The 55,068-nt window shown below is 66.4% G+C and carries 57 protein-coding genes and 3 tRNA genes (1 of these 60 cut by a window edge); 23 read left to right on the forward strand and 37 right to left on the reverse strand.

Translation table 11 applies throughout. From position 1 onward, the window contains the following. Together V7S63_RS03490 and V7S63_RS03495 are read right to left on the reverse strand one after the other, a co-directional pair. Nucleotides 1-277, reverse strand: partial view of a TRAP transporter small permease gene (locus V7S63_RS03490; protein ID WP_336529215.1) — the start only. The gene continues 356 nt to the left of window position 1, outside the view; 277 of the gene's 633 nt are visible here — the first part of the coding sequence; it begins with the start codon at nt 275-277; its stop codon lies beyond the left edge, outside the window. A gap of 34 nt (nt 278-311) precedes the next feature. Continuing rightward, a complete protein-coding gene (locus V7S63_RS03495) occupies nt 312-1,286 on the reverse strand; it encodes a TRAP transporter substrate-binding protein (protein ID WP_091833318.1) in 975 nt (324 codons plus the stop codon). A 180-nt stretch (nt 1,287-1,466) separates the two neighbouring features. Here V7S63_RS03495 and V7S63_RS03500 point away from each other — a divergent pair, with 180 nt between their 5' ends. From V7S63_RS03500 to V7S63_RS03555, 12 genes are all read left to right on the forward strand, one after another. After that, the gene (locus V7S63_RS03500) at nt 1,467-2,120 is read left to right on the forward strand and encodes a TetR/AcrR family transcriptional regulator (protein ID WP_336529216.1); all 654 of its coding nucleotides are present in this window, start codon (nt 1,467-1,469) and stop codon (nt 2,118-2,120) included. Between the two features lie 80 nt (nt 2,121-2,200). Next, nucleotides 2,201-3,628, forward strand: coding sequence for an NAD-dependent succinate-semialdehyde dehydrogenase (locus tag V7S63_RS03505; protein WP_336529217.1), 1,428 nt, complete (start codon nt 2,201-2,203; stop codon nt 3,626-3,628). 11 nt (nt 3,629-3,639) lie between these two features. Then, complete coding sequence (locus tag V7S63_RS03510; RefSeq protein WP_336529218.1) at nt 3,640-5,391, forward strand: GMC family oxidoreductase; 1,752 nt, start codon at nt 3,640-3,642, stop codon at nt 5,389-5,391. A gap of 3 nt (nt 5,392-5,394) precedes the next feature. Continuing rightward, on the forward strand, nt 5,395-5,748 hold the full coding sequence (locus tag V7S63_RS03515; protein WP_336529219.1) for a tautomerase family protein: 354 nt from the start codon (nt 5,395-5,397) through the stop codon (nt 5,746-5,748). Next, nucleotides 5,745-6,194, forward strand: coding sequence for an Lrp/AsnC family transcriptional regulator (locus V7S63_RS03520; RefSeq protein WP_336529220.1), 450 nt, complete (start codon nt 5,745-5,747; stop codon nt 6,192-6,194). Before V7S63_RS03515 ends, V7S63_RS03520 begins: the two co-directional genes overlap by 4 nt. Before the next feature lie 101 nt (nt 6,195-6,295). Continuing rightward, nucleotides 6,296-8,059 (forward strand): thiamine pyrophosphate-binding protein, encoded by a 1,764-nt coding sequence (locus V7S63_RS03525; RefSeq protein WP_336529221.1) that lies wholly within the window; start codon nt 6,296-6,298, stop codon nt 8,057-8,059. Nucleotides 8,060-8,319: 260 nt separating this feature from the next. Continuing rightward, nucleotides 8,320-9,972, forward strand: coding sequence for an ABC transporter substrate-binding protein (locus V7S63_RS03530; protein WP_100963413.1), 1,653 nt, complete (start codon nt 8,320-8,322; stop codon nt 9,970-9,972). Between the two features lie 200 nt (nt 9,973-10,172). Beyond that, nucleotides 10,173-11,771, forward strand: a complete 1,599-nt coding sequence (locus V7S63_RS03535; RefSeq protein ID WP_100963411.1) for an ABC transporter substrate-binding protein — start codon at nt 10,173-10,175, stop codon at nt 11,769-11,771. 24 nt (nt 11,772-11,795) lie between these two features. Then, on the forward strand, nt 11,796-12,749 hold the full coding sequence (locus tag V7S63_RS03540) for an ABC transporter permease (RefSeq protein WP_091840679.1): 954 nt from the start codon (nt 11,796-11,798) through the stop codon (nt 12,747-12,749). Nucleotide 12,750: 1 nt separating this feature from the next. Further along, complete coding sequence (locus V7S63_RS03545; RefSeq protein ID WP_100963409.1) at nt 12,751-13,644, forward strand: ABC transporter permease; 894 nt, start codon at nt 12,751-12,753, stop codon at nt 13,642-13,644. A gap of 3 nt (nt 13,645-13,647) precedes the next feature. Beyond that, a complete protein-coding gene (locus V7S63_RS03550; protein ID WP_336529222.1) occupies nt 13,648-14,688 on the forward strand; it encodes an ABC transporter ATP-binding protein in 1,041 nt (346 codons plus the stop codon). Beyond that, nucleotides 14,685-15,665 carry an ABC transporter ATP-binding protein gene (locus tag V7S63_RS03555; RefSeq protein ID WP_336529223.1) on the forward strand — a complete coding sequence of 327 codons (981 nt, stop codon included), beginning with the start codon at nt 14,685-14,687 and terminating at the stop codon, nt 15,663-15,665. The genes V7S63_RS03550 and V7S63_RS03555 overlap by 4 nt, the downstream gene beginning before the upstream one ends. A 696-nt stretch (nt 15,666-16,361) precedes the next feature. Here the strand turns inward: V7S63_RS03555 and V7S63_RS03560 are convergent. Next, nucleotides 16,362-16,435: transfer RNA gene (locus V7S63_RS03560), tRNA-Gln, on the reverse strand. A 161-nt stretch (nt 16,436-16,596) separates the two neighbouring features. After that, on the reverse strand, nt 16,597-18,099 hold the full coding sequence (gene glpK / locus V7S63_RS03565; protein WP_336529224.1) for a glycerol kinase GlpK: 1,503 nt from the start codon (nt 18,097-18,099) through the stop codon (nt 16,597-16,599). Nucleotides 18,100-18,330: 231 nt separating this feature from the next. Between glpK and V7S63_RS03570 the strand changes: the two genes are divergently transcribed. Then, nucleotides 18,331-19,431 (forward strand): Ppx/GppA phosphatase family protein, encoded by a 1,101-nt coding sequence (locus tag V7S63_RS03570; protein ID WP_244543678.1) that lies wholly within the window; start codon nt 18,331-18,333, stop codon nt 19,429-19,431. Further along, nucleotides 19,428-20,153 (forward strand): RlmE family RNA methyltransferase, encoded by a 726-nt coding sequence (locus tag V7S63_RS03575; RefSeq protein WP_336529225.1) that lies wholly within the window; start codon nt 19,428-19,430, stop codon nt 20,151-20,153. The genes V7S63_RS03570 and V7S63_RS03575 overlap by 4 nt, the downstream gene beginning before the upstream one ends. 9 nt (nt 20,154-20,162) lie before the next feature. On the opposite strand, the gene V7S63_RS03580 is transcribed toward V7S63_RS03575, so the two are convergent. The 4 genes from V7S63_RS03580 to dctP form a co-directional block, all read right to left on the reverse strand. After that, nucleotides 20,163-20,597 (reverse strand): type II 3-dehydroquinate dehydratase, encoded by a 435-nt coding sequence (locus V7S63_RS03580; RefSeq protein WP_100958939.1) that lies wholly within the window; start codon nt 20,595-20,597, stop codon nt 20,163-20,165. Nucleotides 20,598-20,616: 19 nt separating this feature from the next. After that, the gene (locus tag V7S63_RS03585; RefSeq protein ID WP_091829812.1) at nt 20,617-21,912 is read right to left on the reverse strand and encodes a TRAP transporter large permease; all 1,296 of its coding nucleotides are present in this window, start codon (nt 21,910-21,912) and stop codon (nt 20,617-20,619) included. Further along, nucleotides 21,909-22,427 (reverse strand): TRAP transporter small permease, encoded by a 519-nt coding sequence (locus tag V7S63_RS03590; protein WP_336529226.1) that lies wholly within the window; start codon nt 22,425-22,427, stop codon nt 21,909-21,911. The genes V7S63_RS03585 and V7S63_RS03590 overlap by 4 nt, the downstream gene beginning before the upstream one ends. A gap of 102 nt (nt 22,428-22,529) precedes the next feature. Continuing rightward, a complete protein-coding gene (gene dctP / locus V7S63_RS03595) occupies nt 22,530-23,513 on the reverse strand; it encodes a TRAP transporter substrate-binding protein DctP (RefSeq protein WP_336529227.1) in 984 nt (327 codons plus the stop codon). A gap of 174 nt (nt 23,514-23,687) precedes the next feature. Between dctP and V7S63_RS03600 the strand changes: the two genes are divergently transcribed. Then, the gene (locus tag V7S63_RS03600; protein WP_336529228.1) at nt 23,688-24,362 is read left to right on the forward strand and encodes a GntR family transcriptional regulator; all 675 of its coding nucleotides are present in this window, start codon (nt 23,688-23,690) and stop codon (nt 24,360-24,362) included. Nucleotides 24,363-24,443: 81 nt separating this feature from the next. Here V7S63_RS03600 and glpX read toward each other — a convergent pair whose 3' ends face one another. Both glpX and V7S63_RS03610 read right to left on the reverse strand, forming a co-directional pair. Continuing rightward, nucleotides 24,444-25,442, reverse strand: coding sequence for a class II fructose-bisphosphatase (gene glpX / locus V7S63_RS03605; protein WP_091829820.1), 999 nt, complete (start codon nt 25,440-25,442; stop codon nt 24,444-24,446). Nucleotides 25,443-25,537: 95 nt separating this feature from the next. Continuing rightward, nucleotides 25,538-26,878, reverse strand: coding sequence for a homoserine dehydrogenase (locus V7S63_RS03610; RefSeq protein ID WP_336529660.1), 1,341 nt, complete (start codon nt 26,876-26,878; stop codon nt 25,538-25,540). Here V7S63_RS03610 and V7S63_RS03615 point away from each other — a divergent pair. After that, nucleotides 26,877-27,779, forward strand: a complete 903-nt coding sequence (locus V7S63_RS03615; protein ID WP_336529229.1) for a hypothetical protein — start codon at nt 26,877-26,879, stop codon at nt 27,777-27,779. The genes V7S63_RS03610 and V7S63_RS03615 overlap by 2 nt on opposite strands. Before the next feature lie 9 nt (nt 27,780-27,788). Here the strand turns inward: V7S63_RS03615 and V7S63_RS03620 are convergent, their stop codons facing one another. After that, nucleotides 27,789-28,583 (reverse strand): helix-turn-helix transcriptional regulator, encoded by a 795-nt coding sequence (locus tag V7S63_RS03620; protein ID WP_336529230.1) that lies wholly within the window; start codon nt 28,581-28,583, stop codon nt 27,789-27,791. Between the two features lie 50 nt (nt 28,584-28,633). On the opposite strand from V7S63_RS03620, the gene V7S63_RS03625 reads away from it, so the two are divergent. Further along, nucleotides 28,634-29,170: a peroxiredoxin-like family protein gene (locus V7S63_RS03625; RefSeq protein ID WP_336529231.1), complete on the forward strand. Its 537-nt coding sequence runs from the start codon at nt 28,634-28,636 to the stop codon at nt 29,168-29,170. 7 nt (nt 29,171-29,177) lie between these two features. On the opposite strand, the gene V7S63_RS03630 is transcribed toward V7S63_RS03625, so the two are convergent. The 4 genes from V7S63_RS03630 to V7S63_RS03645 all read right to left on the reverse strand — a co-directional run bounded on the left by V7S63_RS03630 (nt 29,178) and on the right by V7S63_RS03645 (nt 32,234). Then, nucleotides 29,178-29,609 carry a hypothetical protein gene (locus tag V7S63_RS03630; protein WP_091829826.1) on the reverse strand — a complete coding sequence of 144 codons (432 nt, stop codon included), beginning with the start codon at nt 29,607-29,609 and terminating at the stop codon, nt 29,178-29,180. Between the two features lie 196 nt (nt 29,610-29,805). Further along, nucleotides 29,806-31,026 carry an LL-diaminopimelate aminotransferase gene (locus V7S63_RS03635; protein ID WP_336529232.1) on the reverse strand — a complete coding sequence of 407 codons (1,221 nt, stop codon included), beginning with the start codon at nt 31,024-31,026 and terminating at the stop codon, nt 29,806-29,808. Nucleotides 31,027-31,178: 152 nt separating this feature from the next. Next, the gene (locus V7S63_RS03640; protein ID WP_336529233.1) at nt 31,179-31,805 is read right to left on the reverse strand and encodes a glutathione S-transferase family protein; all 627 of its coding nucleotides are present in this window, start codon (nt 31,803-31,805) and stop codon (nt 31,179-31,181) included. Nucleotides 31,806-31,880: 75 nt separating this feature from the next. Next, a complete protein-coding gene (locus tag V7S63_RS03645; RefSeq protein WP_336529234.1) occupies nt 31,881-32,234 on the reverse strand; it encodes a hypothetical protein in 354 nt (117 codons plus the stop codon). A gap of 200 nt (nt 32,235-32,434) precedes the next feature. Between V7S63_RS03645 and V7S63_RS03650 the strand changes: the two genes are divergently transcribed. Then, entirely contained in the window at nt 32,435-34,183 is a 1,749-nt protein-coding gene (locus V7S63_RS03650) for a PHA/PHB synthase family protein (protein WP_248307311.1), read from the forward strand. Nucleotides 34,184-34,376: 193 nt separating this feature from the next. Here the strand turns inward: V7S63_RS03650 and V7S63_RS03655 are convergent, their stop codons facing one another. Next, a complete protein-coding gene (locus V7S63_RS03655; protein WP_100958930.1) occupies nt 34,377-35,735 on the reverse strand; it encodes an OmpP1/FadL family transporter in 1,359 nt (452 codons plus the stop codon). A gap of 466 nt (nt 35,736-36,201) precedes the next feature. Between V7S63_RS03655 and V7S63_RS03660 the strand changes: the two genes are divergently transcribed. Next, a complete protein-coding gene (locus V7S63_RS03660) occupies nt 36,202-37,050 on the forward strand; it encodes a fumarylacetoacetate hydrolase family protein (RefSeq protein WP_091829838.1) in 849 nt (282 codons plus the stop codon). Between the two features lie 76 nt (nt 37,051-37,126). On the opposite strand, the gene V7S63_RS03665 is transcribed toward V7S63_RS03660, so the two are convergent. From V7S63_RS03665 to V7S63_RS03690, 6 genes are all read right to left on the reverse strand, one after another. Further along, nucleotides 37,127-37,867, reverse strand: a complete 741-nt coding sequence (locus tag V7S63_RS03665; RefSeq protein ID WP_336529235.1) for an alpha/beta fold hydrolase — start codon at nt 37,865-37,867, stop codon at nt 37,127-37,129. A 200-nt stretch (nt 37,868-38,067) separates the two neighbouring features. Continuing rightward, nucleotides 38,068-38,283, reverse strand: coding sequence for a hypothetical protein (locus tag V7S63_RS03670; RefSeq protein ID WP_336529236.1), 216 nt, complete (start codon nt 38,281-38,283; stop codon nt 38,068-38,070). Nucleotides 38,284-38,418: 135 nt separating this feature from the next. Further along, on the reverse strand, nt 38,419-39,351 hold the full coding sequence (argC, locus tag V7S63_RS03675) for an N-acetyl-gamma-glutamyl-phosphate reductase (protein WP_336529237.1): 933 nt from the start codon (nt 39,349-39,351) through the stop codon (nt 38,419-38,421). A gap of 247 nt (nt 39,352-39,598) precedes the next feature. Continuing rightward, nucleotides 39,599-40,114 (reverse strand): P-loop nucleotide/nucleoside kinase family protein, encoded by a 516-nt coding sequence (locus tag V7S63_RS03680; RefSeq protein ID WP_336529238.1) that lies wholly within the window; start codon nt 40,112-40,114, stop codon nt 39,599-39,601. 95 nt (nt 40,115-40,209) lie between these two features. Beyond that, on the reverse strand, nt 40,210-41,166 hold the full coding sequence (gene speB / locus V7S63_RS03685; protein ID WP_091829846.1) for an agmatinase: 957 nt from the start codon (nt 41,164-41,166) through the stop codon (nt 40,210-40,212). Nucleotides 41,167-41,187: 21 nt separating this feature from the next. Then, nucleotides 41,188-41,466: a hypothetical protein gene (locus V7S63_RS03690; RefSeq protein WP_336529239.1), complete on the reverse strand. Its 279-nt coding sequence runs from the start codon at nt 41,464-41,466 to the stop codon at nt 41,188-41,190. A gap of 281 nt (nt 41,467-41,747) precedes the next feature. On the opposite strand from V7S63_RS03690, the gene V7S63_RS03695 reads away from it, so the two are divergent. Further along, nucleotides 41,748-42,056 carry a hypothetical protein gene (locus V7S63_RS03695; protein ID WP_091829850.1) on the forward strand — a complete coding sequence of 103 codons (309 nt, stop codon included), beginning with the start codon at nt 41,748-41,750 and terminating at the stop codon, nt 42,054-42,056. A 1-nt stretch (nt 42,057) separates the two neighbouring features. Here the strand turns inward: V7S63_RS03695 and V7S63_RS03700 are convergent, their stop codons facing one another. The 10 genes from V7S63_RS03700 to V7S63_RS03745 form a co-directional block, all read right to left on the reverse strand. After that, entirely contained in the window at nt 42,058-42,813 is a 756-nt protein-coding gene (locus V7S63_RS03700) for an SDR family oxidoreductase (RefSeq protein ID WP_336529240.1), read from the reverse strand. 51 nt (nt 42,814-42,864) lie between these two features. Beyond that, nucleotides 42,865-43,848 carry a TRAP transporter substrate-binding protein gene (locus V7S63_RS03705; protein ID WP_336529241.1) on the reverse strand — a complete coding sequence of 328 codons (984 nt, stop codon included), beginning with the start codon at nt 43,846-43,848 and terminating at the stop codon, nt 42,865-42,867. After that, on the reverse strand, nt 43,839-45,665 hold the full coding sequence (locus V7S63_RS03710; RefSeq protein WP_336529242.1) for a TRAP transporter large permease: 1,827 nt from the start codon (nt 45,663-45,665) through the stop codon (nt 43,839-43,841). Before V7S63_RS03710 ends, V7S63_RS03705 begins: the two co-directional genes overlap by 10 nt. A gap of 56 nt (nt 45,666-45,721) precedes the next feature. Then, nucleotides 45,722-46,036, reverse strand: a complete 315-nt coding sequence (locus V7S63_RS03715) for an NIPSNAP family protein (RefSeq protein ID WP_057192325.1) — start codon at nt 46,034-46,036, stop codon at nt 45,722-45,724. A gap of 232 nt (nt 46,037-46,268) precedes the next feature. Further along, nucleotides 46,269-46,751, reverse strand: a complete 483-nt coding sequence (locus V7S63_RS03720) for a GNAT family N-acetyltransferase (protein ID WP_336529243.1) — start codon at nt 46,749-46,751, stop codon at nt 46,269-46,271. A gap of 133 nt (nt 46,752-46,884) precedes the next feature. Beyond that, nucleotides 46,885-47,091: a hypothetical protein gene (locus V7S63_RS03725; RefSeq protein ID WP_336529244.1), complete on the reverse strand. Its 207-nt coding sequence runs from the start codon at nt 47,089-47,091 to the stop codon at nt 46,885-46,887. A gap of 88 nt (nt 47,092-47,179) precedes the next feature. Then, the gene (locus V7S63_RS03730; protein ID WP_336529245.1) at nt 47,180-47,404 is read right to left on the reverse strand and encodes a hypothetical protein; all 225 of its coding nucleotides are present in this window, start codon (nt 47,402-47,404) and stop codon (nt 47,180-47,182) included. A 9-nt stretch (nt 47,405-47,413) separates the two neighbouring features. Next, nucleotides 47,414-47,662, reverse strand: a complete 249-nt coding sequence (locus V7S63_RS03735) for a hypothetical protein (protein ID WP_091829866.1) — start codon at nt 47,660-47,662, stop codon at nt 47,414-47,416. Between the two features lie 297 nt (nt 47,663-47,959). Continuing rightward, a tRNA-Gly gene (locus V7S63_RS03740) sits at nt 47,960-48,033 on the reverse strand. A gap of 92 nt (nt 48,034-48,125) precedes the next feature. Further along, nucleotides 48,126-48,263, reverse strand: coding sequence for a hypothetical protein (locus V7S63_RS03745; RefSeq protein WP_158673215.1), 138 nt, complete (start codon nt 48,261-48,263; stop codon nt 48,126-48,128). Nucleotides 48,264-48,435: 172 nt separating this feature from the next. Here V7S63_RS03745 and V7S63_RS03750 point away from each other — a divergent pair, with 172 nt between their 5' ends. Further along, nucleotides 48,436-48,558, forward strand: coding sequence for a hypothetical protein (locus V7S63_RS03750; protein WP_280141463.1), 123 nt, complete (start codon nt 48,436-48,438; stop codon nt 48,556-48,558). 60 nt (nt 48,559-48,618) lie between these two features. Here V7S63_RS03750 and V7S63_RS03755 read toward each other — a convergent pair whose 3' ends face one another. The 4 genes from V7S63_RS03755 to V7S63_RS03770 all read right to left on the reverse strand — a co-directional run bounded on the left by V7S63_RS03755 (nt 48,619) and on the right by V7S63_RS03770 (nt 51,442). Beyond that, on the reverse strand, nt 48,619-49,857 hold the full coding sequence (locus V7S63_RS03755) for an MFS transporter (RefSeq protein ID WP_336529246.1): 1,239 nt from the start codon (nt 49,855-49,857) through the stop codon (nt 48,619-48,621). Nucleotides 49,858-50,017: 160 nt separating this feature from the next. Beyond that, nucleotides 50,018-50,102: transfer RNA gene (locus tag V7S63_RS03760), tRNA-Tyr, on the reverse strand. A 150-nt stretch (nt 50,103-50,252) separates the two neighbouring features. Continuing rightward, entirely contained in the window at nt 50,253-50,732 is a 480-nt protein-coding gene (locus V7S63_RS03765; protein ID WP_336529247.1) for a hypothetical protein, read from the reverse strand. Between the two features lie 143 nt (nt 50,733-50,875). After that, on the reverse strand, nt 50,876-51,442 hold the full coding sequence (locus V7S63_RS03770) for an AAA family ATPase (protein ID WP_336529248.1): 567 nt from the start codon (nt 51,440-51,442) through the stop codon (nt 50,876-50,878). A gap of 107 nt (nt 51,443-51,549) precedes the next feature. On the opposite strand from V7S63_RS03770, the gene rlmB reads away from it, so the two are divergent. After that, the gene (gene rlmB, locus V7S63_RS03775) at nt 51,550-52,338 is read left to right on the forward strand and encodes a 23S rRNA (guanosine(2251)-2'-O)-methyltransferase RlmB (protein ID WP_442896408.1); all 789 of its coding nucleotides are present in this window, start codon (nt 51,550-51,552) and stop codon (nt 52,336-52,338) included. Nucleotides 52,339-52,433: 95 nt separating this feature from the next. Here the strand turns inward: rlmB and V7S63_RS03780 are convergent, their stop codons facing one another. Further along, nucleotides 52,434-52,859: a hypothetical protein gene (locus V7S63_RS03780; RefSeq protein ID WP_336529250.1), complete on the reverse strand. Its 426-nt coding sequence runs from the start codon at nt 52,857-52,859 to the stop codon at nt 52,434-52,436. Nucleotides 52,860-53,202: 343 nt separating this feature from the next. On the opposite strand from V7S63_RS03780, the gene V7S63_RS03785 reads away from it, so the two are divergent. Next, nucleotides 53,203-54,873: an MFS transporter gene (locus V7S63_RS03785; protein WP_244543683.1), complete on the forward strand. Its 1,671-nt coding sequence runs from the start codon at nt 53,203-53,205 to the stop codon at nt 54,871-54,873. Nucleotides 54,874-55,068: the final 195 nt, after the last annotated feature.

Here is a 55,068-nt window from a genome sequence, read left to right on the forward strand (position 1 = left end):
TCACGGCGAAGTCGAGCCGCTGTCGCACCGTCAGTGAGGTGCCGACGAAACAGGTCGCGACCATCAGATAGATCGCGAGTTCGTCGACCCAGATCAGCGGCCGGCCGGCAGCCCGGGTTGCGATGTTCAGCAGGATCAGCGCGAAGATCGCGGCGACAAAGGCGGTCACCAGCACCTTTTCACCAGCGGCGACGACACGGCTCACGGCCTGCGTCGCCTCCGCGACAGTCCTGCGGCGACAGCGCAGGAGGGCCGCGTCTCGCGCGGTCAGATCCATGGCGACATTCTCCTGTTGGCGCGACCGGCCGGCGTCAGCGAGTGAAGGTTCGCAGCGCCTTCAGATCGGGCGCCTTGGCCTCCCAGCGCGCATCCCAGGCCTTGACGACCTCCGCGAACGTCTCGCGCGCGACCGGCCTCATCTCGAAGCCGGCTTCAGCCAGGCGCTTGCGGAAGGCTTCCTCGTTGGCGACGAACTCGTTGCGGATGAGCTTCATCTGCTTGGCGACGAGATCGCGGATCAGCTTCTGATCAGCCTCGCTCAGATCGCGCCACACCCTCGCCGAGAAGGCAGCGGCCATCGGTGCCATGACGTGATTGGTCACCAGCATGGTTTTGGCGAGCTGGTTGTACTTGTTGTAGAACGTCGCCTCGAAATCCATGTCGATGCCATCGACCTGACCATTGGCGAGCGCATCGTAGACACCGGCGAACGGCACCGGCGTGGGCGCCGCACCGAGCAGCTCGTAAAAGTCACGCGCCGGCGCGGACGGTATGACGCGGATCTTCTTGCCCTTGATGTCGGCAATGCCCGTCGACTTGTCGCGGGTCAGGATCTGGCGCAGGCCAGTCATGCCGTATCCGAGGCCGATGGCGCCGATGCTGGCCGGGAAGCGCTCGAGAATTTTCTCGGCGACCGGACTTTCCAGAACGGCCCGGGCCTGATCCATGTCCTTGACGAGAAATGGAGCATGCAGCGCGGCCAGTTCCGGCACGCGGTTCGACAGTTCGGCGGTGGTCAGCCAGCCCATGTCGAGCGCCCCGGTCTGGAGCTGCTGGATCATCTGGGCTTCCGAGCCGAGCTGGCTGGACGGGAAAACCGCAACGGAGAGCCGTCCGTTCGTCGCAGCCTTGAGCTCCTCTCCGAAAGCCTGGGCGCTCAGCGTCCATTGCTGGTTCGGCGGCACGACGAGGCCGATGCGGATCGTGCGCGAATCCTGGGCCACGGCCGCCGAAGCGGTGAACAGGCTCGCGAGCAGCAACGCTGTCGACGTCAGTTTCGTCAGCATGGTCGGGTTCCCCTCCGGGTTTTCCAGGCTCGCCCTCACGATGCCTGTTGAAAACAATTGTTTTAATCATCTGTTTGTAAAAAACTGTTGTCAAGCGGCTTTCGCTCGCGATCCGGTACCGCTAGCGATAGAGCGACAACCCGGCCGTGCAGGCGCGCGGACTTATGGAAGGACGATCCGATGAAACGAGCAGCGCCGGCGGCGAGCGAGCCTGACACGCGGGAAAGGATTCTGGCCGCGGCGCTCACCGTATTCGCCGAGCGTGGCTTCGAAGCCGGCACCGTGCGCGACATCACCGAGGCAGCCCGCGTCAACACGGCGGCGATCAACTATTATTTTCGCTCCAAGGACGAGCTGATCCGCCAGGTCTTCGAGGCCGGGCTGAAGCCGATCATCCGGGCAAGGAGCGGTGCGCTCGATGCCTGCATCCGGCAGTCGGCGCCGGCGCTGCCGAAGATTTCAGCCGTCGCAGAAGCACTTGTCAGGCCGCTCGTCGAACTCGGCGCCGGCGAGTACCGCGATGTCATGACGATCCTGATGCAGGTCCGCACCGGCCAGCTGCCGCTGACGAAGCGTATCGTCGAAGAGCAGTTCGGCCCCGTCCACGAGCGCTTCGTCGACCTACTGCAGAAGCTGCTGCCCGACCTGTCACGCACGGAGATCGCGCTGCGCTACGACTGTGCGCGCGGCGCCGTCCTGCAGACGCTCGTGCACCTCGCGCCCGCCTCAGCGCTCGCGGTCGCCGAGACCGATCGTGAGCGAGCCGATCACGAGAAGACGGTCCGCCGCCTCGTCCGCTTCGTCTCTGCCGGCCTTGAAGCGCCGCCCGGATAAGCCCGAGCCGGACGCCCCTTGTCAGGGTCGCGATTTCGAATATATGTTTCAAACATATGTTTTGAAAATGGCGACGTTCGATGCCCTATTTCCGTCCTTCGCTCTGGATTGCCGGAGCGGCCTGCCAAGGCTCCGGCGCCACCGTCACCGTGCTCGACCCATCCACCGGCGGCGCTCTCGCCGAGTTCACCGGCGCGTCTGCCGAGGATATCGGGCGCGCGGAGGCGGCGGCTGCGCACGGTTATCGGATTTGGCGCGAGACGCCGGCCATCGAGCGCGAGCGTGTCCTGCGCCTGACGGCGCAGGCGATGCGCGCCGACAGCAGCAGGATGGCCGCGCTGATCGTGCAGGAAAACGGCAAGCCGATGCGCGAGGCGCTCGCCGAGATCGACGCCGTCGCCGACACCTTCGATTTCTATGCGGCCGAGGCCCGGCGCAGCTATGGGCGGACGATCCCAGCCCGTAGCCCCGGCGCGCGCATGGCAACGTCACGCGAGCCTGTCGGTGTCGTCGCGGCGTTCTCGCCCTGGAATTTCCCGGCGATCAATCTGGTGCGCAAGCTGGCACCGGCTCTCGCCGCCGGCTGCGCGGTCATCGCCAAACCGGCGGAGGAGACCCCTGCGACCGCGCTCGCGATCGCCGATCATCTGGGGCAGGCCGGTCTGCCGCCGGGCGCGCTGAACCTGCTCTTCGGGGATCCGGCCGAGATCTCGTCCGCCCTGATCGCCTCGCCTGTCGTCCGCAAGGTCTCCTTCACGGGTTCAACCGCGGTTGGCCGCCACCTCGCGCAACAGGCAGGGGCGGCGCTGAAGCGCTGCACCATGGAGCTCGGCGGGCATGCGGCGGCGATCATCTGCGCCGACGCCGACCCCGAAGCTGCCGCCGACCTCATCGCCGCCGCCAAGTTCCGGAATGCCGGACAGAGCTGCAATGTCGCCAGCCGCTTCTATGTCCATCGTTCCCGCTACGATCGCTTCGTCGCCCGGCTGGCCGAGCGGGCGCGCGCGATCATCGTTGGGCCGGGCAGCGACGATGCTACCGGGATGGGACCGCTGTCGAACGCGCGCCGCGTCGATGCAATGTCGCTCCTGGTTTCCGATGCCGTCCAGGCGAAGGCCAGGGTCGTTGCCGGTGGCGCCCGCCTCGAGCGCCCCGGCTTCTATTTTCCGCCGACGGTGCTGGCGGAGGTGCCCGCGTCGGCCGCGATCATGCGCACCGAGCCATTCGGGCCGATCGCGCCCGTCGCGGCCTTCGACGATCTCGACGAAGCACTCGCGCTCGCCAATGACAGCGCCTTTGCCCTGGCCGGCTATGTCGTGACCGATCACGCCCCGACGGCCCGGCGACTGGCGCAAGGGCTGAACGCCGGCGCCATCGGAGTCAACACCTTCACGGTCGCGTTGCCGGAGGTGCCGTTCGGCGGGTCCGATGCCAGCGGCTGGGGCCATGAGGGCGGGCCCGAAGGGCTTGAGCCCTATCTCCTGACCCGCTTCGTGCACGAAGCCTGACGGTGGTGGCGATGCAGACACTGGAAGCCGATTTCATCATCGTCGGCGGCGGTTCCGCCGGCTGCGTCCTGGCGAACCGCCTTTCCGCTTCTGGCCGGCATCGGGTCGTCCTGATCGAGGCCGGGCGCGACCAGCCTCCGGACCGCGAGGAGCCCGCGATCCTCGACAGCTACCCGCGTGTCGCCTACTTCAATCCGACGAATATCTGGGCCGATCTCAAGGTCTTCCTTGAGCCAGTCCCGCATAACGATCCGGCGGGCCAGCCGAAGGCAAAGCGCTACGAGCAGGCGCGGATCATGGGCGGCGGCTCCAGCCTCAACGACATGCAGGCCAATCGCGGCCTGCCGAGCGACTACGATGACTGGGCTGCGAATGGCGCCGAAGGCTGGGACTGGCAAGGCGTCCTGCCGTTCTTTCGCAAGCTCGAGCGCGACATGGACTTCGGTGGCCCGCTCCACGGCGACACCGGGCCGATCCCGATCCGGCGAATCCAGCCCGAGGTGTGGCCGGGCTTCTCGCGCGCTGCGGCCGCGGCCATGGTCGAGGCCGGCTTCTCCCCGATGCAGGACCAGAACGCGGAGTTCGGCGACGGCTGCTTTCCGATCGCGATCTCGAACGCCTATGATCGTCGTGTCTCGACGGCGATCGCCTATCTCGACAATTCCACCAGGCGCCGCCGCAACCTGACGATCATCGCCGATTGCCGCGTCGAGGCGCTGACGATCTCGGAAGGACGCGTCACCGGCATCTCGGCGCGAGCACCGGACGGGCCGCTCGCCATCTCCGGGGCCGAGACCATCCTTTGCGCCGGCGCCCTCCATTCACCTGCCATGCTGCTGCGCAACGGCATTGGTCCGGCGGCGGAGCTGAGAGCACTTGGCATTCCCGTCCTCGCCGACCGACGTGGCGTCGGGCGCAATCTGCAGGAGCATCCGGCGCTCTCGGTCTCGGCCTATATCCGCCGCGAGGCGCGGCTCCAGCCGGCGCTTCGCCGCCACACCCATCTCGGCTTGCGCTACTCTTCCGGCCAGGCCGGGGCTCCGCAGGGTGACATGTACATGGTCGCCCTGAGCAAGACCGGGTGGCATCCTGTCGGCTTGCAGCTCGGCTCGCTGGTCACCTGGGTGAACCGGCCGTTCTCGCGGGGCAAGGTCGTCCTGACCTCCGCCTTGGCGGCCGTGGAGCCGCGAGTCGAGTTCGCCCTGTTGTCCGACCGGCGGGATCTCGACCGCCTGGTGTCGGGGCTGCGTCTGGCCGCTGGCATCTTCGATCAGCCGGCACTCCGCGCCGTGACGGATGATCCCTTCCCGACGAGCTATAGCGAGCGTGTCCGCGACCTCGGGATCGTCTCGACCAAGAATCGGATCCTGACCTCTATCCTCGCCTTCGGTCTCGACGGTCCAGCCTGGTTCAGGCGCAAGCTCCTGCGCCATGTCGTCACCGAAGGCGCACAGCTGGAGACGATGCTCGCCGACGACGAGATCCTGGAGCATTTCGTGCGCAGCGCGGTCCATGGTGTATGGCACGCCTCCGGCTCCTGTCGCATGGGTGCGCCGGACGATCCCGATGCCGTGGTGGCGGCTGATGGCCGTGTCATCGGCGTCCCCGGCCTGCGCGTTGCCGACGCCTCGGTGATGCCGTCCGTGCCGAGCGCCAACACCAACATCCCGACGATCATGATCGCCGAGAAGATCAGCGCGACAATCCTGTCGGAGCAGCCAGGGCCGATGGCGGCTACGGTCGTTTCTGCGGATGCGAGCTAGATCATGCCCGTGATCGCCGTTCACACCGCGCATGACTGGTGTGCCACACCGGATGCCGCACTCGAAGGGCTGCGTGACGCCGCAATGGCGGCATGCTCGCTCGGGCCGGCGGCGCTGACCTTGCTTTGGCAACCTTATGCCGCCGGGCGGGTGATCGCCCCGGCGGACCGGGGTGTGCGCTATTGCCTGGTCGAGATCGCCATGCTCGCGGGACGCTCCCGGGAGCTAAAGCAGAGCCTCGCGCTGGCCTGCATCGCGGCCCTGGCGCGCTTTGGGGTGCCCGCGACAGATATCGACATCTGCTTCGCCGAGAGCCGGCCGGCCGACTGGTTCGTCGCGGGACGCCCGCTGCCATGACACGCGCCAACCGGGAGGACGACAACGACCGCAGGATCATGGCGGTGCTGGCCGCCAATGCCCGCCAGCCGACCGTGGCGATCGCAAAAAAGCTCGGCCTGCCGCGCACGACGGTGCATGAGCGGATCGAGAAACTGGAGCGCAACGGCACGATCACAGGCTACCGCGCCGTCTTCGCCAGCCCGGCAATTGCGCAGCGGCTCGAAGCGATGCTTCTGCTCTCGATCAGGCAGCGTCGGCAGTCGGAGGTGGTCCGCCGGCTCGAGAGCCTGCCGGAGGTCCGCAGCTGCGCTTCGGTCAGCGGCGAGTTCGATCTGATGCTCGTCGTCGAAGCTCCGCTCAGCGAGGACCTCGATGCCGTCATCGACGAGATTACAAGCCTGGAAGCGGTGGAGCGCTGCATGACGCTGATCGTCCTGGCAAAGAAGTTCACGCGCGGAGAGTGAATTCCGGCATTCTGCCGATCACCTCGCAATGCTTCCGACGCTACGCCGATGCTGCCGACGGTGCCCTGGCATAACTTGGGGTTCCACTGGGAATCTCTGACATGCGCGGCGCCGATCTTCTCGTTCACATGCTGACCGCCTATGGGGTCGACGTCATCTTCGGCGTCCCCGGCGATACCAACGTTCCGCTCTATGACGCACTGCGCCAGGCGCAAGGACAGTTGCGCCATGTCATGGCCCGTGACGAGCGGTCGGCCGGCTACATGGCGGATGCCTATGCGCGCCTGACCAACCGGCCGGGGATCGTCGAGGTCCCGAGCGGTGCCGGGGCGACCTATGTCCTGCCCTGCGTCGCCGAGGCCAACGGCTCCTCGGTCCCGCTCATCGTCATCACGAGCGACACGCCGGTCGCCAGCGAGGGGCGCGGGGTCATCACCGAACTCGATTGCGCCCGCCTGTTCGAGCCGGTGGCGAAGGCCTCATGGCTGGTCAAATCTGCCAAAAGGCTGCCGGATACGATACGCCGCGCCTTCCGCGTCGCGACGGGCGGCAAACCGGGCGTCGTCCATCTCGCCGTGCCCGAGGACGTGCTTCACGAAGAGGTCGAGCCGGCCACCGTCTCGCTGCATGTCGAGAGCCATCACCGCAGTTTTCCGGCCTACCGGCCGTCGGCAGAAGCGGCCGAGCTCGACAGCCTGATCGCCATGATCGGCCAGGCGCGGCGTCCGCTCTTCGTCTTCGGCGGCGGTGCGAAGCGGTCGCAGGCCGGCGCAGCGCTGCTCGCGCTGGCCGAGCGCCTGGGCATGCCGATCGTCAACACCATCACGGGCCAGAGTTCGTTGCCCGACGGTCATCGGCTCGCCATCGGCGTGACCGGCGACAACGGCTTTCATCCGCATGCCAACCGTGCCGTCGCAGAAGCCGATCTCCTCATCTACTGGGGGTGCCGTCTCGGCTCGGTCGTGTCCGTCGGCTGGACATTCCCGCCGCCGGATCACGAGCGGCGCATCGTCCAGATCGATATCGATCCCGAGATCATCGGCAACAACTCGGCCAATGCGCTCAGCATAAACGGCGATGTCTGCGCGGTCGCTGAAGGCCTGGCTGCGGCCCTGCCCGACACGCTCGCAGTCGACCCGCACTGGCTCGAAAGATTGAATGGCTGGAGGGCGCAGTTCTGGCGGGACGCGCAGGATGAGCTGCGCGACGACAGCTTGCCGCTGAAGCCACAGCGCGTGGTCCAGGCGCTGAACAAGCGGCTGGACGGCCCCTTCAGCATCCTCTCCGACCCAGGCACCCCAACGCCGCATATGACGCGCCTGCTGCGGCTCGACGATCCCGATACCGATTTCATCATTCCCCGCGCTTATGGCGGGCTCGGCTACGCACTGCCGGCCGTGGTCGGTGCCTGGCTGGCACGCCCGCAAGCGCGACCGCTCGCGCTGTTCGGCGACGGCTCGTTCGGGATGAACTGCGGCGAGCTCGAAACCCTGGTACGGCTCGGCGTGCCGGCTATCCTTATCCATTTCAACAATGGCTGCTTCGGCTGGATCAAGGCGCTGCAGCGACTTCACGGCCACAACGCGACCTACTCGGTCGATTTTCTCTCGCTGGACGCAGCGCGCATCGCCGAAGCGTTCGGTCTCAAAGCCTGGCGGGTGACGGACGCCGCCGAGCTGACCGCGGCCCTGGACGAAGCGCTGGCATTCGACGGCCCGGGCTTCATCGATGTCGTCGTCGAATCGATCGCCGACGTGGCTCCGCCGGTTTTCTCCTGGTTGCGCCGGCTCGGCGAGGACCCGTTGGCGCAGCCTCACGCCAGGAATGTGGAATTGGCGAGGTCGTCGCCCAAAGCCGAATATTGAGTTCAGTCGCCGTTCTCGAACGGTGATCAGCTGTCGACAGCATACCGATATGCTCGTGGAGGGCGGAATGAAACTTGCGGTAGACATCGACGTACAGCCTGAAAGCGGTCGTTCCGGTGATATGCTGCAGATTGGTGCCATGCAGTGCTGACACCTCCGCTCTGTTTGCTCGCAACGGCTGCCCTGACGGGTGGCACGCCCGTTGCTAGCCCCTCCCCAATCCGCGCGAACCAACGCCGGGCCTCGAGGGGAGCACCGTCATGTCGTCCAGGTTCACCACGCGCGCCGTCATGCTGGCGCTCGGCTTTTCAACCACGCTCGCGGGCACCGCGCTCGCCCAGGAGAAAGTGCTGCGCATCGGCATGACCGCCGCCGATATCCCGCGGACTCATGGCCAGCCCGACCAGGGTTTCGAAGGCAACCGCTTCACCGGCATCCCGATGTATGACGGGCTGACCAACTGGGACCTGTCCTCGGCCGACAAGGCCAGCGTCGTCATTCCCGGCCTCGCCACCGAATGGGCGGTCGACGCCGGCGACAAGACGAAATGGGTGTTCAAGCTGCGCCCGGGTGTGAAGTTCCAGGACGGCTCGGCCTTCGATGCCGCTGCGGTAGTCTGGAACGTCGAAAAAGTGCTCAATAAAGAGGCAGCCCACTTTGCTGCCGATCAGGTGGGCGTCACCGTCTCGCGCATGCCGACCTTGAAGTCGGCCAAGGCGATCGATCCGCTCACCGTCGAGCTCACCACCTCCGAGCCCGACGCCTTCCTGCCGATCAACCTGACCAATCTCTACATGGCCTCGCCCACGCATTGGGCAGCCAAGCTCGCCGCCGTCCCGGCCTCGGTGACCGACGCCGCCGAGCGTTCGAAGCAGGCCTGGGCCGCCTTCTCGGCCGACCCATCCGGCACCGGCCCGTTCAAGGGCGTCCGGCTCGTGCCGCGCGAACGCTTCGAGATGGTCGCCAACAAGGCTTACTGGGATCCCAAGCGGGTACCGAAGGTCGACCGTGTCGTGCTGCTGCCGCTGCCGGAAGCCAATGCCCGCACCGCTGCCCTTCTCTCGGGCCAGGTCGACTGGATCGAGGCGCCGGCGCCGGACGCCGTGCCGCAGATCAAGCAGCGCGGCTTCTCGATCTATACCAATGCCCAGCCGCATGTCTGGCCCTGGCAGCTCTCCTTCGCCGAAGGTTCGGTCTGGCTCGACAAGAAGGTCCGCCACGCCGCCAATCTGTGCGTCAACCGCGAGGAGCTGAAGACCCTTCTCGGCGGGCTGATGGAGGTGCCGAAGGGCACGGTACCGCCCGGCCATCCCTGGTGGGGCAATCCGAAGTTCGAGATCAAATACGATCTCGAAGCCGCCAAGAAGCTGATGACCGAGGCGGGCTTCTCGGCCTCCAAGCCGGCGAAGGTGAAAGTGCTGACCTCGGCCTCGGGCTCGGGCCAGATGCAGCCGCTGCCGATGAACGAATTCATGCAGCAGGCGCTGAAGGACTGCTATTTCGACGTCGCGCTCGAGGTCGGCGAGTGGAACGCCGTCTTCACCAACTGGCGCGAGGGCGCCAAGCACGCCAATGCCCGCGGCGCCAACGCCACCAACGTCACCTATGCGGCGATGGACCCGTTCTTCGCCATGGTCCGCTTCGTCTCGACCAAGACCTTCCCGCCGGTCTCCAACAACTGGGGCTATTTCGGCAATGACGAGTTCGACAAGCTGATCGCCGACGCCCGCACCTCCTTCGACGGCACGGCGCGCGATGCGGCGCTCGCCAAGCTCCACGCCCGTATCGTCGAGGAGGCGCCCTTCGTCTGGGTGGCGCATGATGTCGGCCCGCGCGCGATGAGCGCCAAGGTCAAGGGCGTGGTCCAGCCCAAAAGCTGGTTCATCGACATCGCCCCGATGTCGATGGAGTGACAGGGCTTAGAGCCTGCCGTTTCCGTCATGGTCGGGCTCGTCCCGACCATCCACGCCTTCCCGTGACTGATCGCATGCAGCGTTCAAGACGTGGATGCTCGCCACAACGGCGAGCATGACGGTGCGGTTCGGGCGCCTTCAAGCCCATGGCACGGCCCTTGCTGAGCCGGTTCAGAACTCTTCCAGATCAAAGGTGCCCGATGCTTCGCACTGCCCTGGCCCTCTCGCTCGCTGCCGGCGTCGCGCTTCTTGCCCAGCCGGCCCTGGCGCAAGGCACGCTGCGCATCGCGATGACCGCCTCCGACATTCCGCTGACCACAGGCCAGACCGACCAGGGCGGCGAGGGCATGCGGTTCATGGGCTATACGGTCTATGACGCGCTGATCAACTGGGACCTCTCCAGCGCCGACAAGCCCTCCGACCTTAAGCCCGGCCTCGCCACCGCCTGGGCGGTCGATGCGAGCGACAAGACCAAGTGGACCTTCACCCTGCGCGAGGGCGTGAAGTTCCATGACGGCTCCGAGTTCACCGCCGAGGCGGTGGTCTGGAACCTCGACAAGCTGCTCAAGAACGACAGCCCGCAATTCGACCAGCGCCAGGCGGCGCAGGGCCGCTCGCGCATCCCGGCCGTCGCCGCCTACAAGGTGATCGACAAGTACAAGGTCGAGATCACGACGAAGTCGCCCGACGCGACCCTGCCCTACCAGCTCGCCTGGATCATGATGTCGTCGCCCGCGCAGTGGGAGAAGGTCGGCAAGAACTGGGAGGCCTTCGCCAGGACGCCGTCCGGCACCGGCCCGTGGCAGCTCACCGCCTTCCAGCCGCGCGAGCGGGCCGAGCTCTCGCCGTTCAAGGACTATTGGGACAAGGCGCGGGTACCCAAGCTCGACAAGCTCGTGCTGCTGCCGCTGCCCGAGCCCAATGCACGCGCCGCCGCGCTGCGCTCCGGCCAGGTCGACTGGATCGAGGCGCCGGCGCCCGATCTCGTCGAGTCTCTGAAGGGCGCCGGCTACAAGATCGTCACCAACGCCTATCCGCACAACTGGACCTGGCATCTCTCGCGCGTCGAGGGTTCGCCCTGGAACGACATCCGCGTGCGCAAGGCGGCCAATCTCGCGATCGACCGCGCCGGACTGAAGGAGCTGCTCGGCGGCATGATGATCCCGGCCGAGGGATTCTACCCGCCCGGCCATCAATGGTTCGGCAAGCCGAGCTTCAAGCTGAGCTACGACCCCGCGGCGGCCAAGAAGCTGCTCGCCGAGGCCGGTTACTCCCCGGCCAAGCCGCTCCAGACCCGCATCCTGATCTCGCCCTCCGGCTCGGGCCAGATGCAGCCGCTGCCGATGAACGAGTTCGTCCAGCAGAACCTCGCCGAGGTCGGCATCAAGGTCGATTTCGAGGTGGTCGAGTGGAACACGCTGATCAACATCTGGCGGGCCGGCGCGAACCACGACTCGTCCCGCAAGGCGACGGGGATGAACTACACCTATTTCATCCAGGACCCCTTCACCGGCTTCATCCGCCATCTGCAATGCGATCTGAAGCCGCCGGCGGGCACCAATTGGGGCATCTATTGCGACCCCGAAATGGACAAGCTGTTCGACCAGATCCGCACCACCTTCGACCCGGTGGAGCAGACCAAGATCCTGCAGAAGACGCACGAGAAGTATGTCGACGACGCGCTCTTCCTGATGGTGACGCACGACGTCAACCCGCGCGCCCTGTCGGCCAAGGTCAAGGGCTTCGTCCAGGCGCAGAACTGGTTCCAGGACTTCTCGCCGATCTCGATGGACAAGTGAGCAGCGAATGACGCGAGGCCGGCCATGCTGACCTATCTCGCCAAGCGTATCCTCTATGTGCTGCCGGTGGCGCTCGGCGTCAGCCTGTTCTGCTTCCTGCTCGTCCATATCGCGCCGGGCGACCCGCTGACCTCGGTGCTGCCGCCGGACGCCTCGCAGCAGATGCAGGAGGAGATCAGGAAGCTCTACGGCTTCGACCGGCCGCTGCCGGTGCAGTTCGGGCTCTGGCTCTGGAAGGCGGTGCAGGGCGATCTCGGCACCTCGATCGCGACCGGCCGCCCGGTCGCCGCCGAGGTCTGGCGCGCCGTCGGCAACACCCTGCTGATTGCCTGCCTCGCCACCGTGATCGGCTTCGTGCTCGGCTGCTTCTTCGGCTTCGTCGCCGGTTATTTCCGCGGCTCCTTCCTAGACAAGTTCGCCTCGATGCTGGCGGTGCTCGGCGTCAGCGTGCCGCATTACTGGCTCGGCATGGTGCTGGTCATCGTCTTCTCGGTGCAGCTCGGCTGGCTGCCGCCGGGCGGTGCCGGCCCCGGCGGCTCGGCCTCCTGGAAATGGGACTGGGAGCATGTCAGCCACATGATCCTGCCGGCCATCACCATGTCGGTGATCCCGATGGGCATCATCTCGCGCACGGTTCGCGCGCTGGTCGCTGATATCCTGAACCAGGAATTCGTGCCGGCGCTGCGGGCCAAGGGCCTGATGGATTTCGGCGTCTTCCGCCATGTCGTGAAGAATGCCGCACCGACCGCGCTCGCGGTCATGGGCCTGCAGCTCGGCTACCTGCTCGGCGGCTCGATCCTGATCGAGACCGTTTTTTCCTGGCCGGGCACCGGCTTCCTGCTCGGCAACGCCATCTTCCAGCGCGACCTGCCGCTGCTGCAAGGCACGATCCTCGTCCTCGCCATGTTCTTCGTCGGCCTCAATGTCCTCGTCGACATCGTCCAGGGCCTGCTCGACCCGCGCGTGAGGAGGCGTTGAGATGAGTGCGGTGACGTCTCCGGCCGCCATGCCGGCTGTCCCCCAGCCGGTGCGCTCTCCCGGCTACTGGTCCGGCGTCTTCAGGCGCTTCCGCAAGGACAAGGTCGCGGTCGGTGCCGGCATCGTCGTGCTGCTGATCATCCTGATGGCGGTCTTCGCCGATTATATCGCCCCGGCCGACCCGACCCGTTCCTCGATGCTGCGGCGCCTGCGCCCGATCGGCACGCCGGGCTATCCGCTCGGTGCCGACGAGCTCGGCCGCGACATGCTCTCGCGCCTGATCCACGGCGCCAGGCTGTCGCTGTTCATGGGCGTGGTGCCGGTCTTCATCGCCTTCGGTTTCGGCTCGCTGATCGGGGTCGCTGCCGGCTTCTTCGGCGGCAAGTTCAACACGATCACGATGCGCACCGTCGACATCTTCTACGCCTTCCCCTCGGTGCTGCTGGCGATCGCGCTCTCGGGCGCTCTCGGCGCCGGTGTCTTCAACTCGCTGCTCTCGCTAACCATCGTCTTCATCCCGCCGATCGCCCGCATCGCCGAGAGCGTGACGACGCAGGTGCGCTCGATGGACTATGTCGAGGCGGCGCGGGCCAGCGGTGCCGGCTCCGGCACGATCATCCGCGTTCACGTCCTCGGCAACGTGCTCGGTCCGATCTTCGTCTACGCCACGAGCCTGATCTCGGTCTCGATGATCCTGGCCTCGGGCCTCTCCTTCCTTGGCCTCGGCACCAAGCCGCCGACCCCGGAATGGGGCCTGATGCTAAACACGCTGCGTACCGCGATCTATGTCCAGCCCTGGGTCGCAGCGCTGCCGGGCGTCGCGATCTTCATCACCTCGATCTCCTTCAACCTGCTCTCGGACGGGCTGCGCTCGGCCATGGACGTGAAAGGCTGAGCCATGTCGCTCTCGCTCCATGCCGAAGACGGACTCGACCGCGGCGGCGCCGGCACGCCGCTGCTCGAGGCGCGGACGCTGACCAAGCATTTCCCGCTCGGGCGCGGCGCGGTGGTGCGCGCCGTCGACGGTGTCGACTTCACGGTGATGAAGGGCGAGACGCTCGGCGTCGTCGGCGAATCCGGCTGCGGCAAGTCGACGACCGCGCGCGTGGTGATGCAGCTGATCCCGCAGGACGAGGGCCAGATGCTGTTCGATGGCGAGGCCGTCGGCAGCTCGGCGCTGTCGCTCAAGGACTATCGCCGCCAGGCGCAGATGGTCTTCCAGGATTCCTTCGCCTCGCTCAACCCGCGGCTGTCCATCGAGGATTCGATCGCTTTCGGACCCATGGTGCACGGCGTCCCCAAGTCGGGCGCGATCCTGCGGGCCCGCGACCTGCTCGCCCGGGTCGGGCTCGATCCGGCCCGCTTCGCGGCACGCTATCCGCACGAGCTCTCCGGCGGCCAGCGCCAGCGCGTCAACATCGCCCGGGCGCTGGCGCTGGGGCCGCGCCTCGTCATCCTCGACGAAGCCGTCTCGGCGCTCGACAAATCGGTCGAGGCGCAGGTGCTCAACCTGCTGATGGACCTGCGCGAGGAGTTCGGGCTGACCTACATCTTCATCAGCCACGACCTCAACGTCGTTCGCTTCATCAGCGACCGCGTCATGGTGATGTATCTCGGCGAGGTCGTCGAGATCGGCCCGGTCGAGGAGCTCTACGACGATCCGCGCCATCCCTATACGAAGGCGCTGCTCTCGGCGATGCCGTCGATGGACCCGGACAACCGGACGATGGAGGCGCCGCTCGCCGGCGATCCGCCGAACCCGATCAATCCGCCGGAAGGCTGCCGTTTCCATCCGCGCTGTCCGCAGGCCCAGACGATCTGTTCCAAGGCCAAGCCGGCGCTGACCCCGGTCGGCGCCGGCCAGCGGCTTGCCGCCTGCCACATGGAGATTCCCGGCTCCGGCCATAGCCGCGCGCCCGCGCTGGAGGATGCCGCATGACGACACCTCTCGTCGCGATGGAGAACGTCACCGTCCGCTTCAAGGGCGCGCAGACGGTCCATGCGGTCAATGGCGTCTCGCTGACGCTGGAGCCCGGCAAGGTGCTCGGCATTCTCGGCGAATCCGGTTCCGGCAAGAGCGTCACCCTGAAGACGCTGCTGCGCCTCCTGCCGGAGACCCGCACCGAGATCGGCGGCAAGGTCATGGTCGACGGCAAGGACGTGCTGGCGCTTGGCGCACAGGAACTCTCGGATTATCGCGGCGCCGTCACCTCGATGATCTTCCAGGATCCGGCGCTGGCGCTCGATCCGGTCTACACCGTCGGCGAGCAGATCGCCGAGGCGATCGTCCGGCATGAGAAGCTCTCGGCGAAGCAGGCGATGGCGCGCGCGCTCGAGCTGCTCGAGCTGGTGCGAATCCCCTCGCCCGAGCGGCGACTCAAGGCCTATCCGCACGAAATGTCCGGCGGCATGCGCCAGCGCGCCATGATCGCGCTGGCGCTCGCCGCCCGGCCGAAGCTCCTGCTCGCCGACGAGCCGACGACGGCGCTCGACGCGACCGTGCAGATCCAGATCCTCCTGCTTCTGCGCCAGCTCCAGCGCGATCTCGGCATGGGCGTGATCTTCGTCACCCACGACATCGGCGTCGCGGTCGAGGTCTCGGACCGTCTCGCCGTGATGTATGCCGGCCAGATCGTCGAGACCGGCACGGTGCGCGAACTGCTGAGGGATCCGCGCCATCCCTATACGCGGGGTCTCCTTGCGGCGAACCTGCATGGCGCGAAGAAGGGCGAGCGGCTGGAAGCGATCCCCGGCGCGCCACCGCCGCTGAACGAGGCCCCTTCCTCCTGCTCATTCGCGCCACGCTGCAAGCAGGCGCAGGACATATGCCGAGCAAACTTGCCTCCTGCCGTGGCACTTGGCGAAGGCCGGCTCGTCCGCTGCGTTCAGGTGGAGGCCGCGCTCACTCCGGCCTAACTTTCAGCCGCGCCGGAAGCATTGCGAAGCGCGCAATTGTGCAGGCAATCTCACTATCGCGAGAGGCAACGTCCTGCTTTTGCGTCTACCGATTTGGGTCAGTGCCTGTTCCGATTGCTGGTACATCGGCCGCATGCCAAGGCCGGCAGACACAGAACCAGTTCGACGCATGCGGACGGAGGTGTTGGCCCATAGCGGGGAAATTCTTAGACTAGGCGGTACTGGAACAGCTTATCGCGCGACGAGAATAGGCGCCGGCATCACTCCAGCATGGCAACCTGACGATCCTGTTCCATGTCTGGTTCGAATTTCGGCACGAGGTGGCGACCGAGAACCAGACGTTGCCGGAGTCTACAATGGGCCAGCCCCGACCTCGCCGCCCAATCGCCAAGCTAGGCTGCCCAAAACCGGAGGTCGGCAGAGTCCGTTCGGGGCCAAAAGTGGACCTCAACCTATTTCCCCGCCACGGCTGCCATAACGGACGATGCTATGGGTGATCCGGGATAATAAACCTGCCGACAAGGACCAGCAGATCCGTTAAATCGGCTTGCACTCGTATGCGATCGCGCGCACGCGGTCAGGCCGGACCTTTAGACTAAACTCGAGGCCAAAAGAGCAGGCGCGACAGCGTGTCGCGCCACGTCCGACTGTTACAGCGATTTTATATTTCGCTTTTAAATCAACCACTTAGTGGAGTGGCTGGGGGACTAGGATTCGAACCTAGACAACCAGAGTCAGAGTCTGGGGTCCTACCGTTAGACGATCCCCCAACGGGCGCGTTGTCTGCGACGCGTCGGATGGGGGCGATCTAAACAACCTCGCGCCCGGTTGCAAGCCTTCTGTGACGATTTCGACATGCGAGCCGCTCACTGCGCCTTGCACAGCATCTCAAGCGATCGCCAGAGCCCACGCGACTGGACAGCGGCGCGCGTCAGCTCCCGCTCAGCGTGCGCCTGACGGCGTCGCGCCAGCCGGCAACGTGGTTACGGCGCGTCTCCTCGGCGAGGCCAGGCGAGAATCGCCGCTCCAGCCGCCAGCGATCGGCGAACTGCGTCGGCTCGGGCAGAAGCCCGGCGTCGAGGCCGGCAAGATAGGCCGCGCCCAGCGCGGTGGTCTCCAGCACCTGCGGCCGATCGACCGGGGCGGCGAGGATGTCGGCGAGGCGCTGCATCGTCCAGTCGGAGGCGACCATGCCGCCATCGACACGCAGCACCGTCTCCGCCCCATCCGCCTCCGGCCAGTCGGAGCGCATCGCTTCCAGCAGGTCCAGTGTCTGGAAGCAGACCGAATCAAGCGCGGCACGGGCGAATTCGCGTGGACCCGTATTGCGCGTCAGCCCGAATAGGGCGCCGCGGGCGTTGGCGTCCCAATGCGGCGCGCCGAGGCCGGTGAAGGCCGGCACCAGATAGACCTGCTGCCCGGGATCGGCCTTGGCCGCGAGCGGGCCGCTGTCGGAGGCCTTCTCGATGATGCCGAGCCCGTCGCGCAGCCATTGCACGGCGGCACCGGCGATGAAGATCGAGCCCTCCAGCGCGTAATGGCGCACACCCTTGAGCTGATAGGCGATGGTCGAGAGCAGGCGATTCTGCGAGGTGACGGCCCTGGTGCCGGTGTTGAGCAGCGCGAAGCAGCCGGTGCCATAGGTCGACTTCAGCATGCCGGGCTCGAAGCAGGCCTGGCCCACGGTCGCCGCCTGCTGGTCGCCCGCGATGCCGCGAATCGCGATCGCGCCGCCGAGCAGGCCAGGTTCGCTGTCGCCGAAATGGGTGGCGCAGTCGCGGACGTCAGGCAGCATTGCGGCGGGAATGTCGAGCAGCGCCAGCAATTTCTCGTCCCAACGCCCCTGATGGATGTCGAACAGCATGGTGCGCGAGGCGTTGGTCGCGTCGGTGGCATGGACCCGCCCGCCGGTGAGGCGCCAGAGCAGGAAGCTGTCGACCGTGCCGAAGGCGAGCTCGCCGCGCTTGGCCCGCTCGCGGGCTCCGGGGACGTGGTCGAGGATCCAGGCGATCTTGGTGCCGGAGAAATAGGGATCGATGCGCAGGCCGGTGCGCTCGGCGACCAGCTTGCCGTGGCCTTCCGCTTCCAGCGCGGCGCAGCGCTCGGCGGTGCGCCGGTCCTGCCAGACGATGGCGCGGTGGATCGCCTGTCCGGTGCTGCGGTCCCAGACCAGCGTGGTCTCGCGCTGGTTGGTGATGCCGATCGCCGCGACCTCCCCTGCCCGCGCCTCGGCGCGCGCCAGCGCCTGCCGACAGACCGAGAGCGTGCTCTCCCAGAGATCCTCCGCCTCGTGTTCGACCCAGCCCGAAGCCGGATAATGCTGCGGGAACTCCTGCTGGGCACTGGCGAGCGGCTGCAGATTCTCATCGAACAGGATGGCGCGGGAGGACGTCGTACCCTGGTCGATCGCCAGAATCATGCGCCGCGCCGCCATGCCGTTTCTCCCGATTGGTCGCCGCCGGCTTGGTCATGCCGGCCGAGGCGAGCTTTGCCGCGAAGACGGGACACAGGCAAGCGCCGCCGACCATGCCGCAGTTTCGCCACAGGTTCCGCTTGGCAGGGGCCGCGTGCTGTTGTTACGCTGCCCTTCGAATGGAAACGTTCCAGCTTCTTGCTGGACTCCGGCGGGCCACCATGACGGTCCTGACCGGCGAAGGGTTAGCCAGTGACGGTCGAAGACCGCCAGGATTCCGACCGCCCCCTCGTGGCGGTGGTCCCTCTACCGGGCGAGCGGCCCGCGCCGCCGGACGCGGTTCGTTTCGCTCCGGCCCCGTTCCAGCGCCCTCATCCGACCACTTACGCCGCGCTCGATCTCGGCACCAACAATTGCCGTCTGCTGATCGCCCGGCCGGCCCAGCACGGCTTCCGGGTCGTCGACGCGTTTTCGCGGATCGTGCGACTCGGCGAGGGACTCGGCGCCAGCGGGAAGCTTTGCGACGACGCGATGGATCGGGCGGTCGAAGCTCTCAAGGTCTGCAAGAGCAAGATGGACCATCGCGGCGTCACCCGGGCCCGCCTGATCACCACAGAAGCCTGCCGGGCCGCGACCAATGGTATCGAGTTCGTCCGCCGCGTCGGCGAGGAAGCAAGGCTCGAACTCGAGATCGTCGACCAGCGCACGGAAGCCTCGCTCGCCGTCACCGGCTGCGCCGCGCTGGCGGCACCGGAAGCCGGCGCAGTCATCGTCTTCGACATCGGCGGCGGCTCGACCGAAATCGTCTGGCTCGGCGGACGCGAGGCCGGGCGCGACCCCGCCTCCCGCATCCGCGAATGGGCCTCGCTGCCGATCGGCGTGGTCTCGGTGGCGGAGCGCTATGGCGGCATCGAGGTCGGGCGCGAGAAGTTCGAGCGCATGGTCACCGATTGCAGCGAGGCGCTGGCGCCGTTTGCGGCAAAGGCCGCGGCGGCGCGGAATGCGCCGAATTTTCACCTGCTCGGCACCTCCGGTACCGTCACCACCGTCGCTGGCATCCATTTGCGCCTGCCGCGCTATGACCGGCGGCAGGTCGACGGGCTGTGGATGCAGGATCGGGACATCTGCAGCGTCATCGACGAACTCGTCGCGATGGACTATGCCCAGCGTCAGGCCAATGCCTGCATCGGCCGCGAGCGGGCCGATCTGGTGCTCGCCGGCTGCGCCATCTTCGAGGCGATCCGGCGGGCCTTCCCGAGCCCGAAGGTGCGCATCGCCGATCGCGGCCTGCGCGAAGGCATCCTGCTCAGGATGATGCACGAGGATCGCGCCTGGTGGCGCCGAAGGCAATGACGACAACAAAATCCGGCAGCGGCGGTGGCGCACGCGACCTGCGCATCAAGGTCAAGAAGCCCGCCAAGCGCAGCCATTCCTCGCAGCTCTGGCTCGAGCGCCAGCTGAACGACCCCTATGTGAAGCGGGCGCGCGAAATGGGCTATCGCTCGCGCGCGGCGTTCAAGCTCGCCGAGATGGACGAGCGCTACAAGTTCCTCAAAACCGGCCAGAAGCTGGTCGATCTCGGCTGCGCGCCGGGCGGCTGGTGCCAGGTCGCAGGAGCCAAGATCGGGCTTGAGAACGGCAAGGGCCGGATCGTTGGCATCGACCTCCTGCCGGTCGACCCCATCCCACATGTCGAGCTGATCGAGCTCGACTTCATGTCGGAGGAAGCCCCTGCCCTGTTGACGGAAAAACTCGGCGGCAAGGCCGACGGCGTGATGTCCGACATGGCCGGAAATACCACCGGCCATAAGAAAACCGACCATCTGCGGATCATCGGCCTCGCCGAGGCAGCGCTCGAATTCGCCAACAGCGTGCTGGCACCGGGCGGCTTTTTCCTCGCCAAGCTCTTCCAGGGTGGCGACACGGCCGGGCTGCTGGCGGAGCTGAAGCGCGATTTCGCCCAGGTGCGCAACATCAAGCCGGCAGCGAGTCGGGCCGATTCCTCCGAACTCTACGTGCTGGCGACCGGCTTTCGGCGCAAGGCCGAGTCTGCGGACGACAGCGAGCCCGGTTGACGTCGAGCCCTATCGGCTCGCGAGATCGATCGCCGCCTTGACCGCCACCACATAGCCCTGCGGGCCGAGCCCGGCGATGACCGCCGTCGCCGCCAGCGAGACATAGGATTTGTGGTAGTGCGGCTCGCGCCGGTGGATGTTGGAGATGTGCAACTCGACGACCGGCCCGGGAAACATCTTCAGGGCGTCGAGGATCGCGATCGAGGTGAATGAATAGGCGGCGGGGTTGATCACGATCGCTTCGCCTTGATCGATCGCCTCGTGGATCCAGTCGATCAGCTCGTATTCGCGATTGCTCTGGCGGAAGACGATCTCGCGCCCGCCGGCCGTCGCTCGACACATCGTCTCGATCTCGGCGAGCGTGGTCGAGCCGTAGATCTGCGGCTCGCGCGTGCCGAGCCGGTTCAGATTGGGGCCGTTGAGGACGTAGATCGGTTTGCTCACGGTTGGGGGTCCTGTCCTGTCAGCCCTGGTAGCCCATCAGGCGCGGCAGCCAGAGCACGAGGCTGGGGAAGAAGGTGATCAGCGCCAGTGCGACCAGCATGGCGCCGAGGAAGGGCATGCACTCGCGCACGATCAGGCGCAGCGGCACCTCGGCGATGTTGGTCATGATGAAGAGCAGCAGGCCGTAGGGCGGCGTGATCAGCCCCAGCATGATGTTGACGACGACGACCACGCCAAAATGCACCATGTCGATGCCGAGCGCCTTGGCGGTCGGGATCAGCACTGGAACCACGATGAGCAGGATCGCGGTGCCTTCGAGCAGGCAGCCGAGGATCAGCAGCAGCACGTTGACCAGGATCAGGAAGCCGAGCGGCGACAGGTTCCAGCCGGCCAGCAGCACGCGCAGGCTGTCCGGAATGTTCTCGATGGTGACGACGTAGTTGAAGACCAGCGCTCCGGCGATCAGCATGCCGATCGAGGCGGTGGTGCGGGCGCTGTAGGCGAGCGAACCGTAGAAGGCGCGAAAGCTGACGCTGCGATAGAGCAGCACCGAGACGGCGAGCGCATAGGCGGCGGCGACCGCGGCAGCCTCGGTCGGCGTCGTCGCGCCACCATAGATCCCGCCCAGCAGCACGACCGGCATCATCAGCGCCGGAAAGGCGCGCCAGGTGATCCCGGGCAGCTGCCGCAAGGGGATAGGCGGCTCGACCGGGAAATCGCGCCGTTTTGCCGCCGAGGCGACGATCGTCATCTGCGCCAGCGCCATCAGCAGGCCAGGAATGACCCCGCCGAGAAAGAGGAAGCCGATCGAGGCGTCCGAGACCAGCGCGTAAAGCACCATCGGGATCGAGGGCGGGATGATCGGCCCGATCACAGAGGAGGCAGCGGTCAGCGCCGCCGCGAAGGCCGGCGGGTATTTGCCGTCCTTGGTCATCATCGCCTGCATCATCCGGCCGGTGCCGGCGGCGTCGGCGATGGCCGAGCCCGACATGCCGGCGAAGATCACGCTCTGGACGATGTTGACATGGGCGAGCCCGCCCCTGAAGCGACCGACCAGCGCGTCGCAGAAGCGCAGCAGCCGTTCCGTCATCGAGCCGATGTTCATCAGTTCCGCCGCCAGGATGAAGAGCGGCACGGCGAGAATGACGTAGTTGGTGTACATGCCGTTGAGCAATTGCTCGGCGGCGATCGAGAGATCCTGTCCGGCGACGAGCAGATACAGGATCGAGCCTGCGATCATCGCATGGCCGATCGGCAGGCCGAGCAGCGACAGCGTGACGATGGCGAGGATGGCGAGGGAGAACGGCGTGCTCATACGCCCGAGCCCGCCTTGGTGGGATCGAAGGCCTCGGGCGCCTTGCCGCGTGAGGCGCTGAAGCCGAGCCAGAGATAGCGGATGATCGCGCCGACCGCGAAGGCGATGTAGATCGCGTAGACCCAGTTAAACGGGATCTTCAGATAGGCGGTGCGCTCGACTTTCATGAAGGCGACGTAATCGGCCATCGCCGGCAGCGAGATCACGTAGAGCACGACAAGCGCGACCGACGTGATCAGCGCCATCAGCCGGCGCGGACCTGGCCCGACCGCGCCATAGATGATGTCGAAGCGGATCTCCTCGCTCTCGCGCAACACGAAGCCGGCGCCGAACAGCACCAGCCAGAGCCAGAGGATCACGCTGATCTCATGGGTCCAGCCAATCGGGAAGTTGAGCAGATAGCGGAAGACGATCTGCACCAGGAAGACGAGGAACATCGCCCCCAGCATCAGCGCGAGCAGGTTCTCGGCCCGGCGCGCCATGAAGGCGCCGAGTGCTTTCAGCGAGTTCAGCATCGCCCCTCCGGTGAAATTCGGCCCGCCGGCCCCTCCGTCGGCGGGCCACGCCGCCCCCGAAGGACCGGCGCTAGACCTCGGTCGCTCAAGCTTAGCGAAACGCTAGAGCGCGTTGATCTTGTCGAGCATGCCGGGCACCCAGCCCTTGGCCAGCTCTGATTCCAGGTACTTCTTCTGGGCAAAGTCGCGGAAGGCCTTGAGATCGGGCGTATAGACCTCGAGCCCCTGCTTCTTGAAGAAGTCGACCAACTCGGCCTCCTTGGCCAGGTGCTCCTTGGTGCTCCAGTCGATCGCGGCGTCAGCCGCGGCCTGGAAGGCGGCCTGCTTCTTCGCATCCATCCCGTCCCAGACGCGCTTGGTGACGCATAGCAGGTCGAAGCCGACGAGATGCGAGGTCAGCACGATCTGCGAGGAGACCTCGTAGAATTTCATGTTCTGGACGTTTGGCAGCGGATTGTCCTGCCCGTCGATCGCGCCGCTCTGCAGGCCGGTGTAGACCTCGGCATAGGCCATCGGCGTCGGGTTGGCGCCAAGCGACTGGCCGAGGAATTGCCAGGCGTCGCCGCCGGGCATGCGCAATTTGACGCCAGCGAGATCTGCCGGGGTGCTGATCTTCTTCTTTGGCTTGAGGCCGACCTGGCGGGCGCCGAAGTAGGTCGGGCCGAGAATTTTGATGTTGAGCTTGTCCTCGGCGATCTTCTTGAGATCGCGGCCGACATCGCTGGCGAAGACCTTCTTGAGGTGGTCGGCATCGCGGAAGAGATAGGCCGAGGTGACGATCGACCAGGCCGGAATCTGGTTCGAGACGTCCTGCGGCGCGATGTTCCCCATTTCGAGGTTGTTGCGCTGCATGGCGACGAGTTCGGTGCCCTGCTTGAACAGGTTGCCGCCGTAATAGGGCTGCAGCGCGAAGTCGTCTTTGATGGCCTCGGCGAAGCGCTTCATCATTTCGGCGCGGATGTCCTGCTCCGAGAAAACCGCCGAAAATCGCAGATTGGGCTTGCCCTGTGCGAGCGCGGCACCACCCGTCAGCGCAAGAGCGCCGCCGGCCGCCAGAAGCGCACGCCTGTCGATACCGTGTTTCATGCCGTTCCTCCCGTGCGGGTTGGCCCGCTTCGAAGCAGACCATGCCCAAGCGCATATCAGCAATCAACAGGTATTTTCGATTTCCTCCGATGATTTCAATTTTGCCATAATAATTGTGCCTCCTCCGCTCCGCAGCTAGGATGCTCCCTCTGCCGCACTTGCCACGGATCATGCATGCTGAATTACGCCCCGCCGACCGCCTCGATCGGAGAGCTGGCCTATCGCCGGATCCGCGCCGACATCGTCTTCGGGCGGCTGGTACCGGCGCAGCGGCTCAAGCTCGACGACCTGCGCGAGACCTACGGCACCAGCATCAGCACACTGCGCGAGATCCTGAACCGGCTCTCTTCGGAAGGGCTGGTCGAGGCCGAGGGCCAGAAGGGCTTCATGGTCGCGCCGGTCTCCGCCAGCAATCTGAGCGAGATCGCGGCGCTGCGGCTACTGCTGGAGGGACACGCGCTGGCGCAATCCTTCACGGCCGGTGACATGGAGTGGGAAGGCCGCGTCGTCGCCGCCCATCACAAGCTCGCCCTGATGGAAAAGCGGATGCTCGACAATGATCGCGCCGATCCGGAACTCTGGAAGCGCTATGACTGGGAATTCCATCACGCGCTGATCTCGGCCTGCGGCTCGCAGGTGCTGATGGAGACGCACGCCTCGGTCTATGACCGCTATCTGCGCTATCAGATGGTCGCGGTGATCTTCCGCGGCGAGGCGGCGGCGCAGGAGCACCAGACCCTGCTCGACTGCGCGATGCGGCGCGACATCGCGCGTGCCACCGCCGTCCTGGCAACGCATATCAACGCCTGCGTCGAGCACACCCTCGCCGGCGGCACCCTGGAAGGCTGAAGCGGCGCAGGTCGGCTCAATAACAAAGCCCGCGCCGCGGCTTTTGCGGAACGGGCTTTGCAGCTGCAACAGCTCCAGAGCTCAGTCGAGCTGGAACTTCGACAGCTCGCGATGCTCGCCATAGATGCGGCGGACCGTGCCGGTGATCGAGCGATAGACGATCGTCTCGGTCTCGATCACCTCGGGCCCGAAGCGCACACCCGAGAGCATGCCGCCATCGGTGACGCCGGTGGCGCAGACGATGACGTCGCCCGAGGCCATCTCCGACATATCGTATTTCTTGTTGGGGTCCTTGACGCCCATGGTCGCGGCGCGTGCCCGCTTCTCCTCGGTGTCGAGGATCAGGCGGCCCTGCATCTGGCCACCGACGCAGCGCAGCGCCGCCGCAGCGAGCACGCCTTCCGGCGCGCCGCCGATGCCGAGATAAAGGTCGATGCCGGTCTTCTCCGGCTCGGTGCAGAAGATCACGCCGGCAACGTCGCCATCGGTGATCAGGCGGATCGAGGCGCCGGTCTTGCGAACTTCAGCAATGAGCTTCTCGTGGCGCGGCCGGTCCATGATCAGCGTGTTGATCTCGTGCGGCTTGACGCCCTTGGCGCGGGCGAGCGCGTTGATGTTGTCCGCGGCCGAGGCGTCGAGATCGACGATCCCCTGCGGGTAGCCCGGGCCGATCGCGATCTTGTTCATGTAGACGTCGGGGGCGTAGAGCAGCTGGCCGGCACCGGCCATCGCCATCACCGCGATCGAGCCTGGCATGTCCTTGGCGCAGAGCGTGGTGCCCTCGAGCGGGTCGACGGCGATGTGGACCTTGGGGCCCTGCTTGTTGCCGACCTTCTCGCCGATGAAGAGCATCGGCGCCTCGTCGCGCTCGCCCTCGCCGATGACGATCTCGCCATCGATCGGCAGGCGGTTGAGCTCGCGCCGCATCGCGTCGACCGCGGCCTGGTCGGCCGCCTTCTCGTCGCCATGACCACGCAGGCGGGCGGCGGCGACGGCGGCGCGCTCGGTGACGCGAACCAGCTCCATCGAGAGATAGCGCTCGATGATCTGGTCGGGGGAGATGCGGAGATCGACGGACATGGGGACTCCCTGAGCGCGTTAGCGGATGGCCGAGGTGAATAGCGAACGGATTGGCGATGATAAGGCTAAGCCGTGGGCGACCCAGCCTTTCACACTCATTCCCGCTCGATGCGGATGACTTGCGGCGCTTCTGCGATGTGACCGTCGGCGCTGACCTTCTCCAGGGCGCCGCGGATGGCCTGTTCGCTGGTGGCGTAGGTGATCAGCACGACCGGAACCGGTGCGCCGGAGCGCCCGCCGGGGTCGCGCTGGGCAGCAATCTCGGAGCGGCGCTGGACGATGCTTTCAAGCGAGATATCGGCCTGCGCCATCCGGGTCGCGATCGCGGCGGCCGCGCCGGGGCGGTCGGCGACGGCGAGACGGATATAGTAGCCGCCCTCGTGACGCTGCATCGGGGCGCGTGTCGGCTGTTCCAGACGGGCGACAGGCATGCCGAAGGGCTGGCCGGCGGTGCCGCGCGCGACGTCGGCGATATCGGCGATCACCGCCGAGGCGGTCGGGCCGCCGCCGGCGCCGGGACCGACCAAAGTGATCTCGCGGACGGCGTCGGCGTCGATCGTCACCGCATTGGTGACGCCCATCACCTGCGCGATCGCCGACGACTTCGGCACCATGGTCGGGTGCACGCGCTGCTCGATGCCGGTCTTGGTCCGCTCGGCGACGCCGAGCAGCTTGATCCGGTAGCCGAGTTCGTCGGCCATCTTCAGGTCGAGCGGCGTGATCGAGGAAATGCCTTCGACATGAATCGCTTCGGCGTCGATCTTCGTACCGAAGGCGAGGCTGGTCAGGATGGCGAGCTTGTGGGCGGTGTCGAAGCCCTCGACGTCGAAGGTCGGGTCGGCTTCGGCATAGCCGAGGCGCTGGGCGTCCTTCAGGCAGGCCTCGAAGGTCAGGCCCTCAAGCTCCATGCGCGAGAGGATGTAATTGCAGGTGCCGTTGAGGATGCCGTAGAGCCGGCTGACATTGTTGCCCGAGAGTGCCTCGCGCAGCGTCTTCACCACCGGGATGCCACCGGCCGAGGAGGCCTCGAAGGCGAGCGCCGCGCCATTGGCCTCGGCGAGCTCGGCGAGCGCGACGCCATGGGCGGCTAGCAGCGCCTTGTTGGCGGTGACGACATGCTTGCCGGCGGAAAGCGCGGTCTCGACCGCTTTCTTGGCAGGCCCGTCAGAGCCGCCGATCAGCTCGACCAGGCAATCGATCTCGGGGGACGCGGCGAGCGCGACCGGATCGTCGAACCAGGCAAAGCCGGATAGATCGATGCCACGATCGCGATTGCGATTACGGGCCGAGACCGCCGTCACGCGGATCGGCCGGCCACAGCGCGCGGCGAGCGCATTCTCCTGGCGCTTCAGAATGCCGGCGACCGCCGCGCCGACTGTTCCCAGGCCGGCGATGCCGACGCGCAGGGGCCTGATCTCGGAAGAAGCAGCGTGCATGGTCATGGCGCGGGGGTCGCATGAGGCGCGCGGGGAGTCAACGGCGGCAAAGCACTGTGAGCGACAGATCAACCTCCGGGCACGGATTTTGCTTCCATTGAGAAACGCGAGCCGCAGCGAGCGCTTTCCCGGGTGGAGGATTGCGATGCCGATGCCTGCCCTTCCGACAGACGCCATTGAAGTTGCCGATAACGCGCCTGTAGCGCCCCTGCCCGACCCCGCGCTCATCGCAGCACAGATCGATCGCGAGGGCTTCGCGGTGATCGACGACTATGTTCCGCCTGGCGATTTGCAGGAAGCCCAGGATTTCGTCAGGCGCGCGGTCAGCGGCAATGGCGGAAACTACTTGGCGATCGCCGGGCCCGAACGTCTGGACGGAACTTTCCTGAAACGCTGGCCGGAAGATTCCGACTTCCTGACGCTGTGCCGCGGCATCTATCAGAGCAGCATGGGCAAGCCCGCGCCGCAGCCGTCCTTCTACCAGATCCTGCGTTGCCTCTCCGGCGAGAGAGCTGCGGCCAACTCGCTGAATTTCCACTATGATTCCTACCTGCTCACGGCCTTGATCCCGATCCTGATGCCCGAGCGCGGCCAGAGCGGGGACCTGCTGATCATCCCCAACACCCGCAAACTGCGTGCCAGCTACGCGACGAACTTCCTCGACAAGATCCTGCTGGACAATCCGCTGTCGCAAGCGGCGCTGCGGCATCTCTATCGCCGCGGCCATCGCAGCATCAGACATCTCAAGCTGAAGCCGGGCGGCCTCTACCTGTTCAATGGCTACCGCTCGATCCATACCAACGAAGCGTGCGACCCCGATACGATCCGCTCCACCGCGATCCTGCACTATCTCGATCCGCATGCCGACAGCCCGCTGAAGCGGCTGTTGCGGCGGCATTGACGATGCACCTCAAAGCGAGCCGGATGCGGCAGCGCGACGCGCTGGCGTCCTAAGAACGATCGGCGGCTCGCCGAACGTTCGCTGATAGGCGCGGGAGAAAGCGGCGGCGCTGCCATAGCCGATGCGCCGCGCGACCAGCTTGACGCGGCCGCCACGTTCGAGCTCGCGCCGTGCCAGCACCATCCGCCAATGCGCCAGATGCGCCATCGGCGTGGTGCCCAGCACACGCGGGAACAAGGCCATGAACCGCGTCCGCGACATGCCGGCGATCGTGGCGAGTTCGTCGACGCTCCAGCCATGGGCCGGCGCCTCCTGCATCGCTACCAGCGCTGGAAACAGCTGCGGGTGCGACAGCCCTGCCAGCAGCCCCGGCCGGGTCGAGCCCTCGTCGATCAAATGGCGCAGAAGCAGGAGCAGGAGCAGCCTGCAAATGTTGTCGAGGGCGATCTGCCGCCCACATCGCCGGGCTGCCGCCTCTGCCGCCAGCAGATCGGCGACCGTTCGCATCGCCGGCGCCGCGTCGAGTGCAAGCTCGACCCGTTCCGGCAGCGCTGCAATCAGCGGGTTGGCCGGCCCGCCGAAGTCGATCCTCACCGCGGCCAGCACCTCTTCGCCGAGCGTCGCCGTCACCTTTGCATGCGGCAAGAACACCAGCGAGCGCAGGTCCCCTGCTCGCCCAGTCAGTAGCAGATTGGCGGCTTCTGGCGCCGCCTGTTCCGCCATGACATCGAACGCAGAAAAGAAGCTCGACAGGCGATCGCGCCGAGCATCGGGACTTTCGATCATGCGATTGGAATTTTTCATGCCTGATAATATGCAATCTGAGAGAACTCGCAACCCTAGAGGCTCTCTCAATGCTCATTCCACGTCAGCTCGTACCAACCCTTTCCGTCGAGACCCTCGGGCATGGTCGTTTCGACCTATGGGAGGCGGAGCCGGAACGCTTCACGCTCGTCTGCTTCTACCGGGGCTTGCACTGCCCGATCTGCGCCAACTACCTGAAGGAACTCGAGCGGCTGACGCCGGACTTCGCCAGCCGGGGCGTCGAGACGATCGCGGTCAGCAGCGACGGCGCGGAGCGCGCCGGCGAGATGGCACGGAAGATCGGCGCGGACCGGCTGCGGATCGGTTACGGGCTGGTACTGGAGACGGCCCGCGAATGGGGGCTCTACATCTCCGCCTCGCGGGGCAAGACCTCGATCGGCATCGAAGAGCCGGCGCTGTTCTCCGAGCTCGGCATCTTCCTCGTGCGCCCGGACCGGACGCTCTATTACCTCTCCGTCCAGTCGATGCCGTTCGTGCGACCGAACTTTGCCGAGATGGTCGCAGCACTCGATTTCGTCATCAAGAACGACTATCCGGCGCGTGGCGAGGTGGCTGCGACGGCCTAGACGCCGCCTATTCGAAGCGGCAGACGACTTCGGCGGCGAGCTTGTGGACCTTGCCGTTCTCGAAGCCGAGATAGAGCCGCAGCAGCTGGTTGCCGAAAGCGGTGATCTTGATGGTGCGCAACGCCTCGACGCTGTCGCCGTCCGCCTGGGTCGAATTCTCGTCGATCGGCTTCCAGAACCAGGGCTTTGGTGCCCGGATCACGGTCTGCGCCAGCAATTGCTCGGCCTCGGCCCGGCCCATGCCCACCGGAAAATACTTGCCAGCGATCTCAGTCGCGTCGCGGCCGCATTCCTTGGCGCGCGAGGCGGTCAGGACGTCGGCGATGAGGGGTGAGTCGGTGTCGGTGGTGCGGCCACGCGAGAAATCATAGGTCGCGAACAGGCAGACCAGCGCGAACAGGCCGAACATGATCCCGATCAACCGGCCCTTCGAGACCATGATGCGCTCTTTATCCCTGCTATCCGCCCTCGGTGCTGGGTTCCCATGTTTCGGCGGCCCGGTCCAGTGCCGGCGCGCAACACCGCCCCAGCGTCATTGCGAGCAGCACAGCGACGAAGCAACCCAGGAGCCGCAGAGCGCGACCTTCTGGATTGCTTTGCTACGCTCGCAATGACGATGGCGGGACGCTTCCGCCCTACCCCGCCTTCGGCATCTGGATGACGTTGTGCAGGGTCTGGTCGGCGCTCTTCAGGAAGCGGCCGATATTGCGCGCCGCCTGGCGGATGCGCTGCTCGTTCTCGACGATGGCGATGCGGACATAGTCGTCGCCATGCTCGCCGAATCCGATGCCAGGCGCGACTGCGACTTCGGCCTTCTCGATCAGCAGCTTGGAGAACTCCAGCGAGCCGAGGTGGCGGAACTTCTCGGGAATCGGCACCCAGGCGAACATCGAGGCCTGCGGCGCCGGGAACTCCCAGCCGGCCTTGCCGAAGCTCTCGACCAGCGCGTCGCGGCGCTTGCGATAGACCTCGCGCATCTCGCGGATGCAGTCGTCGGGACCGTTCAGCGCCGCCGCGGCCGCGACCTGGATCGGCGTATAGGCGCCGTAGTCGAGATAGGACTTCACCCGCGCCAGCGCCGCCAGCAGCTTCTCATTGCCGACGGCAAAGCCCATGCGCCAGCCGGCCATGGAGAAGGTCTTCGACATCGAGGTGAACTCGACGGCGACGTCGATCGCGCCCGGCACCTGAAGCATCGAGGGCGGCGGATCATTCTCGTCGAAATAGACCTCGGCATAAGCGAGGTCGGAGAGCAGGATCAGCTCATGCCGCTTCGCGAAGGCGACGAGGTCGCGGTAGAAATCGAGCGAGGCGGTATAGGCGGTCGGGTTCGCCGGATAGCAGGTGACCAGCGCGATCGGCTTCGGCACCGAATGCGCCATCGCTCTCTCGAGCGCCGGGAAGAAGGCCGGCGTCGGCTCGGCCGGTACGGAGCGGATCACGCCGCCCGCCATCAGGAAGCCGAAGGCATGGATCGGGTAGCTCGGATTGGGCACGAGCACGACGTCGCCGGGACCGGTGATGGCCTGCGCCATATTGGCGAAGCCTTCCTTCGAGCCAAGCGTGGCGACGACCTGCGTGTCGGGATTGAGAGTCACGCCGAAGCGGCGCTGGTAGTAATGCGCCTGGGCGCGGCGCAGGCCGGAGATGCCCTTCGAGGCGGAATAGCGATCGGTGCGCGGCTTGCCGGCGGTCTCGACCAGCTTCTCGATGACATGCCTGGGCGCCGGCAGATCGGGATTGCCCATGCCGAGGTCGATGATGTCGACGCCCTTGGCGCGCTCGGCAGCCTTGATCTTGTTGACCTGTTCGAAAACATAGGGCGGCAGGCGCTTGATGCGGTGGAAATCGGTCATTTCGACAACAGGTCCTTGCGGATCGCCGCACCCTCGCGCGCGGCAAATCACATTCTTGCGTTGCGATGCCTTACCACCGCAACTTCCGCCCCAACAGCAGAAAAAACGCAAGATTCAGCGAACGGCAGCGCATGCCGCATTGCTGCAACGCTTCAAGCCGGCGGAATGAAGGGCTGACTGATCGTCTTGAACACGTCGAGCGCTTCGCAGCGCGCGGAATGAGCCTCCAATGCCGGATGGTCACGCAGGATCACGAGATCGGGATGCGCCTCGCCGGCAAAGCGCAGCGCGCAGGCGAGCGCGATATCGGCATGGCCGATCCGATCGTCGAACCACCAGTCGCCGCTACGCTCGGCACGCTCGCGCTCGAGAGCGGCAAGGACACCCCGGATCTGGGAGCGGCAGCGCCCGGCCCAGACCTCGGAAACCTGGTCGTGCAATCGCAGCTCGTAGAACAGGCTCACCGCCTTCTCGGCGAGCCCCATCGCCAGTGCCGCGACGCGCAAGGCCCTGTGACGGCCCGGCTCCGTACGCGGGAACAGGGCAAGCTCGGGCGGAACGAAGCCATCGAGATAATCGAGAATGGCATGGCTCTCGACCAGCACGAGCCCGTCATCGAGCTCGAATGTCGGCACGCGAACCAGCGGATTGAGCGGCGCGATCCTGTCGCCGTCGCCGAAAACCGACCAGGGCCGGTGCTCGAAGGGCAACTCGTAGAGCGTCAGGGCGATGCCGACGCGGCGCACGAAAGGCGAATCATACTGGCCGATCAGGATCATCGCGGGCGCTCCACCGAGGAGCCGTCATTGGATTGATCCGGGTGACGCAAGGCAAGCGGTCCGTGCCCGCCGCCCTCACTCCTTCGGCTGCTGCGGTGGTGCGGGCGGCGGCAGGGCCTTGCCGAGGCTCTGCGCCTGCGCGCCGGCAGCGTCGTTGGAGATTCGCTTGGCTTCCAACTCCGCCTCGAGCTTCTTGAACTCGTCGACGGTCTTGCGCTTGGCCGGCCGCGAGACGGTGGTGCCGATCGGGATATATTTCGGATCCTGCGGCCGGGTCTCGGTAACGAAAGGCTTGGGCTCGCCGGGTTTGGTGGCGAGATCGGCCATTTCAGCCACGCCGCGCGTGGCTTCGCAGCCTCCGAGGCCGGCTCCGACCATGAGAACCAGTCCAGCCGCCTTGAGCGAGATTTGAGTCCGCCTGTCAGCCATCGCCCTGCTTCCGCAAAATTTCTTTGTCACTCATACCGGTTAGGTCCTTAATGGGTCCAAAATGGGGAGTGCAACTCCTGCGTAAGGCTACCAAGGGGAGCGCCATCATGTGTCCGCCAGCTGACGAGAAAGGCAAAGCCGGGCCAAAGCCTGCTGAAGCGCCGTTCGCCGAGCTCCCGGCCGTTCCCGATTTCGAAGCGATGGCGCAGAACATGGGCAAGCTGGTCGAGCAGGCCGGCAAGGTGACCGCCGCCTATCTGAAGCCGATCGAGCGCGGCGAGGCCAAGACCGGCCAGGCCGACGAAGCCAGCGAAATGGTCAAGGTGCTCGGCCGCGTCGCCGAGCGCTGGGTCAGCGACCCGCAGAAGATCATCGAGGCGCAGGGCGCGATCACCAGCGACTTCCTCTCCCTGTGGAGCTCGACCCTGAAGCGCCTCGGCGGCGAGCAGGTCGAGCCGGTGATCGCCCCCGAGAAAAGGGATGCACGCTTCGCCGATCCGGAGTGGGACAGCCATCCCGTCTTCGACTTCGTCAAGCAGGCCTATCTGCTGACGACGCGTTGGGCCGAAGGCATGGTCGAGCAGGCGGACGAGCTCGACCCGCATACGCGTGACAAGGCCCGCTTCTACGTCAAGCAGATCGCAGGCGCCCTCTCGCCCTCCAACTTCGTCGCGACCAACCCCGAGCTGCTGCGCGAGACCATGGCGCAGAACGGCGAGAACCTGGTGCGCGGCATGAAGATGCTGGCCGAGGACGTCGAGGCCGGCGGCGGCGAACTGAAGATCAGGCAATCCGATGCCGGAGCCTTCCAGGTCGGCGTCAACATCGCGACGACGCCCGGCAAGGTCATCTACCGCAACGACATCATCGAGCTGATCCAATACGCGCCGGCGACCGAGACCGTGCTGAAGCGGCCGCTGCTGATCGTGCCGCCCTGGATCAACAAGTTCTACATCCTCGATCTCAACGCCGAGAAGAGCTTCATCCGCTGGTGCGTCTCGCAGGGGCTGACGGTCTTCTGCATCTCCTGGGTCAACCCGGACCACCGCCACGCGCTCAAGGATTTCGAGAGCTACATGCGCGAGGGCATCTTCGCTGCACTGGAGGCGATCGAACAGGTCACCGGCGAGAAACAGGTCTCGACGATCGGCTACTGCGTCGGCGGCACGCTGCTCGGCGTGACCCTGGCCTATATGGCGGCAACCCGGGACAAGCGCATCGCCAGCGCGACCTTCTTCACCACGCAGGTCGATTTCAGCCACGCCGGCGAGCTCTCGGTCTTCGTCGACGAGGAGCAGATCCGCGCCGTCGAGGAGCAGATGGCCGAGCGCGGCTATCTCGACGGCTCGCGCATGTCGGGCGCCTTCAACATGCTCCGGCCCAACGACCTGATCTGGTCCTATGCCGTCAACAACTACCTGAAAGGCAAGGCGCCGACCCCGTTCGACCTGCTCTACTGGAATTCGGATTCGACCCGGATGCCGGCGGCGAACCACTCATTCTACCTGCGCAACTGCTATCTCGAGAACAAGCTGAGCAAGGGCGAGATGCGCCTCGGCGGCAAGCGGCTCGACCTCAAGAAGGTGAAGATACCTATCTACAATCTGGCGACGCGCGAGGACCATATCGCTCCGGCGAAATCGGTCTTCCTGGGCTCGCAGACCTTTGGCGGCCCGGTCGACTATGTCATGGCCGGGTCCGGACACATCGCCGGCGTGGTCAATCCGCCGAACAAGGTGAAGTACCAGTACTGGACCGGCCCGAAACCGGAGGGTGCCTTCGAGGACTGGATGAAGAAAACCGAGGAGCACCCCGGCTCCTGGTGGCCGCATTGGCTCGGCTGGCTGGAGAAGCAGGCGCCCAAGCGCGTCAAGCCGCGTATCCCCGGCGAGGGGCCCCTGCCCGCGCTCGAGGACGCGCCGGGGAGCTATGTGAAGATCAAGGCTTAGAGCTTACGGATTCTACTCGGAACCGCTCCGTCGTCCTAGACAAGCGGCGAAGCCGCGCAGCTCCGGGATGACGAGGATGGTTCCGGATGAAGCCGGCATCCGGCGGCAGTTCCTGGCCTCTGCCGGCCCTCCCTTTCACCTCGACAAAAAAGCCGGCCCGAAGGCCGGCTTTTCAGCGTCGTGGAAGCGCCGATCAGTTCTTGCGAACGACCGGGCGGACCGGGATCGTCTCGGCCGGGTTGTCCCAGCGATAGGTCAGGGCGGCGGAGACGATGTGGATGTAAGGCTCGGCCTGGCCGGTATAGGACACCGCCCGCAGCGACGGATTGAAGACCTGCTGCGGATTGTTCCCGGTGTAGTTCACCTTGGCCTTGTTGACGTGGATATAGGTGTAGCCGACGTCGAGCTTGAACTTCTCGGTGAGCTGGTAGCTCAGACCGGCGCTGAGCCAGAGCCGGTCGTTGTCCGAGATGAAGATCTGGCGGTTGTCGTCGTTCACGGCCGAGAGCTCGTAGGCCACACCGGCGCGGAGCGTCAGGTCGCGGCTGTACTTGTACTCGACACCACCCGAGAAGAACCAGCTGTCGTCATACTGGAAGTTCAGGCTGGTGAGGGGGACGCCGCCGGCGCGGGTCACGACCGGAATGTTGCGGAAGCGGCTCCAGTTGGTCCACTCCACGCCGAGATGGGCCTGCCACTGGTCGTTGATGACCTGCGAGACACCCAGCACGACCGAGTCGGGCAGGTTCAGGTTGGCCTTGACCGGGATATAGCCGGTCGCCGCGCTCCGCAGGCTGCCTTCCAGCGTCTGCTTGACAGAAGAGCGGTAGGCCAGGCCGATCGTCGTGCCGTCGAGCGGGGTCAGCGTGGCGCCGAAGCGATAGCCGAAATCGATCGTGTCGCCTTGGATGATGATCGGCGTCGCGGCCGCAGTGACGCCGTTGGCCTGCTTCAGGCTGGCCTTGAAATACTGGACCTGCAGCGCCGCGCCGATCGAGAGCCAGTCGTTGACCTTGTAGCCGATGGTCGGGGAGACGTTGATCGTCTGCACCTTGGCCGAGCGGCCGAAGACCTGCGCCGCGTTGACCTGGTTGTCGGGCTTCGAGCGCAGGCCGAACGGCGCGCCGGTGGTAAGACCGATCCAGAACCGGTCGGTCAGCTGCCAGGAGGAATAGGAGGCCGGGATGAAGGAGCCGTCGCCGCCGATATTGCCGGTGCCGAGGGTGCTGCCGCCGGCGGCCTGGATCGGAACCGTGGCGCCCGCAGGGGTGCGCACCGTGGTCGTCGAAGTCGGCTGATAGTCGCCGTTGGCATAGAGATAGGTGAAGTTCCACTGGCTATTGCGGCCCGGGAACATGGTGATCGTCGCCGGGTTCCAGGCCATCGAGCCCATGCCGATGCCGCCCGCCGCCGCGCCGGCATAGGCCATGCCGAGACCTTCGGCGCTCTGGCCCGAGCGGATCGCGAAGGAGCTCGCCGAAGCCGCGCCGGCCGCCAGCAGCGCCGAAAGCGAGACAGTGGCGGCGGCGGTGAATTTCAGAAGGCTCTTCATCGCGGCGTCTTCCCCAGGCTGAGGTTCTTGTTGTGGTGGTTGCGGCGAAGCAGGCCGCGGAATCTGTCATCACCATGCCGCCTGCCGGATTACGCCGCAATCCCGCCTTGACCGCCTTCAAATCGCCATGCTCGATCGGCTTTCCGCATCGGCAGGGCCAAAAAACGTGCAAAATGACCGCGTTTCGCGCGTCCCGCGGCAAAGCCAGCGCCCGAAAAGATAGTTTAGATGCGAACTATCGTGGGTTTCGCCATTGTGCGCCGCAGCATAGCCTCACCCGCCAGCGCCGAGTTCGGGCGCGCTTTCGTGACGAGCGTTGCATAAGCGCCACAACTCCCGGTCCGCCCGCAAGTATGGCATGCGTCGCGCCGGGCTTGCATCGCAGGGGCAGTCCGCACAGGATCGGCGCGACCTTCGGTCTAGCCTTACAAGCCCTGTTTGAAACGATTGAAAAGGGGGAAACGACGTGAAACTGGTTCGTTACGGTGCATTTGGTCAGGAGAAGCCCGGCCTTGTCGACTCTGCCGGCAAGCTGCGCGATCTCTCGGCGCATGTCTCCGACCTCGCCGGCGCGGCGCTCAAATCCGCTTCGCTCGCCAAGCTGAAGGCCCTCTCCCCCGAATCATTGCCGCTGGTCGAGGGCTCGCCGCGCATCGGCGCCTGCGTCGGCGATGTCCGCAATTTCATCGCCGTCGGCCTCAACTTCGCCGACCACGCCGCCGAGACCGGCGCGCCGATCCCTGCCGAACCGATCCTGTTCAACAAGGCGCCGAACTGCATCGTCGGCCCCAATGACGACGTGATCATCCCGAAGAACTCGAAGAAGACCGACTGGGAGGTCGAGCTCGCCATCGTGATCGGCGATGGCGGCTCCTACATCGACGAGAAGGACGCGATGGCGGCGATCGCCGGCTTCTGCGTCTGCAACGATGTCTCCGAGCGCGAATTCCAGACCGAGCGCGGCGGACAATGGGCCAAGGGCAAGGGCTGCCCGACCTTCGGCCCGCTCGGCCCCTGGCTGGTCACCCCGGACGAGATCGCCGACGTGCAGAATCTCGCCATGTGGCTCGAAGTCGACGGCGAGCGCGTCCAGAACGGCTCGACCAAGACGATGATCTTCGGCGCCGCCTATCTCGTCCACTACATCAGCCAGTTCATGCAGCTCGATCCGGGCGACGTCATCACCACCGGCACCCCGCCCGGCGTCGGCCTCGGCTTCAAGCCGCCGCGTTTCCTCAAGGGTGGCGAGACCGTCGCCCTCGGCATCGAGGGCCTCGGCACGCAGAAGCAGCTCTTCAAGCCCTACGCAGGCTGACGCTATCCTGCGCAGACGTGAAGGGCGCTGCCGGGCCTCCGGCAGCGCCCTTTTTCAATCCCGGCAGGCCGCGCGCCTACTGCTTCTGCAGCCAGTCGATCACTTCGGCCACCGCGACGCGTGGTGTCGTCTGATGGTCGGCCTCGACGACGAGGCGCGTGCCGGAATAAGCGGCGCGATCGTTCATCGCTGGGCGATCGCCCGTGCCGATCACCCAGAGCGTCGGAGCACGGACACCGCTCGCCTGGGCAGCCTGGGCTGCCGGCCCGGAGGGATCGAAGAAGTTGAGATAGGCCTCGGCCGTGGTGGTGATGGGGAAGGTCCGACCCTGGTTGAAGTCGAGGAACTTCGCCTTCTGCGCCCCCTGCCCGGCCGCGACCATCGCCTTGGCCTGCGCAAGACTCTCGCCGGTCTGGCTGGCGATGAAGTCCGGGCGATGCCCCGGCGCCAGCGCCACCACCGCGTCGACGCCGCCGACGCGAGCGGCATAGCCCATGGAGATGTTGGCGCCGAGGCTATGCCCGGCGAGCACGATCCGGGACGCTCCACCGGCCTTCAGCCGCGCGACGGCAGCCTGCACCTCGCCGAGCGTCTGGTCATAGGTCCTGTAGCCGGACGTCCAGGACATCCGCGGCAGCAGAACGGTCGCGCCGCGCGCCTTCAGCGCCTGGGCCAATGGCTGGAGGGGACCTTGCCCACCTGCCTTGCCGTGGATGAGCACCACGCCCGCGCCGCGCAGGTCGAACGCCGAGGCGGGCGCCATCGCGCCGAGCGCGACCGCAGCCGAGAGTAATGGTACGAGCGCGCGGCGCCGCATTGTTCGCAATGTCTAAGAGAGCCCTTGCACGACAAGGCTTCTCCTCATTTTACGACGATAGCTTTCCGACTATGGGGCAAGACCGCCCGACGGAGGATCCTGGACCGGATCTGGCCTGGACAGGTCGCAAGAAAAAGCGCTGCCGGGGCTGTTCGACCTCACCCCGGCAGCGCTGGCAGCCGTACCCTGGCACGGCTGCTTCAGTCTCTGAGACGCCCATCCGGGCTTGGAAACCTGAGCACTTTCGCCGATGCCGTCATCGGCACGCCGGCCGGGGTGTCAGACGCATCGTCTCGCCGGACGGCGAGATCGAGCCCGTCCTGAGCCGGCCGCTCGATGTTCACCCCGGCGCGCTCGCGCTCAAACCTGCGCCGGCTGCGCGCGAGGCGCGCGCCCAACGTATCGAATCCCGGCATCGAATCGCCCCCGCTCTCCTGCCGCCTGACCCAGCTATGATCGCAAGCAGACATGGCCGCATCCCCCATTTGGGGGGTGCAGCCATTGTTTCGCCATGAGCGAAGGCAGGATTCGAGCGGACCTGGAGGCTGGCGTCAGCCCTCCGGCAGGCCGAGCATCAGGCGGATGTTCTGGACAGCGGCGCCGGACGCGCCCTTGCCGAGATTATCGAGGCGGGCGACGAGTACGGCCTGGCCGAGATCGGCATTGCCGTAAACGCGCAGCTCGAGCTTGTTGGTGTCATTGAGGGCCTCCGGCTCGAGCTTGCCACTCGGATCGGCAGGCAGGACGCTGACATAGGTCGAGCCGGCATAGCGCTCGGCCAAGGCCGTTTCGAGATCGGCAGGCGTCGGCTTGGCGGGCAGCGTGTCGAGATGCAGCGGCACTGAAACCAGCATGCCCTGCCGGAAATTGCCGACCGAAGGCACGAAGATCGGCCGCCGCTCCAGCCGCGAATAGACCTGCAGCTCGGGCAGGTGCTTGTGCTTGAGGCCGAGGCCGTAGAGCTCGAAATCGGGCGCCGTGCCGGCCTCATAGGCCTCGATCATGCTCTTGCCGCCGCCGGAATAGCCGGAGACCGCATTGACGCTAACGGGATAGTCGGCCGGCAGCAGCCCGGCATCGACGAGCGGGCGCAGCAGCGCGATGCCGCCGGTGGGGTAGCAGCCGGGATTGGCAACCCTGTTGGCGTTGGCGACCTTCTGGGCGAAGCCCGGCTCGAGCTCGGCGAAGCCATAGGTCCAGCCGGCTGCGACCCGATGGGCGGTCGAGGCGTCGACGATCTTCGGCGCGCTGCTGCCGAGCTCGTCAGCGAGCGCGACGGATTCTTTGGCCGCATCGTCGGGCAGGCAGAGCACGACGAGATCGACATCGGCCATCATCGCCTTGCGGGCGACAGGGTCCTTGCGCTTGTCGGGATCGATGCTCTTGACCACGACTTCCGCCACATCGGCGAGACGCTCGCGGATTCCGAGCCCGGTCGTGCCGGCTTCGCCGTCGATGAAGATGGATTTCAGGTTCTGGCTCATCGGACCCTCGCAAGGCGTCTGGTGGAAGCGGACGGAACTGGTTGGCTGGCTCTGGAACTTGGCCTTGTCGCAAGAGCGGACATCAGTTTTGCGACGGGCATAAAAAAACCGCGCTCGGGGCGCGGTCGCGGGCGTTCGGGCTGGAAGCCGAGCGTCATCGCGGGCGCGCCGGAGCGGCGTGTTCACTGCGACGTCGGGTCGGGTTCGTGGTCATGCCGGGGCTATATGTTCCCTGCCCAGCGGCCTGTCAATCTGCGCTGTACACCAAGGACGCCAGTCGGTCCTCGATCAGGCGCAGGGCGTCCTCGACCGAAAGGACAGCCGTGTCGACGATCAGCCGGTCGCCCGTCCAGGGCTGATAATCACGTGTCTCCACCGAAGCCCAGTCCGGGAGGACAAATCCCGGAATATCGGGCTGCCGCTGCTCGACCCTGCGGCGATGCTCCGCCTTGTCGGAACAGACGACCTCGATGTCGAGATGCGGCACGGCCGAGGCGCGACCAAGCTGGCGCCATGCCGCCCTGCTCTCGGCGACCGGGTTCACGCAATCGGCCACGACGGCGACGCCGAGCGAAAGGTTCTCGCCCGCGATAGCGAGGGTCATAGTGTAGCCCGCTGCGCCGATGTCGTTGCCGGGCAGTGCCTTGCGCATCACGTGCTCGATGCTGTCGATGCGCAGATAAGCCGCCGACCGCCTCGTCGCGAGCTCACGGGCAAGAGTCGTCTTGCCCGTGCCAGGAAGTCCACTGAAGACGATCAGCACGGACGTCCCCGCTCGTTCGAGGCTGATTTTTCCAGTCGTAGAGAGCGCTTGATGCTTATCCTTGCCGGGATGATCCAAGCGCCTCGCAACTCGATTCAGCCCGCCTTCTTCAGCGCCAGCGCCTGGAGATAGTGCTGCGCCACCGCCGCGCCCGCGATCGCGGTCGCATCGGCATGGTCATAGGGCGGCGAGACCTCGACGATGTCCATGCCGCGGAAGTCGAGATCGCGGATCGCCCAGACCAGGCGCAGCGCTTCCGCCGAAGAGAAGCCGCCGGCGACCGGCGTGCCGGTACCCGGCGCGAAGGCCGGATCGAGCGCGTCGATGTCGAAGGTGAGATAGGCCGGCCCCTGCCCCACGCGCTCCCTGATCCGCGCGGCGATGCCGTCGACGCCGAGCGCATGCGCCTGATAGGCATCGATCACCGTGATCCCGCAATCGCGCGGCGCGACTGTGCGGATGCCGACCTGGATCGAGCGCTCGGTGTCGATCAGCCCCTCGCGCACCGCCTCGAGCACGAAGGTGCCGTGGCTGATCGCGCCGACGCCGTCGTCCCAGGTGTCCTGATGGGCATCGAACTGGACGATGGCGAGCTTGCCATGGCGGGCGACATGGGCGCGCAGCAGCGGCAAGGTGATGAAATGGTCGCCGCCGAGGGTGACGAGCTGGGCACCGCTGGCAATGATCGCCGCCGCTTCGTTTTCGATGGCGCGGGCGCACCCCTGCAGGTCGCTGCGCGGCAGCAGGCAGTCGCCATAGTCGACCACGGCGAGCGTCTCGAACGGGTCGATCCGCGAGGGGTATTGCGCATCGCCGTCGAAGATCGCGCTGACCCGGCGCATCGCCTGCGGTCCGAAGCGGGTGCCGGGCCGGTTCGAGACCGCAAGATCGAAGGGCACGCCCCAGACCACGGCATCGCAGCCGGCGACGTCCTTGCTGTAGCGGCGCCGCATGAAGGAGAGCGCGCCGGCATAGGTCGGGTCGTGGGCCGGCCCCTTGCGGTCGCCGGTGAAGGCGTGGTCGATCGTCGGGGTTTCGGCAGGTTCGGTCATCTCGAAAAATCCGTCAGGAAGTCAGCGCCGGCCGTTCAGCCAGACATAGAGGCACCAGGGCAGGATCAGGGCGAGCCCGGTCAGGACGAGCCGCAGCGTCGTCCAGGCGACCGGATATTGCAGCGCCCTGCCGTCGAGCTCCGGCACGCCATGGATCAGGCCGAGCGCGAAGGCCGGCGCCAGGAAGACGATCAGTGCGTTGACGATGCGACGGCCGCGCGGCAGGTCGCTGCGCGCCAGCGCGAGCAACGCCGGCACCGCGACCATGCCGAAGGCGATCAGGAAGAACAGGGCGCGCATTGGGGGGCTTCCGTTGGCGGCTTCCGGTTGAATAGGACGGCAGCCGATTTAGCATGGCCAGCTTGCAGCTCCAGCCGTCTGCGGCTGCTGTCGCAGCCGATTCTGTCGTTGAGCCGCCCGACCTTGCCTCACTGCCTCGTGAGTGCCGCGGCACGGCTTCGTGATTAGGGCCTCACGACAAGGCCACAGCTTGGTCGATTTGGAGGCGGCAGACTCGATTGCCGCCCACCAGGTGCGGCCTATGGCCTTGATCACTTGCTATCGCGACTTTGGAGGCTGTCATGACAAAGACCCTGATCGCAGCACTCGCTTTGGCCGGCTCCTTCGGGAGTTTCGCGCTCCAATCGCCGGCATCGGCTGCCGTCGGCGGCTCAGGCACTCACGGCCTGATCACCACCGCCGCGAGCAACCGGACGATGCAGAACCAGCACATGACCCAGCCCCCGGCGGACCCGCAGACGCAGGCCTACCCGGTCTACCACGACTCGCCGACGGCAACCTGGTACTCGCCGCCGATGAACCGGATGCCCTGCCATTTCACCGAGGCCTTCGTCGAAGGGCGGATGCGGCAGGTCGAAGTCTGCAACTGACTTAGCGACCGCCGCCGACCCGGATGATCGAGCCGACCATGTAGGACGCGGCCTCGGAGAGCGCGAACAGCACGGCTTCGGCGATCTCCTCCGGCTCGGCCACGCGCTTCAGCGGTATCGTCGGCGCGATGCGGTCGACGCGGCCGGCATCGCCGGTCGAAAGCGCGTGGATATCCGTCTGCGTCATGCCGGGTGCCACCGCGTTGACACGGATGCCGGCCGGAGCGAGCTCGATCGCGAGGCCGATCGTCATGGAGTCGACCGCCGCCTTCGAAGCGGCGTACCAGACGTATTCGTTGGGCGAGCCGAGCCCGGCCGCAATCGAGGAGATGTTGACGATGGCGCGGTTCTTCGCGCCATCGTTGGCGAGCAGGGCCTGTGCCGCCTCGCGCGCCACAAGGATCGCGCCGGTGACGTTGAGGTCGATGCAGGCGCGGATGACCTGCGGATCCGACTCGGCAAGCGGACTGCTCTTGCCGGTGATGGCAGCGTTGTTGACGACCGCAGTCAGCGGGCCGAGCGCCGCCTTGGCCTCCGCGAAGACGCGGGCAATGTCGGCGAGGTTTCCCATGTCGCCCTGGATCGCGACCGCCCTCGCCCCCGCCCGGCCGCAGGCTGCGACGACATCGGCCGCTGCCTGCGCATTGCCCTGATAGTTGACGGCAACGTCATAGCCGCGCTCGGCGGCAAAGCGGCAGATCGCGGCGCCGATGCCGCGGCTGCCGCCGGTGACGAGAAGGACGGGACGGTCGGACATGCGGACGGCTCTCCTGTGAAGTCAGTGCGAGGTTTGGATGGAGGCCGAGCCTCAGGCGCTGCTGGCGATCGCCTCGATCTTCTCGATCCCGCCCAGCTTCGGCGCGAAGGAGGCCCAGACCTTGCGTGCGCCGGCCTCCCAGCCGGGGCGGTCCTCCGGCTGCACGACCCTGCCGCCCTCGGCCTTGGCCTTGGCCATCGAAGCGTCCTCGTCGGCGACGATGAGTTCGTCGAAATAGCCCGCCGCTTCCCCAGCCGCCGCAGCGAAGGCCGTCTTGTCCTCAGCCGAGAGGCCCTTCCAGAAGCTGGCCGAGACCGCCACTACACCGGTCGCCCAGATGTGACCGGTCTCGATCAGATAGGGCACGACCTCGTGCAGCTTGAAGCCGACATAGGCGGATTTGGTCAGGTCCATGCAGTCGACGACGCCCGTCTTCAAGGCGTTGTAGGTCTCCGGGATCGGGATCGGCGTCGGATGGGCGCCCAAGCCTGACCAGAGCTCGGTGTGCAGCGGGCTCTGGATGACGCGGATGCGCTTGCCCTTGATGCTGGCGGGCGTGGTCAGCGGCTCCTTGGCGAGGAGATGGCGGGCGCCATAATTGATGAAGCCGAGCACGACAAAGCCCTGCGCCTCGTATTTGCGCTTGAGCTCCTCGCCGAGCGGCCCGGCCAGCACGCGCTTGAGATGGGCACGGTCACGGAAGAGGAAAGGCAGATCGAGTAGCTGGCCGTCCGGCACCCAGGACGACAGCGCCGAGATCGTGAACAGCGAGGCCTGCACCGAGCCGAGACGCAAGCCCTCGGCGACCTCCTTCTCGCCGCCGAGCGCGGCATTGGGGACGACGCGCAGGTCGAAGCGGCCGGCAGCGCTCTGCGCGAGTTTCTCGGTGACACGGCGCCAGATCTTCGTCTCCGGCTTGTCCTCGCCGAGCAGCGAGGCGACCGTGACCGGCCGGCCGGCGGCGACGGCGCGGCCCGCAAGGATGGCTGGTGCCGCGATCGAGGCGGCAGCGAAAGCGCGGCGGGTCAAAGCCATCGGAACAACTCCTTGTAGGGCAGAGGCAGCGACGGCCAGGCCGCCACAGCAAGACAGAGGACGAAGAGCGCGACGAGCAGGCTCGCCAGCAAGGGCAGCACTGCGCGGAACACCGCGGCCGGCGACAAGCGCATGATGCCGCTGACGACAAAGACGAGGATGCCGAGCGGCGGCGTCAGCCCGTGGATCATCAGATTGACCACCAGCACGACGCCGAACTGGATCGGATCGAGCCCGGCGGCGATGGCCGCCGGCAGCAGCAGGGGCGCCAGCAGCAGGATCGCGGCGCCGATATCGAGGAAGAGGCCGGCGATCAGCAGGACGAGGTTGGAGAGCAGCATCACCGCGAGCGGCCCACCGCCCAGCGCGGTCACCAGTCCGGCCATCTGCTCGGAGACGCGATCGACCGCGAGAAGGAAGGCGAAGGGCGCGGAGGCACCGATCAGCAAGCCGACGGCCGCCGCCTCCCCCGCCGCCTTGCGCAAGGAGGCCAGCACGGTCGCGCCGTTCAGGCTGCGCAGCAGCAGGCAGGCGACGAGCGCATAGGCGACGGCGAGCGCCGAGGCTTCGGTCACCGTGACCACGCCGAAGCGGATGCCGACCACGACGACGATGCCGAGCCCGATCGCCGGCAGCGCCCCGACAAAGGACCGTGCGCGCTCCGCGCCGCTGGCACGAGGCGCGGAATCGACGACGCCGCGCACGCTGAGATGGATGCCGATGGCGAGCGCCGCAGTCAGGACCGCCCCAGCGACGAATCCCCCGACCAGCAAGGAGCCGACCGAGAGATTGGTCGCCGCCGCCAGGATCAGGAACGCGATCGAAGGCGGGATGATGTTGTCCAGCATCGAGACGCCCGCGACGATCGCCGCCGCATTGGCCGGCGGATAGCCGCGCGCCACCAGAGCCGGCGCCATCACCTTGGCGCCAAAGGCGGCATTGGCGACCGAAGAACCGGAGGCGCCCGAAAACAACACGCTTGCAACCAGCGCAGTCTGGGCCAGCCCGGCCCGAAGATGCCCGACCAGCGCGGCGGCAAAGCGCACCAGCCGCTCGGCGAGACCGCCCGCGGTCAGCAATTCGCCCGCGAGCAGGAAGAACGGGATCGCCAGCAGCAGGAACTTCGAGACGCCCGCCACCGTGTTCTGAACGATGGCCGGCTCCGGCAGCAGGCCGCCGAAGGCGCCGGAGAGCGAGACGCCAGCGAGGAGCGCAAAGGGCAGCGGCGCACCGAGCAGGAGGCCTGCTGCTGCGGCAAGCCCGGCAACCAGGCTCGGCGCTCCCATGAAAAGGCCGGTCGCGCTGTTCGCCAGCCCATAGAGACCTGCACCGATCACGAGCGCACCGAGCGCCGCCGGCCAGGACTGCGTCAGTGCCGCCCGCCAGAGCACGACGACGAGCGTCAGCCCCCCACCCACCGCAAAGGTCGCAAAGCGCAGGCTTTCGGGCAGTCCGAGCACGGTCGAGGTGCCGCCGACGAGCGCCGCGACGCTGGCGCCGCCCAGCGCCAGCACCAGCGCGCCATGGACGGCGATCGCTTCCGCCAGAATGGCGGCGACGCGTCGCCCCGCCGCGGGCAACAGGCTGACGACGACGTCGAGCCGCATGGCGAGCGCGCTGGTCGCCGCGAGCGGCGCGCCGACCGCGACCAGGGCGACATTGAGCCAGATCGCGAGCTCGTCCGACCAGACGAGGCCGTCTCCGAGCAGATAACGGCGCGCAACCGCGGCCATCACCACAAGGAAAAGCACGGCGAGGATCGCCGCGCCCAGCCATTCCAGCAGGGTGACGAGTACGGCCAGCCCACGCTCACTCATCAGACGAGCGGAGGATCGGGGCAGCGCAGCGGCCATGGCAGCGCCCGGCACCTTGATCAGCGCAAGGGCGAGAAATGCGTCGGCCGCAGGATCCGGCTGCGCATCTCGAGAACGTAAGGGGCTGCCTTGGCGCGGAAGACCTGCCAGCGCGGATCGGCCTCCATCGCGGCGCGTCGGCGCTCGCGATCGCCGGCATCCTCGAAGCGCCACATGTGCACGACCTCGTTGACGACGCCCGTGTCGGTGGTGAACCAGCCGATCAGATGGCCGAGATGCGAGATCTGCAGCTCCATCCCCTCGGCGACATAAAGGTCGAGATAGTCGCGCACATGGGCGGGCTTGATGGCGTAGGTGCGCTCGTCGAGGATCATCCCAATCCCTCATGGCAAACGGCAAGAACCGCATAGCGGCGAGCGATCAGTAGCCTTCTTCATGGCAAAGCCCAACCGGCGCGACTTCGGCGCAGCCTGCGATCGGCGCATGACGGCGGCGCGGCGCGCCCGGCAACGAAGGGGCTTCGCACGGCGCCCGCGTCGCGGAGAAGAATGAACTGCAAGCCGGCCACCAAGAGCAATATCTTGCTTTTTTGGGCAACCCGGGCGCTCAGCCGCCATGCAGATAAAGATCGGTCGCCACATCGCCGCGATAGCGCGCTTCGGCCAGCACGAACCCGGCTTGTCGCAGCAGGTGCACCGAGGCGCCGTTGTCCGGGTCGACAGTGGCCCTCACTGGCGTGATGCTGCGCTCCGCGGCGAAGGCGACGAGGCCAGCGAGCAGCTCCGAGCCTAGACCCCGGCCCCAGCTGGCGCGTCTCAGCCCGTATATCACCTCCTGTGTACCATCGCCCGGACGGGCGAAGCCGGCCCAGCCGATCAAATCGCCACCAGCGCGCTCGACCACCGCGCCGGTGCCATAGCCGAAGCGTTCGAGATTAGCGGCCGAGCGCTCGATCCAGAGCGGAGCGACATCAGGCGCAAGCGGCTGGCGATCGTCGACGAAGCGATGAACCTCCGGGTCGGCAAAGAGGTCGACGAGCAAGGGCGCATCTGCGGCGACGAAGGGGCGTACGACGAGACGCGCCGTCACGAGCTGGGATCGATGGATCATGCGCCCAACAGAACAGCCCAGCCGAGATTCGGGCGAGGATGCAAGTGCGGCATGGCTGCTTGGGGGCGACAATCCGGCGGCGAAAGTGGGAGAGCTGCGCTGTCTCGAGGAGTCAGCGATCAGTCTTCTCGGCAGCGCTTTCCAGAATCCTGACAGTCTCTTCCAGGCTTTCCTTCACGCCGAGCTGGAAGTCCTTGCGGAAGGCGATGATCGTGTCAGGGGGCTGGCCCTTGAAGGTGTAGACGACGCTGACCTGGTCGGGATTGACGTAGACCGGCTTGCCGTCGCTGGGCGAGGTGAACTTGCAGAGTTTTGGCACGGGGTCTCTCCGGGACGACCGAACGATTCACCGGAGCCTAGCAAAAAACCGAGGCCCCGCCCCCTCGGCGGAAGCGGGGCCTGCAGTATCAGCGCGCGATGCGGGGGCGTCCGCCGCAGAACTGCTGCTCGACCGCACGCTCGTAGCCGAGCTCGCGGTCATAGACCATGACGGTGCGCGTCAGGCAGTCGCCATCCTGCACCAGCCCGGTGTTGATGAGCCGGCCGTTGGGATCGGCGACGACGGTCGGGCCGCAGGCCGCTGCTACGGACGCAAGGCCGAGGGCGACGATGAACTTCGCGGTACGGGTCATGGCAGCCGCTCACATATAGAGGCCGCGGCCGCAGCGGCGCACGCGCCGGTTCTCGTAGTAGCCGGTGTAGCGGTTGAACACCCGCACCGTCTTGTAGAGGCAGTACTTGCCGTCGTTGCGGCCGTCGTAATAGGTCCGGCCGGTATCCAGGTCGACGCCAAGGAATTCGTCCTTGCCCTTCTTGCCCTGGGCGAAGGCCGGAGCGGCCGCGAGGCTGAGAGCAGCGAAACCTGCTGCGGCGATGGCGATCTTGAGCATGGCATTTCTCCTGTCTTGCGGCGGAAATATGTCCAGCACCGCCGGCGAGGCTTGCGTCGGTCAGTGCGGTTTTCGCGCGCGCCCCGCATGTTTATCCATGGTGAGCAGCCGGATCGGCAGGCAGATCACCGTTCTTCCCCCATGAACGCATAGCAGATGAGCTTGCGGCTTTGCTACCCGCAACACGCCGCAATCTGGCCACGATTAGGCCACGAGCCAGGATCCATGGTTTCGCGAGACGTCGATGCCTTCCCCGCAGCGCGGCGCAGGCATGGCCTAAGCTGGTCGTGAAGGGATTGGAGCGGGTACCGGGAATCGAACCCGGGTATTCAGCTTGGAAGGCTGCTGCTCTACCATTGAGCTACACCCGCGTCGGCTGCCAAATTCCGCATCAGGCCGGTCAGTGTCAACCCATTCCGGCGAAGAAGATGGTCTCATCCACCTGAGGCGTGCGCGCGCAAGCTCACGTATCGCTCAAGGCACGCTGGCCGAGCCAGATCGCCGCGCCGGTGAACAGGCCGAGCGCCGCCCCACCGACGAGCGTGCCGAAGGCCAGCGCGCCGGCCGCAGCCACGGCCGTGCTGAAAAGCGCAATTCCCATCGTCATTCTCCCCAACGGAAAATTAGCCAGGCCGCGCCCCACGGCAGCCCCCATTTGGGGGATGAAGAGCCGATTTCGAGTCCCGTTGAACGAAAAGTGAGCGTCGATTCCCCCCAAATGGGGGGCGAAGGAGCCCCTCGAGCCTGATACCGATCAGCCGCAGGGGAACCTCATGTCCAACCTCGACGAGTTCTGCTGCCCGTTCAGGGCCGAGATTATTTCGGCGATGCCGCGACCGTTGGTCATGCTGATCCACGGCATGGGCATGTTGGCCCTGCTATTTCTCGAGTTCTGATCCGCCGCCGCGCGTTCGCCGCCGCCGCGACATGATGCCCGGCGCCGCTCTGCCGCCACTTCAGCGTTTGGCCATCTCGATATCGGGGATCGTCGGTCCGCTGGCGCCACGCTCGCCTTCCACGATGGGCGGCGATGGATTCCGCGAGATCCGCAGCGCGATATAGATCGCGACCGCGACAGAGAGCGTGACGAGATAGATCAGCATGCCCTGCGGCCCCCTGAGCTGCATCAGCAAGGTCGCGGCCAGCGGCCCGATCGCCGAGCCGGTGCCCCAGAGGAAGAGGAGCTGGGCCGAAAGCCCGACGGCCTGGTCGCGTCCCATGCGGAAATAGGCGTGCGTGACCGCGACCGTATAGAGCGGGATGCTGCAGCCGCCGATCAGGGCGAACAGACCGAAGAGCCAGATGCGGCCATGGGCGGCGTCGACCTCCAGCAGTGTCGCGAGCCCGGCGGCGGCCACCGCGACGATGCTGGTGGCGACCAGCATGATCAGGCGGCTGGCGACCCGGTCCGCCAGCAGGCTCATCGGCCATTGCAGAAGCAGCGCGCCGATCTGGATGCCGGCGGTGAGCAGGATGGTGGCCCGCAGGTCGAGGCCGGAGAGAATGCCGTAGGCGGGGGCGACGCTGGTCAACGGGCCGCCGACCATGCCGACATAGAGGCAGCCGACCACCGCGGCCGGCGCCTGCTGCCACAGCGTCCGCAGGCCGACCGAGACGATTTCGTTCGATTCGGGGCCCCTCGCCCGCGTCAGCGCCACCGGGATCAGCGCGATCGAGAAGGCCATGCTGGCGAACAGGAAGACGTCCTGCGACTGGATCGCGACATAGCCGATGCCGATCTGCGAGCCGATCAGCGCGACGCGGTTGAGGATCTGGTAGATGCCGAAGATGCGGCCGCGCTGCGACCGGTTGGCCTGCCCGCTGATCCAGCTCTCGATGCAGATGCCGTGGCCGGCCGCCGCCAGACCCATGACCAGGCGCGAAATCCCCCACCAAGCTTCCGGCAGCAAGGGAAAGCTCAGCGTCGAGACCGCCTGGAGCGCGGCAAACACGGCAAAGCCACGGATGTGGCCGACGCGGCGGACGAGCGAGGGATTGACGAAGCAGCCGATCAGGAACCCAAGCGAATAGGCCGAGGCGACGAGGCCGATCAGCAGCGGCGGCTGTTTCGCGATCGCCATCTGCAGCGGCACGACCGTGTTCACGATCGTCCCGGCGACCTGCAGGATCAACGCGCCTGCAACGATGGCGCCGAGCGCGGCGACAGAACCGCCCCCTTGGGTCTTTGCTGTCACTGCACCGTCATACCCGAATAGCCGATCCGCCGAGGCTATCAGCTCGCCCGGATTCGGGGAAGGCAGAGTATCCGCCACTCTTGCCGCGTAGGCGAGCCGCGGCGGCGGATGCGGGCAGAAAGATGAAGAATGGAAGGAAGACAGCCCTTAAAAAGCAAGGTGGTGGGGGAAGCAGGACTCGAACCTGCGAAGGCATAGCCAGCGGATTTACAGTCCGCCCCCTTTGCCGCTCGGGACATTCCCCCGCCTTGCCGCAGGCCGAACCCGAAGGACCGGCCGCAACCGCCTGTTTCACTTTTGTGAAGGGCGGCAGGCGCGGGCGGACTTATGAGGAGAGGGCCGCCGCCTGTCAACGCCAAAAAGCATTCGCCGACAGCAATCGTCGCGCCGCCCTCTCAATCCTGCGGCCAAGCAGCACGATGGCGCCTGCGCCAGTCCAGCGCAGCAGGCACGAAGGCCTGGAACGGCGTTTTTTCCGGCCGCTCGATCGCGTCGGCGAGATCGGGCGGGGGATGAATCAGGCTGCGCACGCCATGGCGATGCACCCAGACCGGCAGTTCCCCCTGCCGGGCGAACATGGCAATGACCTGCCTGACCAGCTCGCTGCGCAGCGCCCGCGAACTGCCGACGGGCCGCGCCACCACGCAGAAGCGCGCGAATGGATTTGGATGGTCCTCCTCGCCCTCCAGGCAGAAGATCACGCCGCAACGATCCGGCCGCGCCTCGTCCGGCATGGCGTCGATGCGCCGCCACAGGCAGAACCAGCACCGGCAGATCTCCGGCCGCGTCGCTTGGATGCCGCAGCCGTTGCCTGTGTTGTGGCGGCACATGATGCCAGCCGGCTTGCCGACCTCGGGATCGACGATGCGCAGCACCTCGCAGCAGGCGACGCAGTCGCCGCAATCGCGTCCAGGCACGAGATGGTTGAGCGTCCGGCCGGAGCGCATCGTGCCGGCCTGCGAACTCTCCGCGATGGCGCGCCTCCCGGGCAGCGACGAACGGCCGAAACTAGCGCGGATCATGACCTGTCGGAAGCGAGACCTCGGACCCGCTCCAGCACGAAGGCGGCACGCGTCTCGACATCGGCGCGCGGCAGCTCGACCAGCTCATAGCCATGGTCGCGATAGGCCGCCGTGACCGCCTCATGGGTGCGTTCGGCCTCGGCAAAGTCCTGCTTGCGCTCGGCATCCTGCGCGTAGATCTCGCGCCAGGGCGGTGCGACGAAGACAATGCGGGCGTAGCGGAAGGCACGGGCCGCGCGCTCGACATGCTCCGGCACCGGCAGCCCGCACAGCCGCAGATAGCCAATGCTGTCGGGCACGCCGCGATCGAAGAAGACCGGAGCCATCCCCGCCTGCGCTTCGGCATGGGAGCGCAGGTCGAAATTCAGCATCAGCTCGGCGAACAAGGCCCGGTCGCGCCAGGGCAAGGCCGGCCCGTCGATGGCAAGCTGGTCGCGGATGATCGCCCGCCCGGCTTCAGGGGCGATCATGTGGCCTGCCGCAGCCAGCGCCGTCAGCAGAGTGGTCTTGCCGGCCCCCGGCCCGCCGGTCAGGACAAACAGGCGTCGATCCGTCTTCGTCATCGGCATTGTTCCCCGTACATGAATGCGTTGAAAATCCCGCCTCCCCGCCTTCGGGCTGGCCAAGCCGGCCGCGCCATGGCAGGGCATGGCGTCACCTTTCCGGAGCCATGATGTCCGCCCCGCCCCGCCCCCGTTTCCAGAATCGCCGCGGCCGTCCGGATCGGGGCGGCCCGCCGCCGCACCGGCCCGGCGAGATCGACGAGGCGATCCTCTACGGCGCCCATCCCGTGATCGAGGCGCTGCGCAACCCGCGCCGACGCTTCCGCAAGTTGCTCGCCACCGAGAACGCGCTGAAGCGCCTGAACGAGGAGATCGGCGAATTGCCGATCCAGCCGGAAATGGTCCGGCCGTCGCAGATCGACCGGCTGTTGACGCCCGACGCGGTGCATCAGGGGCTCTATCTCGTCTGCGATCCCCTGCCCTCGCCCGATCTGGGTAGCCTGCCGGACGATGCGATCGTCCTGGCGCTCGACCAGATCACCGACCCGCACAATGTCGGGGCGATCCTGCGCTCGGCGGCTGCCTTCGCGGTCGCCGCAGTGATCGTCACCATCCGCCATTCGCCGGCGGCGACGGGCGTGCTGGCGAAATCGGCCTCCGGCGCCCTGGAGCATGTGCCGCTGGTCGCGGTGAAGAATCTGGGGGATGCGCTCGACAAGCTGGGCGAGCGCGGTTTCCTGCGGCTCGGCTTCGATTCGGAAGGGGACATCTCGCTCGACGAGGTCCCGCTGCGCCGTCCCCTGGTACTGGTGATGGGCGCCGAGGGCAAAGGCCTGCGCCAGCGCTCGCGCGAGCTTTGCGACCATCTCGCCCGGCTCGACATGCCCGGCGCGATCAAGAGCCTCAACGTCTCGAACGCGACCGCGATCGCACTCTACGCCGCGACACGGCGCTAGAGCCGGATCCGTCTCTCAATTCGAATTGGAGCACTGGACCGAAACGTTGAAAACACTTTTCGGACGAATCCGCTGCGACGCCGTTGATCCGCCCCTCAGCGCCGCGCCACACGGCCGTCGCTGCTGAAGCGCATGACCCGGACCACCGGCTGCCCCTGCCGCGTCTCTATCCGATACAGCAACGGATCGGCCGCCGGCGGACGTGCGATGCCGATCGCGACGGGAATCGAGCGCTCCTTGTCCGGGGGCGGCTCGCTTGCCTCCGGCAGCACGACGACGACCCGCTGATCGCCGGATCCGCCGTAGAAGCCGGGATAGCCGGCGCCGTAGACGCCCACGCGGCCGCGACGGCTGTAGCTGGACTTCGCGACCGGCCGCATCGGTGAAAGGCGCGGCGCCGGAGCGGAAAATCCGCCACTGAGCGGCACTGCGCCGAAACCGGGAGCAGCCACGGCCGAAGACGCGGCGACGCATAGCCCCGCGAACACGATACCCAGAGGAATTCCGGAGCGAACTTTCATCGCCACCTCCCCTTCCTGCGCTCACCGCCGACACGGGCCGACATGGTTAGCGAAAGGTTAGCGGCTTGTGCGCGGCAAGGCGAGTCATGATGGGGTCTGGAGCCCAGCCGCCCCTGCCGAATGCTCAATCCTTCGTCTTACGCCTTTCGGTGCAAGACCAAGTGCTCGGTTGAAGATTGCCAGGGGTGGACGCATTCCTAGCCGATCAAACTTGGCTTTTCAAAGGCCTTTTGTCCTGAGTCGGCGTTGGCGCCGACTCCAAGCGAAGAACCGCCTGAAAGGCGGCACGAGGGCGCAGCAGATGGTCTGTAGCGCCTGGGGGAACGAAAAACGGGAGCGCTTCATGAGCATGGCACACGCATCGGCGGCCGCAGGGCCACGGCCGATGAGCAGGGAGGAGAAGAAGGTCATTCTGGCCTCCTCGCTGGGCACGGTCTTCGAATGGTACGATTTCTACCTCTACGGTTCACTCGCCGTGATGATCGGCGCGCATTTCTTCTCGGCCTTCGATGCCAACACACGCGCCATCTTCGCCCTGCTCGCCTTCGCCGCCGGCTTTCTCGTGCGCCCGTTCGGCGCGCTGTTCTTCGGCCGCCTCGGTGACCTGATCGGCCGCAAATACACCTTCCTCGTCACCATCCTGATCATGGGCGCCTCGACCTTTCTGGTCGGCCTGCTTCCGAGCTACAACAGCATCGGCTGGATCGCGCCGGTGATCCTGATCGCGCTGCGCATGCTGCAGGGCCTGGCGCTGGGCGGCGAATATGGCGGCGCAGCGGTCTATGTCGCCGAGCACGCTCCCCCGGGGCGGCGCGGCTTCTATACCTCCTTCATCCAGACCACGGCGACGCTCGGCCTGCTGCTGTCGCTGATCGTCATCCTCGGCATCCGCACCACCATGGGCGAGGCCGAGTTCGCCGCCTGGGGCTGGCGCATTCCGTTCCTCGCCTCGATCCTGCTGCTCGCGATCTCGGTCTACATCCGGCTCCAGATGCAGGAATCGCCGGCCTTCCAGAAGATGAAGGAAGAAGGCACGGGCTCGAAGGCGCCGCTGTCTGAGGCCTTCGGCCAGTGGAAGAACGCCAAGATCGCGCTGCTCGCGCTGTTCGGCCTCACCGCCGGCCAGGCCGTCGTCTGGTACACCGGCCAGTTCTACGCCCTGTTCTTCATCCAGAGCATCCTCAAGGTCGATCTCTACACGGCCAACGTGCTGATCGCCTGGTCGCTGATCATCGGCACCGCCGGCTTCGTCATCTTCGGCTCGCTGTCCGACAGGATCGGCCGCAAGCCGATCATCCTGGCCGGCTGCCTGATCGCGGCGCTGACCTATTTCCCGCTGTTCGGCGCGCTGACCAAGGCGGCGAACCCGGGCCTCGCCGCAGCGCATGAGAACGTCAAGGTCCAGGTCGTCGCCGATCCCGCCACCTGCGGCTCGGTCTTCGATCCGGTCGGCGTGCGCACCTTCACCCAGCCTTGCGACATCGCTCGCCGCACGCTGGCCACGCAGGCGATCGTCTACACCCAGGCCCCGGCCCCGGCCGGCACGCCTGCCAAGGTTACGGTCAACGGCAAGGACCTGGCGATCGATGCGACCTTCGCAGCGAACCTCGCCAAGGAGGCGGTCGCGGCCGGCTACCCGGCTGCAGGCGACGCCCGCATCGTCAAGACCGGCTTCCTGAGTGCCCTGTTCGGCGCGCAGTCGCTGACGGTCATCGCGATCCTGACCGTGCTCGTCATCTATGTGACGATGGTCTACGGCCCGATCGCTGCGGCGCTGGTCGAGCTCTTCCCGACCCGCATCCGCTACACCGGCATGTCGCTGCCCTACCATATCGGCAACGGCTGGTTCGGCGGCCTCCTCCCGGCGACCTCGTTCGCCATGGTGGCCGGCACCGGCGACATCTACTACGGCCTCTGGTACCCGATCGTGATCGCGATGATGACCTTCGTCATCGGCATGCTCTTCGTGCCCGAAACCAAGGATCGCGACATCCTGACACACGACAACGACTGATCCCCCAAGCCGGGATCGGCCACCCGACCTTCGAACCCCGCCCGAGAGGGCGGGGTTTTTCGTTGGACAGCGCGAGCCGAGTGATCATCCTGCATGGGCAGCAAGCGCTGCATCGATCGATCTGGAACCGGATACTTCCAGCTGCCCTAACTGGAGGATCCGGATATCGAAAACCCGCCGCATCAAGTCGAATCG

The sequence above is a fragment of the Allobosea sp. CCNWLY174 genome, from assembly GCF_037120455.1.
GTDB lineage: Bacteria > Pseudomonadota > Alphaproteobacteria > Rhizobiales > Beijerinckiaceae > Allobosea > Allobosea lupini.

Bases quoted from the DNA above. Each gene is read 5' to 3' on its own strand.
- V7S63_RS03495 (WP_091833318.1), bottom strand. From the start codon at position 1,286: ATGCTGACGAAACTGACGTCGACAGCGTTGCTGCTCGCGAGCCTGTTC.
- V7S63_RS03500 (WP_336529216.1), top strand. From the start codon at position 1,467: ATGAAACGAGCAGCGCCGGCGGCGAGCGAGCCTGACACGCGGGAAAGG.
- V7S63_RS03505 (WP_336529217.1), top strand. From the start codon at position 2,201: ATGCCCTATTTCCGTCCTTCGCTCTGGATTGCCGGAGCGGCCTGCCAA.
- V7S63_RS03510 (WP_336529218.1), top strand. From the start codon at position 3,640: ATGCAGACACTGGAAGCCGATTTCATCATCGTCGGCGGCGGTTCCGCC.
- V7S63_RS03515 (WP_336529219.1), top strand. From the start codon at position 5,395: ATGCCCGTGATCGCCGTTCACACCGCGCATGACTGGTGTGCCACACCG.
- V7S63_RS03520 (WP_336529220.1), top strand. From the start codon at position 5,745: ATGACACGCGCCAACCGGGAGGACGACAACGACCGCAGGATCATGGCG.
- V7S63_RS03525 (WP_336529221.1), top strand. From the start codon at position 6,296: ATGCGCGGCGCCGATCTTCTCGTTCACATGCTGACCGCCTATGGGGTC.
- V7S63_RS03530 (WP_100963413.1), top strand. From the start codon at position 8,320: ATGTCGTCCAGGTTCACCACGCGCGCCGTCATGCTGGCGCTCGGCTTT.
- V7S63_RS03535 (WP_100963411.1), top strand. From the start codon at position 10,173: ATGCTTCGCACTGCCCTGGCCCTCTCGCTCGCTGCCGGCGTCGCGCTT.
- V7S63_RS03540 (WP_091840679.1), top strand. From the start codon at position 11,796: ATGCTGACCTATCTCGCCAAGCGTATCCTCTATGTGCTGCCGGTGGCG.
- V7S63_RS03545 (WP_100963409.1), top strand. From the start codon at position 12,751: ATGAGTGCGGTGACGTCTCCGGCCGCCATGCCGGCTGTCCCCCAGCCG.
- V7S63_RS03550 (WP_336529222.1), top strand. From the start codon at position 13,648: ATGTCGCTCTCGCTCCATGCCGAAGACGGACTCGACCGCGGCGGCGCC.
- V7S63_RS03555 (WP_336529223.1), top strand. From the start codon at position 14,685: ATGACGACACCTCTCGTCGCGATGGAGAACGTCACCGTCCGCTTCAAG.
- glpK (WP_336529224.1), bottom strand. From the start codon at position 18,099: ATGGCGGCGCGGCGCATGATTCTGGCGATCGACCAGGGTACGACGTCC.
- V7S63_RS03575 (WP_336529225.1), top strand. From the start codon at position 19,428: ATGACGACAACAAAATCCGGCAGCGGCGGTGGCGCACGCGACCTGCGC.
- V7S63_RS03585 (WP_091829812.1), bottom strand. From the start codon at position 21,912: ATGAGCACGCCGTTCTCCCTCGCCATCCTCGCCATCGTCACGCTGTCG.
- V7S63_RS03590 (WP_336529226.1), bottom strand. From the start codon at position 22,427: ATGCTGAACTCGCTGAAAGCACTCGGCGCCTTCATGGCGCGCCGGGCC.
- dctP (WP_336529227.1), bottom strand. From the start codon at position 23,513: ATGAAACACGGTATCGACAGGCGTGCGCTTCTGGCGGCCGGCGGCGCT.
- V7S63_RS03600 (WP_336529228.1), top strand. From the start codon at position 23,688: ATGCTGAATTACGCCCCGCCGACCGCCTCGATCGGAGAGCTGGCCTAT.
- glpX (WP_091829820.1), bottom strand. From the start codon at position 25,442: ATGTCCGTCGATCTCCGCATCTCCCCCGACCAGATCATCGAGCGCTAT.
- V7S63_RS03615 (WP_336529229.1), top strand. From the start codon at position 26,877: ATGGTCATGGCGCGGGGGTCGCATGAGGCGCGCGGGGAGTCAACGGCG.
- V7S63_RS03610 (WP_336529660.1), bottom strand. From the start codon at position 26,878: ATGCACGCTGCTTCTTCCGAGATCAGGCCCCTGCGCGTCGGCATCGCC.
- V7S63_RS03620 (WP_336529230.1), bottom strand. From the start codon at position 28,583: ATGAAAAATTCCAATCGCATGATCGAAAGTCCCGATGCTCGGCGCGAT.
- V7S63_RS03625 (WP_336529231.1), top strand. From the start codon at position 28,634: ATGCTCATTCCACGTCAGCTCGTACCAACCCTTTCCGTCGAGACCCTC.
- V7S63_RS03630 (WP_091829826.1), bottom strand. From the start codon at position 29,609: ATGGTCTCGAAGGGCCGGTTGATCGGGATCATGTTCGGCCTGTTCGCG.
- V7S63_RS03635 (WP_336529232.1), bottom strand. From the start codon at position 31,026: ATGACCGATTTCCACCGCATCAAGCGCCTGCCGCCCTATGTTTTCGAA.
- V7S63_RS03640 (WP_336529233.1), bottom strand. From the start codon at position 31,805: ATGATCCTGATCGGCCAGTATGATTCGCCTTTCGTGCGCCGCGTCGGC.
- V7S63_RS03645 (WP_336529234.1), bottom strand. From the start codon at position 32,234: ATGGCTGACAGGCGGACTCAAATCTCGCTCAAGGCGGCTGGACTGGTT.
- V7S63_RS03650 (WP_248307311.1), top strand. From the start codon at position 32,435: ATGGCGCAGAACATGGGCAAGCTGGTCGAGCAGGCCGGCAAGGTGACC.
- V7S63_RS03655 (WP_100958930.1), bottom strand. From the start codon at position 35,735: ATGAAGAGCCTTCTGAAATTCACCGCCGCCGCCACTGTCTCGCTTTCG.
- V7S63_RS03665 (WP_336529235.1), bottom strand. From the start codon at position 37,867: ATGCGGCGCCGCGCGCTCGTACCATTACTCTCGGCTGCGGTCGCGCTC.
- V7S63_RS03670 (WP_336529236.1), bottom strand. From the start codon at position 38,283: ATGCCGGGATTCGATACGTTGGGCGCGCGCCTCGCGCGCAGCCGGCGC.
- argC (WP_336529237.1), bottom strand. From the start codon at position 39,351: ATGAGCCAGAACCTGAAATCCATCTTCATCGACGGCGAAGCCGGCACG.
- speB (WP_091829846.1), bottom strand. From the start codon at position 41,166: ATGACCGAACCTGCCGAAACCCCGACGATCGACCACGCCTTCACCGGC.
- V7S63_RS03690 (WP_336529239.1), bottom strand. From the start codon at position 41,466: ATGCGCGCCCTGTTCTTCCTGATCGCCTTCGGCATGGTCGCGGTGCCG.
- V7S63_RS03695 (WP_091829850.1), top strand. From the start codon at position 41,748: ATGACAAAGACCCTGATCGCAGCACTCGCTTTGGCCGGCTCCTTCGGG.
- V7S63_RS03700 (WP_336529240.1), bottom strand. From the start codon at position 42,813: ATGTCCGACCGTCCCGTCCTTCTCGTCACCGGCGGCAGCCGCGGCATC.
- V7S63_RS03705 (WP_336529241.1), bottom strand. From the start codon at position 43,848: ATGGCTTTGACCCGCCGCGCTTTCGCTGCCGCCTCGATCGCGGCACCA.
- V7S63_RS03710 (WP_336529242.1), bottom strand. From the start codon at position 45,665: ATGAGTGAGCGTGGGCTGGCCGTACTCGTCACCCTGCTGGAATGGCTG.
- V7S63_RS03715 (WP_057192325.1), bottom strand. From the start codon at position 46,036: ATGATCCTCGACGAGCGCACCTACGCCATCAAGCCCGCCCATGTGCGC.
- V7S63_RS03730 (WP_336529245.1), bottom strand. From the start codon at position 47,404: ATGACCCGTACCGCGAAGTTCATCGTCGCCCTCGGCCTTGCGTCCGTA.
- V7S63_RS03735 (WP_091829866.1), bottom strand. From the start codon at position 47,662: ATGCTCAAGATCGCCATCGCCGCAGCAGGTTTCGCTGCTCTCAGCCTC.
- V7S63_RS03745 (WP_158673215.1), bottom strand. From the start codon at position 48,263: ATGGGAATTGCGCTTTTCAGCACGGCCGTGGCTGCGGCCGGCGCGCTG.
- V7S63_RS03750 (WP_280141463.1), top strand. From the start codon at position 48,436: ATGTCCAACCTCGACGAGTTCTGCTGCCCGTTCAGGGCCGAGATTATT.
- V7S63_RS03770 (WP_336529248.1), bottom strand. From the start codon at position 51,442: ATGACGAAGACGGATCGACGCCTGTTTGTCCTGACCGGCGGGCCGGGG.
- rlmB (WP_442896408.1), top strand. From the start codon at position 51,550: ATGATGTCCGCCCCGCCCCGCCCCCGTTTCCAGAATCGCCGCGGCCGT.
- V7S63_RS03780 (WP_336529250.1), bottom strand. From the start codon at position 52,859: ATGAAAGTTCGCTCCGGAATTCCTCTGGGTATCGTGTTCGCGGGGCTA.
- V7S63_RS03785 (WP_244543683.1), top strand. From the start codon at position 53,203: ATGAGCATGGCACACGCATCGGCGGCCGCAGGGCCACGGCCGATGAGC.